The 56,864-nt window shown below is 45.2% G+C and carries 62 protein-coding genes (1 of these 62 running past the window's edge); 39 read left to right on the forward strand and 23 right to left on the reverse strand.

The annotated features are described in order from the left end of the window. The 5 genes from KO537_RS20140 to hemC all read right to left on the reverse strand — a co-directional run. A partial coding sequence (locus tag KO537_RS20140) for a retention module-containing protein (protein ID WP_219235534.1) occupies positions 1–1,863 on the reverse strand: 1,863 nt, incomplete at its 3' end. A 433-nt stretch (positions 1,864–2,296) separates the two neighbouring features. Next, on the reverse strand, positions 2,297–3,463 hold the full coding sequence (locus KO537_RS20145) for a heme biosynthesis HemY N-terminal domain-containing protein (protein WP_219235537.1): 1,167 nt from the start codon (positions 3,461–3,463) through the stop codon (positions 2,297–2,299). Next, complete coding sequence (locus KO537_RS20150) at positions 3,460–4,641, reverse strand: uroporphyrinogen-III C-methyltransferase (protein WP_219235538.1); 1,182 nt, start codon at positions 4,639–4,641, stop codon at positions 3,460–3,462. Before KO537_RS20150 ends, KO537_RS20145 begins: the two co-directional genes overlap by 4 nt. Before the next feature lie 60 nt (positions 4,642–4,701). After that, positions 4,702–5,442, reverse strand: a complete 741-nt coding sequence (locus KO537_RS20155) for a uroporphyrinogen-III synthase (RefSeq protein ID WP_219235541.1) — start codon at positions 5,440–5,442, stop codon at positions 4,702–4,704. A gap of 4 nt (positions 5,443–5,446) precedes the next feature. After that, positions 5,447–6,379, reverse strand: a complete 933-nt coding sequence (gene hemC, locus KO537_RS20160) for a hydroxymethylbilane synthase (RefSeq protein WP_113940849.1) — start codon at positions 6,377–6,379, stop codon at positions 5,447–5,449. 202 nt (positions 6,380–6,581) lie between these two features. On the opposite strand from hemC, the gene KO537_RS20165 reads away from it, so the two are divergent. After that, complete coding sequence (locus KO537_RS20165; protein WP_105250440.1) at positions 6,582–8,993, forward strand: class I adenylate cyclase; 2,412 nt, start codon at positions 6,582–6,584, stop codon at positions 8,991–8,993. A gap of 83 nt (positions 8,994–9,076) precedes the next feature. Here KO537_RS20165 and cyaY read toward each other — a convergent pair whose 3' ends face one another. After that, positions 9,077–9,406 carry an iron donor protein CyaY gene (gene cyaY, locus KO537_RS20170; protein ID WP_105250439.1) on the reverse strand — a complete coding sequence of 110 codons (330 nt, stop codon included), beginning with the start codon at positions 9,404–9,406 and terminating at the stop codon, positions 9,077–9,079. 79 nt (positions 9,407–9,485) lie between these two features. Between cyaY and KO537_RS20175 the strand changes: the two genes are divergently transcribed. The 7 genes from KO537_RS20175 (at position 9,486) to KO537_RS20205 (ending at position 14,910) form a co-directional block, all read left to right on the forward strand. Then, on the forward strand, positions 9,486–9,677 hold the full coding sequence (locus KO537_RS20175) for a lipoprotein (protein WP_168825920.1): 192 nt from the start codon (positions 9,486–9,488) through the stop codon (positions 9,675–9,677). Positions 9,678–9,734: 57 nt separating this feature from the next. Continuing rightward, on the forward strand, positions 9,735–10,979 hold the full coding sequence (lysA, locus tag KO537_RS20180; protein WP_219235543.1) for a diaminopimelate decarboxylase: 1,245 nt from the start codon (positions 9,735–9,737) through the stop codon (positions 10,977–10,979). A gap of 76 nt (positions 10,980–11,055) precedes the next feature. Next, on the forward strand, positions 11,056–11,883 hold the full coding sequence (dapF, locus tag KO537_RS20185) for a diaminopimelate epimerase (protein WP_105250436.1): 828 nt from the start codon (positions 11,056–11,058) through the stop codon (positions 11,881–11,883). Then, complete coding sequence (locus KO537_RS20190; RefSeq protein WP_173496192.1) at positions 11,880–12,509, forward strand: DUF484 family protein; 630 nt, start codon at positions 11,880–11,882, stop codon at positions 12,507–12,509. The genes dapF and KO537_RS20190 overlap by 4 nt, the downstream gene beginning before the upstream one ends. Positions 12,510–12,566: 57 nt before the next feature. After that, the gene (xerC, locus tag KO537_RS20195; RefSeq protein WP_219235545.1) at positions 12,567–13,487 is read left to right on the forward strand and encodes a tyrosine recombinase XerC; all 921 of its coding nucleotides are present in this window, start codon (positions 12,567–12,569) and stop codon (positions 13,485–13,487) included. Then, a complete protein-coding gene (locus KO537_RS20200) occupies positions 13,487–14,218 on the forward strand; it encodes an HAD-IA family hydrolase (RefSeq protein WP_219235546.1) in 732 nt (243 codons plus the stop codon). The genes xerC and KO537_RS20200 overlap by 1 nt, the downstream gene beginning before the upstream one ends. A gap of 113 nt (positions 14,219–14,331) precedes the next feature. Continuing rightward, complete coding sequence (locus KO537_RS20205) at positions 14,332–14,910, forward strand: HupE/UreJ family protein (RefSeq protein ID WP_113940843.1); 579 nt, start codon at positions 14,332–14,334, stop codon at positions 14,908–14,910. Between the two features lie 29 nt (positions 14,911–14,939). Here the strand turns inward: KO537_RS20205 and KO537_RS20210 are convergent, their stop codons facing one another. The 14 genes from KO537_RS20210 to KO537_RS20275 form a co-directional block, all read right to left on the reverse strand. After that, positions 14,940–15,443 (reverse strand): ATP-binding protein, encoded by a 504-nt coding sequence (locus KO537_RS20210; RefSeq protein ID WP_105250431.1) that lies wholly within the window; start codon positions 15,441–15,443, stop codon positions 14,940–14,942. 132 nt (positions 15,444–15,575) lie between these two features. Next, positions 15,576–16,331, reverse strand: a complete 756-nt coding sequence (ric, locus tag KO537_RS20215) for an iron-sulfur cluster repair di-iron protein (RefSeq protein ID WP_219235548.1) — start codon at positions 16,329–16,331, stop codon at positions 15,576–15,578. A gap of 482 nt (positions 16,332–16,813) precedes the next feature. Then, a complete protein-coding gene (locus KO537_RS20220) occupies positions 16,814–17,422 on the reverse strand; it encodes a hypothetical protein (RefSeq protein WP_219235551.1) in 609 nt (202 codons plus the stop codon). 284 nt (positions 17,423–17,706) lie between these two features. Beyond that, positions 17,707–18,381 (reverse strand): Crp/Fnr family transcriptional regulator, encoded by a 675-nt coding sequence (locus KO537_RS20225; protein WP_219235553.1) that lies wholly within the window; start codon positions 18,379–18,381, stop codon positions 17,707–17,709. A 306-nt stretch (positions 18,382–18,687) separates the two neighbouring features. Further along, positions 18,688–19,413 carry a nucleoside phosphorylase gene (locus KO537_RS20230; RefSeq protein ID WP_219235555.1) on the reverse strand — a complete coding sequence of 242 codons (726 nt, stop codon included), beginning with the start codon at positions 19,411–19,413 and terminating at the stop codon, positions 18,688–18,690. A 70-nt stretch (positions 19,414–19,483) separates the two neighbouring features. Then, the gene (locus KO537_RS20235; RefSeq protein WP_219235557.1) at positions 19,484–20,689 is read right to left on the reverse strand and encodes a nucleoside transporter C-terminal domain-containing protein; all 1,206 of its coding nucleotides are present in this window, start codon (positions 20,687–20,689) and stop codon (positions 19,484–19,486) included. Then, positions 20,686–21,237 (reverse strand): NAD(P)H-dependent oxidoreductase, encoded by a 552-nt coding sequence (locus KO537_RS20240; RefSeq protein ID WP_219235559.1) that lies wholly within the window; start codon positions 21,235–21,237, stop codon positions 20,686–20,688. The genes KO537_RS20235 and KO537_RS20240 overlap by 4 nt, the downstream gene beginning before the upstream one ends. Positions 21,238–21,627: 390 nt before the next feature. Further along, complete coding sequence (gene flhA, locus KO537_RS20245; protein WP_219235561.1) at positions 21,628–23,709, reverse strand: flagellar biosynthesis protein FlhA; 2,082 nt, start codon at positions 23,707–23,709, stop codon at positions 21,628–21,630. A gap of 15 nt (positions 23,710–23,724) precedes the next feature. Beyond that, positions 23,725–24,855: a flagellar biosynthesis protein FlhB gene (flhB, locus tag KO537_RS20250; protein ID WP_168825897.1), complete on the reverse strand. Its 1,131-nt coding sequence runs from the start codon at positions 24,853–24,855 to the stop codon at positions 23,725–23,727. Then, the gene (gene fliR / locus KO537_RS20255) at positions 24,852–25,631 is read right to left on the reverse strand and encodes a flagellar biosynthetic protein FliR (RefSeq protein WP_219235563.1); all 780 of its coding nucleotides are present in this window, start codon (positions 25,629–25,631) and stop codon (positions 24,852–24,854) included. The genes flhB and fliR overlap by 4 nt, the downstream gene beginning before the upstream one ends. 1 nt (position 25,632) lies before the next feature. Then, complete coding sequence (locus KO537_RS20260; RefSeq protein WP_006083412.1) at positions 25,633–25,902, reverse strand: flagellar biosynthetic protein FliQ; 270 nt, start codon at positions 25,900–25,902, stop codon at positions 25,633–25,635. 4 nt (positions 25,903–25,906) lie between these two features. After that, positions 25,907–26,641 carry a flagellar type III secretion system pore protein FliP gene (gene fliP, locus KO537_RS20265; protein ID WP_219235566.1) on the reverse strand — a complete coding sequence of 245 codons (735 nt, stop codon included), beginning with the start codon at positions 26,639–26,641 and terminating at the stop codon, positions 25,907–25,909. Beyond that, positions 26,638–26,997 carry a FliM/FliN family flagellar motor switch protein gene (locus KO537_RS20270; RefSeq protein WP_131523384.1) on the reverse strand — a complete coding sequence of 120 codons (360 nt, stop codon included), beginning with the start codon at positions 26,995–26,997 and terminating at the stop codon, positions 26,638–26,640. Before KO537_RS20270 ends, fliP begins: the two co-directional genes overlap by 4 nt. Then, entirely contained in the window at positions 26,990–27,871 is an 882-nt protein-coding gene (locus KO537_RS20275) for a FliM/FliN family flagellar motor C-terminal domain-containing protein (protein ID WP_219235569.1), read from the reverse strand. The genes KO537_RS20270 and KO537_RS20275 overlap by 8 nt, the downstream gene beginning before the upstream one ends. A gap of 1,038 nt (positions 27,872–28,909) precedes the next feature. Here KO537_RS20275 and KO537_RS20280 point away from each other — a divergent pair. Genes KO537_RS20280 through KO537_RS20310 form a run of 7 tightly spaced genes read left to right on the forward strand, consistent with a single transcriptional unit; the run spans position 28,910 to position 35,719 of the window. Beyond that, a complete protein-coding gene (locus tag KO537_RS20280; RefSeq protein ID WP_168825891.1) occupies positions 28,910–30,220 on the forward strand; it encodes a sigma-54 dependent transcriptional regulator in 1,311 nt (436 codons plus the stop codon). A 28-nt stretch (positions 30,221–30,248) separates the two neighbouring features. Beyond that, positions 30,249–30,587, forward strand: coding sequence for a flagellar hook-basal body complex protein FliE (gene fliE, locus KO537_RS20285; RefSeq protein WP_113940834.1), 339 nt, complete (start codon positions 30,249–30,251; stop codon positions 30,585–30,587). A gap of 12 nt (positions 30,588–30,599) precedes the next feature. Further along, entirely contained in the window at positions 30,600–32,276 is a 1,677-nt protein-coding gene (gene fliF / locus KO537_RS20290; protein ID WP_219235570.1) for a flagellar basal-body MS-ring/collar protein FliF, read from the forward strand. A 16-nt stretch (positions 32,277–32,292) separates the two neighbouring features. Then, entirely contained in the window at positions 32,293–33,279 is a 987-nt protein-coding gene (locus KO537_RS20295; protein WP_049821660.1) for a flagellar motor switch protein FliG, read from the forward strand. After that, a complete protein-coding gene (gene fliH / locus KO537_RS20300) occupies positions 33,279–33,989 on the forward strand; it encodes a flagellar assembly protein FliH (protein WP_219235572.1) in 711 nt (236 codons plus the stop codon). The genes KO537_RS20295 and fliH overlap by 1 nt, the downstream gene beginning before the upstream one ends. Then, entirely contained in the window at positions 33,967–35,316 is a 1,350-nt protein-coding gene (locus KO537_RS20305) for a FliI/YscN family ATPase (RefSeq protein ID WP_113940831.1), read from the forward strand. Before fliH ends, KO537_RS20305 begins: the two co-directional genes overlap by 23 nt. Next, positions 35,294–35,719, forward strand: a complete 426-nt coding sequence (locus KO537_RS20310) for a hypothetical protein (RefSeq protein WP_173247927.1) — start codon at positions 35,294–35,296, stop codon at positions 35,717–35,719. Before KO537_RS20305 ends, KO537_RS20310 begins: the two co-directional genes overlap by 23 nt. A gap of 85 nt (positions 35,720–35,804) precedes the next feature. Here KO537_RS20310 and KO537_RS20315 read toward each other — a convergent pair whose 3' ends face one another. From KO537_RS20315 to flgA, 3 genes are all read right to left on the reverse strand, one after another. After that, positions 35,805–36,260: a flagellar protein FlgN gene (locus KO537_RS20315; protein ID WP_173247924.1), complete on the reverse strand. Its 456-nt coding sequence runs from the start codon at positions 36,258–36,260 to the stop codon at positions 35,805–35,807. Beyond that, positions 36,253–36,534: a flagellar biosynthesis anti-sigma factor FlgM gene (flgM, locus tag KO537_RS20320; protein WP_113940828.1), complete on the reverse strand. Its 282-nt coding sequence runs from the start codon at positions 36,532–36,534 to the stop codon at positions 36,253–36,255. Before flgM ends, KO537_RS20315 begins: the two co-directional genes overlap by 8 nt. A gap of 100 nt (positions 36,535–36,634) precedes the next feature. After that, a complete protein-coding gene (gene flgA / locus KO537_RS20325) occupies positions 36,635–37,360 on the reverse strand; it encodes a flagellar basal body P-ring formation chaperone FlgA (RefSeq protein WP_251071169.1) in 726 nt (241 codons plus the stop codon). A 108-nt stretch (positions 37,361–37,468) separates the two neighbouring features. Here flgA and flgB point away from each other — a divergent pair, with 108 nt between their 5' ends. The 24 genes from flgB to KO537_RS20445 all read left to right on the forward strand — a co-directional run. Continuing rightward, on the forward strand, positions 37,469–37,819 hold the full coding sequence (gene flgB / locus KO537_RS20330; RefSeq protein WP_113940826.1) for a flagellar basal body rod protein FlgB: 351 nt from the start codon (positions 37,469–37,471) through the stop codon (positions 37,817–37,819). Between the two features lie 8 nt (positions 37,820–37,827). After that, entirely contained in the window at positions 37,828–38,244 is a 417-nt protein-coding gene (gene flgC / locus KO537_RS20335) for a flagellar basal body rod protein FlgC (protein WP_113940825.1), read from the forward strand. A gap of 2 nt (positions 38,245–38,246) precedes the next feature. After that, entirely contained in the window at positions 38,247–38,909 is a 663-nt protein-coding gene (locus KO537_RS20340; RefSeq protein WP_113940824.1) for a flagellar hook capping FlgD N-terminal domain-containing protein, read from the forward strand. Between the two features lie 22 nt (positions 38,910–38,931). After that, positions 38,932–40,134, forward strand: a complete 1,203-nt coding sequence (gene flgE / locus KO537_RS20345; protein WP_113940823.1) for a flagellar hook protein FlgE — start codon at positions 38,932–38,934, stop codon at positions 40,132–40,134. Positions 40,135–40,148: 14 nt separating this feature from the next. Then, on the forward strand, positions 40,149–40,883 hold the full coding sequence (locus KO537_RS20350; protein ID WP_219235574.1) for a flagellar basal body rod protein FlgF: 735 nt from the start codon (positions 40,149–40,151) through the stop codon (positions 40,881–40,883). An 11-nt stretch (positions 40,884–40,894) separates the two neighbouring features. Further along, entirely contained in the window at positions 40,895–41,680 is a 786-nt protein-coding gene (gene flgG, locus KO537_RS20355; RefSeq protein WP_219235576.1) for a flagellar basal-body rod protein FlgG, read from the forward strand. A gap of 10 nt (positions 41,681–41,690) precedes the next feature. Continuing rightward, positions 41,691–42,353 carry a flagellar basal body L-ring protein FlgH gene (flgH, locus tag KO537_RS20360; protein ID WP_113940821.1) on the forward strand — a complete coding sequence of 221 codons (663 nt, stop codon included), beginning with the start codon at positions 41,691–41,693 and terminating at the stop codon, positions 42,351–42,353. A 14-nt stretch (positions 42,354–42,367) separates the two neighbouring features. Further along, positions 42,368–43,480, forward strand: coding sequence for a flagellar basal body P-ring protein FlgI (locus KO537_RS20365; protein WP_219235578.1), 1,113 nt, complete (start codon positions 42,368–42,370; stop codon positions 43,478–43,480). Then, positions 43,480–43,887 carry a rod-binding protein gene (locus KO537_RS20370; protein ID WP_219235579.1) on the forward strand — a complete coding sequence of 136 codons (408 nt, stop codon included), beginning with the start codon at positions 43,480–43,482 and terminating at the stop codon, positions 43,885–43,887. The genes KO537_RS20365 and KO537_RS20370 overlap by 1 nt, the downstream gene beginning before the upstream one ends. Beyond that, on the forward strand, positions 43,884–45,257 hold the full coding sequence (gene flgK, locus KO537_RS20375) for a flagellar hook-associated protein FlgK (protein WP_113940818.1): 1,374 nt from the start codon (positions 43,884–43,886) through the stop codon (positions 45,255–45,257). Before KO537_RS20370 ends, flgK begins: the two co-directional genes overlap by 4 nt. An 11-nt stretch (positions 45,258–45,268) precedes the next feature. Then, positions 45,269–46,186, forward strand: a complete 918-nt coding sequence (flgL, locus tag KO537_RS20380; protein ID WP_173247918.1) for a flagellar hook-associated protein FlgL — start codon at positions 45,269–45,271, stop codon at positions 46,184–46,186. 12 nt (positions 46,187–46,198) lie between these two features. Then, complete coding sequence (locus tag KO537_RS20385; protein ID WP_168825875.1) at positions 46,199–47,212, forward strand: hypothetical protein; 1,014 nt, start codon at positions 46,199–46,201, stop codon at positions 47,210–47,212. 144 nt (positions 47,213–47,356) lie between these two features. Beyond that, positions 47,357–48,169 carry a flagellin gene (locus KO537_RS20390; RefSeq protein ID WP_006083386.1) on the forward strand — a complete coding sequence of 271 codons (813 nt, stop codon included), beginning with the start codon at positions 47,357–47,359 and terminating at the stop codon, positions 48,167–48,169. Between the two features lie 216 nt (positions 48,170–48,385). After that, the gene (locus KO537_RS20395; protein ID WP_113940815.1) at positions 48,386–49,189 is read left to right on the forward strand and encodes a flagellin; all 804 of its coding nucleotides are present in this window, start codon (positions 48,386–48,388) and stop codon (positions 49,187–49,189) included. Between the two features lie 220 nt (positions 49,190–49,409). Beyond that, positions 49,410–50,228, forward strand: coding sequence for a flagellin (locus KO537_RS20400; RefSeq protein WP_113940814.1), 819 nt, complete (start codon positions 49,410–49,412; stop codon positions 50,226–50,228). Between the two features lie 302 nt (positions 50,229–50,530). Continuing rightward, positions 50,531–51,877, forward strand: coding sequence for a flagellar filament capping protein FliD (fliD, locus tag KO537_RS20405; RefSeq protein ID WP_131523397.1), 1,347 nt, complete (start codon positions 50,531–50,533; stop codon positions 51,875–51,877). 13 nt (positions 51,878–51,890) lie between these two features. Further along, entirely contained in the window at positions 51,891–52,271 is a 381-nt protein-coding gene (gene fliS / locus KO537_RS20410) for a flagellar export chaperone FliS (RefSeq protein WP_113940812.1), read from the forward strand. Then, a complete protein-coding gene (locus tag KO537_RS20415) occupies positions 52,240–52,566 on the forward strand; it encodes a hypothetical protein (protein ID WP_113940811.1) in 327 nt (108 codons plus the stop codon). The genes fliS and KO537_RS20415 overlap by 32 nt, the downstream gene beginning before the upstream one ends. Beyond that, a complete protein-coding gene (locus tag KO537_RS20420; RefSeq protein ID WP_173247915.1) occupies positions 52,556–53,731 on the forward strand; it encodes a flagellar hook-length control protein FliK in 1,176 nt (391 codons plus the stop codon). The genes KO537_RS20415 and KO537_RS20420 overlap by 11 nt, the downstream gene beginning before the upstream one ends. A 16-nt stretch (positions 53,732–53,747) precedes the next feature. Beyond that, on the forward strand, positions 53,748–54,215 hold the full coding sequence (locus KO537_RS20425; RefSeq protein ID WP_131523400.1) for a flagellar basal body-associated FliL family protein: 468 nt from the start codon (positions 53,748–53,750) through the stop codon (positions 54,213–54,215). Between the two features lie 11 nt (positions 54,216–54,226). Beyond that, positions 54,227–54,943, forward strand: coding sequence for an RNA polymerase sigma factor FliA (locus KO537_RS20430; RefSeq protein WP_173247912.1), 717 nt, complete (start codon positions 54,227–54,229; stop codon positions 54,941–54,943). Positions 54,944–54,966: 23 nt separating this feature from the next. Further along, the gene (motA, locus tag KO537_RS20435) at positions 54,967–55,824 is read left to right on the forward strand and encodes a flagellar motor stator protein MotA (protein ID WP_113940807.1); all 858 of its coding nucleotides are present in this window, start codon (positions 54,967–54,969) and stop codon (positions 55,822–55,824) included. Beyond that, on the forward strand, positions 55,824–56,744 hold the full coding sequence (locus KO537_RS20440; RefSeq protein WP_173247908.1) for a flagellar motor protein MotB: 921 nt from the start codon (positions 55,824–55,826) through the stop codon (positions 56,742–56,744). Before motA ends, KO537_RS20440 begins: the two co-directional genes overlap by 1 nt. A 34-nt stretch (positions 56,745–56,778) precedes the next feature. Further along, positions 56,779–56,864, forward strand: the start of a protein-coding gene (locus KO537_RS20445) for a pilus assembly protein PilZ (RefSeq protein ID WP_113940805.1). 349 nt of this gene lie beyond the right edge of the window; only the first 86 of its 435 coding nucleotides appear in the window; its start codon is at positions 56,779–56,781; its stop codon lies beyond the right edge, outside the window.

The raw sequence follows: 56,864 nt of genomic DNA on the forward strand, positions 1-56,864 counted from the left end.
GCCTTGGCCGGCGATCACGTAGGCGGTGCCCAGGGTGAACGGACCGGTTTGTCCGGCGACGCTGAAGCTCTGAATGCTGAGCGGGCCATCGACACTGGTGGTGCCGGTGAGTAAGGAGCCATTGGTGACGCCACTGTCTTCAGCCACGGTCAGGGTTTCATCGGCATCGGTGAAGCCATCGGTGACAGGGGTCACATTAATGGTTAATGTGGCCGTTGAACCAGTGTTAGTGGTGTAGGTAATGACAGGTACTTGGCCATTCCAGTTTGCATTAGGCGTGAAGGTGTAAGAGCCATCGGTATTGATGACTAAGCTGCCGCCTTCTAGGGAAACAGTGGTGCCCGCGGTAACGGTATCGCCGTTCACGGTGAAGCTGACAACGGACAGGGTGCTGTCGATATCGGAATCATTATCAAGCACATTGCCTGTAGCTACAGTATCTTCTGCAACTGTGGCGCTGTCATTTGCAAGGATGGAAGGATCATCGACAGGGTTAACATTAATGGTTAGCGTTGCTGTTGAGCCAGTGTTAGTGGTGTAAGTGATGACTGGTACTTGGCCATTCCAGTTTTCATTGGGTGTGAAGGTGTAAGAGCCATCGGCATTGATGACTAAGCTGCCGCCTTCTAAGGCAACGGTGGTGCCAGCCGCAACCGTTTGACCACTTACCGTAAAGCTGGTTACAGAGAGCGTGTTATCCACATCGCTGTCATTGGTGAGCACGTTACCGGTGGCAACGGTATCTTCATCAACGGTATTAGTATCGTTGGCTAACGCAGAGGCATCATCAACAGGGGTAACATTAATGGTTAATGTGGCCGTTGAACCAGTGTTAGTGGTGTAGGTAATGACAGGTACTTGGCCATTCCAGTTTGCATTCGGCGTGAAGGTGTAAGAACCATCGGCATTGATGACTAAGCTGCCACCTTCTAGGGAAACAGTGGTGCCTGCGGTAACGGTATCGCCATTCACAGTGAAGCTGACAACGGAAAGGGTGCTGTCGATATCGGAATCATTATCAAGCACATTGCCAGTTGCTGCAGTGTCTTCTGCAACTGTGGCGCTGTCATTTGCAAGGATGGAAGGATCATCGACAGGGCTGATATTAATGGTTAGCGTTGCAGTTGAGCCCGTGTTGGTTGTGTAGGTAATGACAGGTACTTGGCCATTCCAGTTTTCATTCGGCGTGAAGGTGTAAGAACCATCGATATTTAAAATTAAAACACCACCTTCGAGAGTCACTTCTGTGCCTGCTGCGTAGGTGGTACCGCTGATTTCGAAGCTCACAACACTTAGAGTGGAATCCACATCAGTGTCGTTATCGAGCACATTGCCAGTCGCTACAGTATCTTCATTGGAAGTGTTGCTGTCATTAGCCAGTGCTGAAGGTGAGTCTGCTGCAATGGTGAATTGTGGAATATTAACCGTCGTTCCAGTCAGTGCTTGGCCGCTTGTTGAGTAGCCTGAAGCTGCAATGGTTTCTGTGCCGCTACGGGCTAGAGTGACATAGCCCGAGTTACCATCACTGCCTGGTGTGTTACCTGCTGCGGTTTCTGGTAGGTTCTGAGTTGGGTCTTCACCGGATGCAATAAGATCTTGTAATGCTTGAATTTCATCTAGGGCTGCTTCGTTAGCCGTGCCAGAGGCTGCTGCAGTAGTTTCGCTGGGCGCGACTTCATTTGATAGCTTAGTGCCATCATCGAAGGTAATTTCATAGGTTGCGTTTTCGCCAATATGGAGCACAGCACCTTTAGGGAGTTGTTCGCCATCCTTAGCGGGTTGATTTGAACCATCAACTTCGACATTGATTTGCCCTTTTACTAACTTAAGCAAACCTTTCTTTGATGTAATTACCGATCCCATAGTAAGCTCCCAACAGCCAAAGTGTGTTAATCCATAGACGCACAAGTCCAACAAATATGTCGCACTGTGATACAAGTGGTGGAATTTTAGCTAACGAAACGACTTAAGTCAATTTTTTGACGCGCTTGTGTTGCCTACTCTTATGCGGTTTTACGGATCTTAATACGCAAAAGTGACAATTTTTAGACCTGTAACTAGATGTAGTAGCTATATCTATAAAAAGGGCCGTATTTAGTACTTTTTAACACTAAGGTTAAGCATCGTTATAAGAAATTAATTTGGATTGGGAGAGTGGTTTTTACGGAAAAGAAGCGACACGATCTAGTTTTTAACATTTTTGGCAAGTTAAGTGGGTTTTAATATGCCAGCATTGGCAAGTGCCGTGATCTTTCGTTACTCAAATCACGGCGACTAGGTTGCAGGCATTGTAGAACTACAGATTAACCGCCTGACGATAACTTTGATTTGCGTTACCTTGTTCACCTAACTGTTCTTGAATCCGTGCAAGCGCCAACCAAGAGGCTTTTGTGGGTTCGAGTCGGCAAACATTTTGCCAGCAGGTTCTGGCTTCTTTCATATCCCGTGTTTGCTGATAAAGTTTAGCTAAGCACATCTGGTAGTCGGCATTATTCTCATGGGTGATTTCATGCTTGAGTAACTGCTTACGGATTTCTGTATCTTGGGCTGTCGTTATTTCTGGAATGACTTCTAAAAGTGCAGATTCAGGAGCAGTGCGTAATTTTTTCGAGAGTAGCTTCAGCGCTTGCTCTTTGCGATTAAAGCGGCATAAACCCATAGCATAAATCGCCAAAAACTCAGACTGATTGCGCTCACTGCGAGATAACCACTGCCAGCATTGTTCTAAGGCTTCTTCGCCTTTAATGGTTGCGGCTTTGAGTAAAGCGCAGTGAGTGATTACATTGAGTTCATTTAGCTGGGTGTCATCTAGGATCTGGCGTTTCTTCAAAATAGGTAATAATAGCTTGAGCGCATCCCAATCCTCTTGCGCTCGATATAACTCGAGGGCGAGTTTGAGTACCGGTGCTTTGCTCTTACTTGTGGGGGCTAATTTATCGAGCTCGGTGCGGGCTAAAGCTAACTCACCTTGTTTTAACAGATATCGAGTACGCGTGGTTGCGACGGCGTTCGCGGCCAGCGGTTGTGTTGCTGCACGGTCAAGATATTGATCACGCTCTGCTATTTTCTGTTGGTACTGGGCAGCACGAGCCGCTGCAAGTAAATTAAGTGCAGGGAGTTCGCCATTGTCGGCGCCTTTTATCATAGCGCGTTCTGCTGCTGGCCAATCTTCTTCTGCCAGAGCCAGTGCACCCATTAAGGTATGCTTTTTCGCGGAGCGACGGCGCCAGTGGCGAGGAATAAAACGGCTACGCAGCATGAGATTAATGGCGCTAATCACCAACCATTCTAGTACTTGGAACATGGCATAAAATACAATTAAGGCAATGATCCCAAAGACTAAACTGGTCTCAACCTGGTAGTCACCTGCCGCAATGTATACATAACCTGTGTTGCCCACCAACCAAGGGCTAATGCAGAGCCCTATCAATATTATCCCTAAGAAAATTAATATCTTGATCATAATGGCACATCCTCTGATGAGGTCAGCTCACCATAGCTTGTCAGCTGTAATAGCAGAGGTTTTGCGGCAAAGGATTTCAGAGTAATAGGATCAAGTTCTAATGTCGCCAATTTATCGATTTTGGCGATGGCTTCAGCAGTGCTGTGATCTTGAGTATCGAAATAGGTTTGAATCCACTTACGCACCATCATTAATGATTGGTGATAAGCGCCCCTGTCGTAGCGGTATAACGCAAGTTGAGATTGCAGCAGTTTATGACGAATGTTTTCAACCAGATACCACTGTTGCTCAGGAGCGAGTAAAGCGGGTGCATCGGCTGTTCTATGGCGTATGGTGATAAAGTCTTGGGTTAACGCTTTCCACGTCTTCCCTAAGTTGCTCTGCCAGTCATTTAAATCGCCAGTAATGTTTGTATCTTCAGGGGCATCGGTTTCTGCATCGGTGCGATTAAGTGGCAGCTTATCGAGTTGCTCAATTAAGGCATCGAGGGCTAATACACTACCATCAATATCTGTGGTTTTAATACTTGCAGTCGCGGCGATATCTTTTGCCAGAGCTTTACGAATAGGTAGCAAAGCGGGATTGTTCATGGCGGCGATGGTTTCATCCGCCGACTTTAATAGATCGGTGGCGGTGCGGGGATCTTTTTCTAACCAAAGTTTACGGCCCGCCATGTTTACTAGATATTCGGCTTCTGACGCCATCCAATGCGTTGGGCTGCGTTGGGCGAGTTTATTGATCCTGTCCTGTAGTTGATTTTGGTCTTCTGCCAATTTTGTTAATTCTTGATAGGTCTTAGCATCATTCAGTTGTTGCTGTTCAAGCTGGCCAATACGTTGATTGGGTTGTAGCAGGGCTTGCTGTAATTGGTCCTGCAGGGCGATATTTTTCGCATCCTGCGCCAGCAGTTGCTGTTGCATCTGTTGGTACAGCATAAAACCACCGCCAAGGGTGCAAGCGGTTAAACCCAGCGCTAATAACACCCCAAAGCGAATCGCCCACGAGCTTCTATTGGATGCTGGCGTTTGACTCGGCGTGCTTGAAGGTGTGGCTTTGGCTGTTTGGGATTCAGAAGATGGCGCTGAAGTTATGGGCGTGTCATCAGTCGTTATTGATGGTTCAATAATAGAGGTAGCCTGTGATTCAGGGCTCTTTGCGTCGTGCTTGTTGTTATCCATTTAACAGTCCTTGAAAACATGCTACTGCCGAAATTCGAGTTAAATCGGGCTAAATAGCGCTTAGAGTTTAAGGGCGTTTAGCACGGCTTTGCTGTTGGCGGCATTGGCATTGGTGACTTGGGTTATACCAAAGGCGTGAGCTTGAGCTTCTACTCGGTTACTTGGGACTATGATATGACATGAGCGCAGCCATGCAAATAACTCTTTTGGCACTAGATTAATCAGGTTATCCAGTACTTCACCGCTGGTGACAACAATAGTGTCGATGCCAAACTCTTGCCATTGTTGTGCTAACTGTTGACCATCGAGTGGTGGACAAGCCCGTTGATATACTTCCCAATAGCGCACTGTTGCACCGCGCTCAGCCAGTTGTTCAGCTAAGGCTTCACGGCCGCCAACGCCACGTATGATCGTAATCTGCTTACCTTTAATATCTTGCAAAGGCGCGAGCGTGAGTAGACCTTCAGTCTGCTGACAATCATCTGGGGCTTCGAGGGCTTCAATGCCGAGCTGATTTAATGCTTCCCAAGTCGCATGACCAACGGCGAAATATTGAGCTTGAGGCCAGCCTTTTATTCGAGAATGAGCGGTTGTTAAGGCATAGTCGGCAAAGCTGACTGCATTGGCGCTGATACAGATAATCATATCGGCGTGTGCCAGTGGGTGCGAGTTATTCGTTGTGATGGGCGGTGTTGCTTCGACACACAGCAGAGGTGTGACCCAGTGAGCAATGCCTCGTTCATTCAAGGCATCGATCATGGACTGATTGCGCCCTTCAGGGCGCGTCAGTAAGACTTTCATCGACTTATGCTTTAGCGTAAACAGCGTCGAGTATGCTTTTTGCGCCTTTGCTCAATAGCTCTTCGGCAAGGGCAACCCCTAATTGCGTGGCGTCGGTTTTTGGACCTGTGATCACGCCTTCGATGATTTCACTACCATCAGGGTTACCGACTAGGCCGCGTAATGTCATCTCATCACCATTGATTTCGGCAAATGCGCCAATCGGCACTTGGCATCCACCTTCTAGGCGCGTGTTCATCGCGCGCTCGGCAATCACACGGTAGCGCGTTTCTAAATGTTCTAATGGTGCCAGTAGTGCCTTAACGCGTGCGTCGTTGGTGCGACATTCGATACCCACAGCGCCTTGGCCGTTGGCGGGCAAGGACTCTTCGGCAGAAATAAAGCTGGCAATACGCTCAGACAATTTCAGGCGAATTAAGCCTGCAGCGGCAAGAATAATGGCATCGTATTCGCCGTTATCAAGTTTAGCTAAACGAGTGCCTACGTTACCGCGTAAATCTTTGATGATAAGGTCAGGGCGTGATGCGCGCAGTTGGCATTGACGACGTAGGCTCGAAGTACCCACAGTTGCGCCTAATGGTAATTCGCTGATCGTTTTATATAAATTTGATACAAAGGCATCGCGGGGATCTTCGCGCTCGCAAATGACTTCAAGGCCTAAGCCTTCGGGGAAGTCGACGGGTACGTCTTTCATCGAGTGCACCGCGATATCGGCAAGATCGTCTAACATGGCGACTTCAAGCTCTTTGACGAACAAACCTTTACCGCCCACTTTGGCTAGCGGCGTATCTAAGATAACATCGCCCTTAGTGCTCATTGGCAGCAATTCCACCACAATACCGGGGTGAATGCGTTCTAATTCGGCTTTAACAAATTCAGCTTGCCACATGGCCAGCGGACTCTTGCGGGTTGCGATACGTATGCGGTTCTCAGACATGCCTAGTTTCCATCAAAGATCTTAGTTGCGCCAATGCTAACATTGGCAAATCGTTTATGTAAGGAAGCCGTATCGATTCTTTGAAGTTGGCGATGTTCTAGATACCGCGAAAGTGTGACGGGCTTCACGTTTAGTTGCTCGAGTTTGTAAAAGTGTTAACATGAGCACATTTCCCATAAGTGCTTAAGTGTTGTGTTTTTGAATGGATCGGCAAATACAGTTTCCTGATATAGCAGAAAGACTTAATAAGGTACGTATTGCACGCGCCCTAGCTTTGCTATCGCCGTTACAAAAACACTTATTCCATTTGATCCCTTTTTTAATTCACCAGAACGGTGTTCAGTATCCTGGCTATCATGCCGCCAATACGCCCTGTGGAATCAACGAGTATCAGGTTGGTGAGACTGAGTCCCAGGCCTGCGATGTGTTCTCGCTGCCTTTTACTACTCAAGAAGCGGATATCAATGCCTTTGAAGGCGTTTATGCGATGGGGAGTACTGGCAGTTTTGGCCAAAATGCCAAGAGCGATGTTGATGTTTGGTTAGTACATAGGGCTGATCTGTGTGCTGAGGATTTGGCGCTAATCAAGATTAAAGCGACTCGATTGACTGCTTGGTTTGCCGAGTATCAGTTTGAGGTGAATTTTTACTTAGTTCATCCGCAGCAGTTTTGTGGCGGTAAAGCCGTTCGTGGATGTCAATCCGCAATGGCCCATGAGCATAGCGGTAGTATGCAACATTGGTTATTACTTGAAGAGTTTTATCGCAGCCAAATTCGTTTGGCGGGTAAAACGATTGCATGGTGGCCAGACGCTAAACTCAATCCTGCGCTCTTGTCCTTAGGCGATGTACATGAATTACCTGCGAGTGAGTACTTTGGTGCTTCGTTATGGCAGCTCTACAAGGGCTTAGAAAAGCCCCATAAGGCACTGATTAAAGTATTGCTACTCGAGGCTTATGCCAGTGATTATCCCCATTCAACTCTGCTTTGTGATCACTTATGGCAGAAAACGCTCGCCGGTGATTTTTCGACGTCGAATGATGCCTATTACTCTATCTATGAGATTATCGAAACCTATTTACTTAAGCAGAATGATACTCGCCGACTAGAGATAGTGCGGCGCTGCTTCTATTTAAAATGTGGCGTGCACTTGAGTCGAACCCAAGAGGGCAAAGATTGGCGTTATCCTAAATTGCAAAAGCTCGTGCAGGATTGGCAATGGCCAGATAGTCTGATTAGCACTTTAGACAATTGTGAACATTGGCATAGTGGCCAGCTCAATTGGTTTAACGAGCAACTGAATGAACTGTTATTAGCGAGCTACCAAACCTTACTACGCTTCGCATCGACACATGAGTTAAATGAAGGCTTGCGGATCGAAGATTTGGGAATGCTGACTCGCAAGTTGCATACCTATTTTAGTCAAGATGAAGACCAAATCGCTAAGCTGAATCTACTGTGGAGTGCTTCAGTCGCTGAGTCCGAAGTGACTATGGTCTCAAGCTCCCGCGAGCGCCAATATTATCTGTATCGACAAGGGCCTCAGCCACAAAATTTGTTAGGCGAGTCGGCAATATGTAAGGGAAAAACCCCTTCAGCTTTAATGATTTGGGCATGTTTAAATGGGATCTCGACGCCGAGTACTCAATGGCATGAATATGGTCAGAGTAAGGCAAAGTCGAAACGGCTTACCGAAGCTTCTAAGCGGTTACTGAATTTTATCGACCACGATTGGCGTGTATCTAAACGTGACTTATGCCAGCCATGGCATTTTCGTAAGCTGATTTTCGTGCTCAATCTGGATTGCGATCCCACCATTGAATGGCAAGGACAGGAAATGATGGTCGATGTGATGAATGCGAACGTGTTCTCACTCGGGCGTAAAAAAGCCAATATGCTTGGTGCGTTAGATGCGATTTGCTTGAATAGTTGGGGTGAATGGCAGTGTCATCGCTTCGAAGGCGATACGGCGGTATTGCAAGCCTTAGCCTTTGTGACGCCGGGGCTAAGACGAGCCAGTTTACCTGTGGATATGGATGTGATCAGCTGTTCACAGAAGTTACGCCCACAGCTTAAATTAGCAGTGAAAAATCTACTAAAACAAACCATGCGTTTGTGCCAACAAGTGCAGCAATCCAGCACCTTAGTGCAGCCACTGCAGATAAGTCGTACTCGCTATGGGATCTTTTTTAATCCCTTAGGCATGGCCTATCAGGACTTGAGCGATGCCAAGTCATTTTATCAACAGTTATCCCGCAGTCATCTTGTACTATTGCCGCGGCCTGAATTAGGTGACGATCCCTTTTCGAGTATGCCGAAAGTGGTGCAAAACTATGCGGCTAAAGGCGCGATTCAGTATTTTCTACGCCAACGGGTCGATAACTTGGATGTATTTATCCTCGATGAGGAAAATCAACTAAGCCATTACGTGCAGGCGGGATCAAACATGGCCGAGTTGGTAAATAAAGTGAGCCATCACTATGTGTTCGATGAGCATTATGCTTCACGGGCGCGGTTTAATATTCCGCAATTTTTCCATTTAGTGCGGGTAGCCGGAGAGTTAACGGTGGCACCTTTCGGTATCGATGTTAGCGATCAAGACACTGAGTTTTAGCTGGTTTTTAACATAAATAATGGGAGCCAAGGCCCCCATTATTGTTTTGTACTATTACGGTTTTGCACTAGGACAGGCTTAGATTAGAAGCTAAGCTTAATGCCGCCTTGGCGCTCGATAGACTCTTGCACGAATGGCATAAATTCGCCGCCATTTCGTCCGTCCATCCATTTACCTTCAACAAAACCAAAGTGATATCCACCAAAGCGTGTGGCGACCCAAATCTCATGCAAAGGTTCTTGCTTGTTGATCACTATCTTAGAGCCATCAACAAATTCTAATTGCAATACGTTGCCACTGGCATCGATATCAAGATCGGCATCTTGCTCATCAATCGCAGTTTCAATCGCATTTTCTATGGCTTGGAACATGTCATCGGCGAGCTGGTGAAATTCTGTATCTGTCATGGCCATGCATTTCTGTCCTTTGCTTTCGTCAAGATGGGTGCGATTATAAGGCCATTAGTCACCAGATGCACAGATGTTGAGAAAAATGAGACTGTTTTTATTGTTATTGCTTGGTAGCCTATTCATTACTGCATGCGGCCAGAAGGGCCCCCTCTATCGATCTCCGGCCACAGAGGTGAATCAGCCTAAAAAGGTTGAAGCGTCTAAACCTGAGCCTGAAGTAGAAGAGATTAAAACCGAAATTCGAGCCATCGAAGTACAAAAAACACAACAATAATAGCAGCTATAACTATCATCACTATCGCAGCGATAAAGCGCAGTAAGGAATCAGACATTGGATCACTTTCTCTACCAACAAAATGCCCTGCACGCCGAAGGCTGCCAGGTCGCCGACTTAGCTCAAACCTATGGCACGCCGCTGTATATCTATTCCCGCGCCACGCTAGAGCGCCATTGGCATGCCTTTAATAATGCCGTGGCAGATCATTCACATTTGATTTGTTACGCGGTTAAAGCTAATTCGAACTTGGCCGTACTGAATGTGCTGGCACGTTTAGGCAGTGGTTTTGATATCGTTTCGGGTGGTGAGTTAGCAAGAGTGATTGAAGCGGGCGGCGATCCCGCCAAAGTGGTGTTCTCAGGCGTGGGTAAAACTGCGGCCGAAATGGAACAGGCACTTAATCTGGGCATTTACTGCTTTAACGTCGAGTCGAGCGCCGAGCTTGAGCAGTTAAATTTGGTCGCAGGTCGTTTAGGTAAAGTGGCGCCAGTTTCCTTGCGAGTCAATCCCGATGTGGATGCGGGTACTCATCCCTATATTTCGACTGGCCTTAAAGAAAATAAATTCGGTATCGCTATGGATGAGGCCGAAACCGTCTTCGCCCGTGCCCATGCTTTGCCACATTTAAAAGTGAAAGGTGTCGATTGCCATATCGGCTCGCAATTAACCGAAATTCAACCTTTCCTCGATGCAATGGATCGTATGCTAGCGTTGATCGATCGTCTGGCTGAACAAGGTATCGTCATTGAGCATTTTGATGTGGGTGGCGGTTTAGGTGTGACCTATGATGCTGAAACTCCGCCGCATCCTGATGTGTATGCCGCAGCCATATTGGCGAGTATGGGCGACCGTCAACTGAAGCTAATCTTCGAGCCGGGCCGTGCGATTGCCGCCAATGCAGGGATTTTTGTTACTCAGGTGCTGTATTTGAAAGAAAACAGCGACAAGCGTTTTGCGATTGTCGATGGCGCGATGAATGACTTAATTCGCCCAGCACTTTACAGCGCATGGCAAAATATTATCCCAGTCGTGCCAAGGGACTCTGAGGCCTATGAGTTTGATATTGTTGGTCCAGTGTGCGAAACCGGTGACTTTTTAGGTAAAGATCGCAAGCTGGCTTTAGTGGCTGGGGATTTACTTGCTGTGCGTTCGAGTGGTGCCTATGGTTTTGCGATGGCCTCTAACTACAACACGCGTCCTCGTGCGGCCGAAGTTATGGTCGATGGTGAGCACGCTTTCTTAGTGCGTGAGCGAGAAAAATTGTCTCAGCTCTGGCAAGGTGAGCAACTCCTGCCGTAAACTAGAAAAATTATATTGATTCAGGCGCTTGGTTTCATACTTAATGAACGGCGCCTCGGCTTAAAGGATAAGTATCTTGATCCAATTCACTAAGATGCACGGACTGGGTAACGATTTTATGGTGGTCGATGGGGTCACGCAGAACGTGTTCTTTTCGCCTGAGCAGATCCGCCGTTTAGCCGACCGTAACTTTGGCATAGGTTTCGATCAATTACTGTTGGTTGAGCCGCCCTATGATCCCGATTTAGATTTTCATTATCGCATCTTCAATGCCGATGGTACTGAAGTCGAACAATGCGGTAATGGCGCCCGCTGTTTTGCCCGTTTTGTGCGCAATAAAGGATTGACCAATAAGAGTAAAATCCGTGTTAGCACTTCATCAGGTAAGATGACTCTGCGTTTAGAGCGAGATGGCACAGTTACCGTGAATATGGGCGTGCCTATTCTTGAACCAAGTCTGATCCCCTTTAAAGCCAAGAAAGCCGAAAAAACCTATTTACTGCAAACACCACTGCAAACCTTTTTATGTGGCGCGGCTTCTATGGGCAATCCCCATTGTGTGCTCGACGTTGAAGATGTGGCGAGCGCCGCTGTTGCTGAAATTGGTGCCATGCTCACTAAGCATGAGCGCTTTCCCCGTGGTGTGAATGTGGGATTTATGCAAGTGGTGGATTCGGGGCACATTAAGCTGCGGGTGTATGAACGTGGTGCTGCCGAAACTTTGGCCTGTGGCACTGGCGCGTGTGCGGCAGTGGTTGTAGGTCAAGTGCAAGGGAAGCTCGGCCAGCAAGTGCGGGTGGATTTACCCGGCGGTACTTTAACCATCAACTGGGAAGGCGAGGGGAAACCTTTGTGGATGACGGGCCCAGCGCAACACGTTTATGATGGACAAATTCAGTTATGACAGAGCCCTTGATGCCGCAGACGAATGTGCCCTTTGATGAGTTGATTATTCGCGAGTATCTGCTGGATAATCCTGATTTTTTCAATCGCTATCCAGAGCTATTGCTGGCAATGCGTCTGCCCCATCTGGAGCGCGGCGCCATCTCTTTGGTGGAACGTCGTCAAGAAATGCTGCGCCAGCGAGTCAGCCAGTTGGAAGAAGAGATCACCAGTCTGTTAACGATGGCGGCGCGCAACGAGAAAATTTACCAATTCAATACTGAATTATCCTTCCAACTACTGAATTGTGCCGATCTAGTGTCACTCAAAGAAATCTTAGCCGACAGTTTAAAATTACAGTTTAATTTCAGTCATGTGCGTTTGATCAGCGTTCTCGATGCCGATATGAAGGCAATATGGGATCAAAGGCTGCATAAAGGTCACTATTTTGGTCGGCTAACACAGCAAGAAGCCAAACGGTTATTTGGTAGCGAAGTGGGTTCGGTGGCACTGACTAAATTGTCGGAAGACAACCCAGTGATTTTTGCCATTGCTAGCCAAGATGTCACCCATTTTCATCCTGATATGGATAACATGCTGCTGGAACAGTTGCGGCGTTTACTGGCGCATATGCTTGCCAAGCTGTAACGGCCGTTGAGCGATTTTGCTCACCCAAGGCTTGGCAAAACCCACGAGGAAACCGATATGAGTACGCAAACAGGCGAAGTGTCGGCATTAAATACTCAATGGTTACAAACCTTTGAACGTTATCTGAGTACCGAGCGGCAGTTGTCAGCCCATACAGTACGGAATTACCTTTACGAGCTTAATCGCGGTAGCGATCTCTTGCCCGAAGGCGTGCATTTACTCAATGTGAGCCGCGAGCATTGGCAGCAAGTATTAGCCAAATTGCACCGCAAAGGTTTAAGCCCGCGATCGCTTTCTCTGTGTTTATCAGCGGTAAAACAATGGGGTGAATTTTTGCTGCGCGAAGGCGTGATTGAGCTTAATCCCGCCAAAGGCTTAAGTGCCCCCAAACAGACCAAACCTCTGCCGAAGAATATCGATGTCGATGCTATCAGTCACTTGCTGGACATTGAAGGTACAGATCCGCTGAGTCTGCGGGATAAAGCCATGATGGAGTTGTTTTATTCCAGTGGCTTACGTTTAGCAGAACTCGCCGCGCTCAATTTATCCAGTGTGCAATACGATTTGAAAGAAGTGCGAGTCTTAGGTAAAGGCAATAAGGAGCGTATCGTCCCTGTCGGTCGTTTAGCGATTGCTGCGCTGCAGAATTGGCTCAATTGCCGAAAGCAGATCCCCTGTGAAGATAACGCCTTATTTGTGACCGAAAAGGGCAAGCGACTCTCCCATCGTAGTATTCAGGCGCGCATGGCGAAATGGGGTCAAGAGCAGGCATTATCGGTGCGAGTACATCCCCATAAGTTGCGTCATTCCTTTGCCACTCACATGTTAGAAGCGAGCGCCGACTTGCGGGCGGTGCAAGAATTATTGGGTCATGCGAACCTAGCGACCACACAAATTTATACCAGTTTGGATTTCCAACACTTAGCTAAGGTGTATGATAACGCCCATCCTAGAGCGAAAAAAACACAGGATAAATAATGCGTTGCTATCTTAGACCTCAACATATTCAAGCGATCAGTTTCGATCTCGACGATACCCTGTACGACAATCTGCCGCATATTTTAAATGCCGAAGCTGAGCTGGCGACGTTTCTGTTGCAGACTTATCCATTATCGCTGGCGTGGCAACCCCATGATTGGCGCAGGCTAAAACTGCAACTTTTGCAGCAAAATCGTGAGCTCGCCCACGATACTAGCGCCGCCCGTTTAGCTACGCTTCGCCAAGGCCTAATACAATTAGGATATTCGGCGACTGAAGCCGAACGCGGCGCCGAGCAAGGATTAGCATGCTTTTATTTTTATCGCAGTCATTTCCAAGTGTCTGACGAAGTGCTCTTATTACTCAAGCGCTTATCGCAGCATTTTAGATTAGTCGGGATCACCAATGGCAATGTGGACGCCGAGCGGATTGGTTTAGGGGAAACTTTCGAGTTTGTGTTGCATCCAGGTAATGGCGTGCATATGAAACCCGCTAAAGACATGTTCGCATTAGCTTGCTCGCGGTTAAAGATTGCACCGCAACACTTACTGCATGTTGGTGATAGCATGAATGCAGACGTTCGTGGTGCTCGGTTGGCGGGGTGCCAGTCTGTGTGGCTAAATCCCAGTTTTGGTCGAGTCGATTCCTTACCGATCGCCGCCTTGTTGCCCCATTTAGAAATAGCCTCCCTCGACGCTTTGATAAAAGTATTGGCTATCGACGTAAACTAACTTAGTGTGCATTTTTAATCTGTATCTTTGGGTGATTGAGATCAAGGTTTGCCAGCCAAATTTGCACTAAAGTTAAGTTTTATATCACTAAAGTCACTGACTAAGGCTATTTTATGGCGCGTATCGGGTTGTTATTACTGCTCTCTTTATGTTGGATCGCGCCGGTATCGGCCCATGAGATCCATTCAGGTGGCGGTTTCATGTCGGGTTTTAATCATCCCGTATTGGGCTTCGATCACTTGCTGGCTATGTTGAGTGTGGGCATGTTGAGCACCCAGCTCGGTGGCCGCGCGATTTGGACTGTCCCCTTAGCATTTGTCACCTTTATGTTAGTGGGCGGGATTTTAGGCTTATACGCCATTGCCGTTCCCTTCGTTGAAATTGGTATCGCCCTTTCTGTATTGTTGCTCGGCCTTGCCATCGCTTTTGATCGCCAAATCCCATTGCTATTCGCCATGGCCTTTGTGGGCGTATTCGCGATTTTCCACGGGCATGCCCACGGCGCAGAAATGCCGGAATTGGCTAGCCCAGTCCTGTATGCCCTAGGATTTTTATTTGGTACAGCAGTCATCCATTTAGGCGGAGTAATGATAGGCCTTGGAATGCAGCGGATGACAGGGCAACGCAATTTAATGCGCGTTACTGGCGTAGCGATTGCGGCCATGGGCGGCTATCTATTAGCAGGTTTTTAACGTAATAACAGGATGTTAGATTTACTGGATTAACGTGCCTTGAGTTGCTTCATGCAAAGATGGGCGCGGCGTAGCAGTAGATTGACTTGCCGACGGCTCGCGTGCATGTCGGCATCTCCCACCCTAAAATAACTCCCAGTGTAAGGATCGCTGCCTACGTAGATAGGTTTTAGCTGCTCAGGCGCCAGCGGTACGCGGATACGAATCAGCTTTTTATTCATAATTTCAATAATCTGCACATCTGAAATCGCTAAAAGATTGTGACTAGTGCGACTCGGGTCATCGAGTATTTCCCAAAATTCTTGTAGAACAGGAAGCGGGTTGGGAATGCCTTCAATACTGAAATGGCCACGTTCTTCGCGTACCCCTAGGATGATTTCGCCACCCAAAGTATTGGCAAAAGAGCTATAAGTCGCCCAAATGTCTTCGGGTAATTGACCTTGGCCATCGCGGCCACCTGCGAGTTTAAATTCTACTTGGGCCGATTCGTGCAAATTGGCAATATCATCGAGTGCAAATGATTGAAATGTCATGGCAGCTTATCCGTCAGCGACACATGACTTGTTGTAGCACGTCAACAATTGAAAGGCCAGACTTAGGTCTGGCCTCAAGGTTAAGCGGAAAATCTGTAATTTGGAGCCGCTACGGGATAAACATTTAATCAATTATTGAGTCAGACCCAATGCCTTAGGAAAAAGAATATTGTTTTCTAAGTGAATATGCTGATGTAAGTCCGCCTCAAATTCCGCCAGAGTGGCATAACAAACACGCCATGTAGTGCACGCATATTCAGGTGGTGTGAAGTCGTTAGTGAGCTCGTGTAATTTTTGCAAAATCAAACCGACTTCTTCATGCTCATGTTGCATCGCATCGATAGGGTTGCCAATATGGCCAAAGCAAGCCTCAACCAGCTCTCCATGACTCATGGCGCGGATCGCCGGAAACAGTATTTTTTCTTCCTTCATTAAATGTGGCATTAAGTCTTCAACTAAGGCTCGTACCCAACCCGCAAAGGGAACGATTTCGGCATAGTGCTCACCGTGAGCGCGAATCATCTTTTCGGAATATTCGACTAATAAAGGGGCTTTTTCGCGCACGTATTGATGGTGCGTTGATTCTATATATTCGATAAGTTGATCTAAGGGTAATTGATTTAATTCATCTTCTTTGCTACCGGTAAGTGTTGCGGCATTCAGCGCAGCAACCACTTTTGCGGGATCTACATCTGCACGCTCACAGGCGACCGCCAGTGATTTACCCCCGCCACAACAAAAATCGATACCAAATTGACTAAACACATGTGCGCGGCGAAAGTCTTCTGCCACTAGTTCACCTATTTTTCGTTCTAGCCAATGATTGTGTTGAGAATTAAACCCATGGGGTGGGAGTTGTGCATCTTTTGAGACAGAAGTAGCAGACATGAGTAGCTCCAGAGCAGCAATAAAGTTACATTCATATTATTTGCAGCTTTATTTTGTGGCAACAAAACCTGACTAAAATAGTCAGGTTTTGCAGTGCCAGTCACATAAATGGAGTCAAATTGAAGGAAGGCTATCTGATTGTTCTGAGCTACAAGCAACAGGAAGCTAAGATGACTAGCCGTTATTTTGGTTTTGTAACCTTATCAAGTTGGCGCTGAATCAGTTCTGTAGAGATTTGATTCATCTTAAGGCAATACACCGCCCTAGAATCGCCGCAAATGGGACGATAGGGTGGGTTTTAGGGGATCGTGAATCAGTCTGGTGTAGAGCGATTCACTCGCTCATTTTTGGACTAAAGATTGTTAGGTTTTGCGCAAAATTATCTTATTTCGGATAAAAAAATAATCCCAAGCGCTGAGTTATGAGTAGTGATGAGCTAGTACAGATTAAGGATGCGACCTTTTTCCTTACTTTACTTTCTGTTATTTAAACTGATTATTAAGATTTCGTGCCAGTTCATTTATAATGGTGAGCAGTGTTGAAATAGTTTTGTCAGAAATGACGTTGCTATCCCTTACATCTTCTTCAATCATTGATTGAACATCGGATATTTTAGTTAATATATCAGGCTCAAATTGTTTTAACTGTAACTCAAGACTTAGTCTGGTTATTCTTAATCCTGTTTCACCGAACTTTTGGTTACCAATGATAGATGTATCTTTGTTGAAAGCGATGGTTAATGTGGTTAGCAACGCGTCTAAAAGTTCTGAGGATTGGTTATAAATGTGGCTTCCTCTTAACTGGGACTTCCATGTATCAAGAGCGAGATACGCCAACGCAACCCCCAGAACAGTCGCAATCGAAGCAAGTATCGACGTTATTACCTGTGCTCTATTGAACCAGATATCAATAGTCGAAGAAGAGCAAAATAAACCAATCAGGAGGCCGACAAATCCTGAAACTAAGATAAACGCTGCAAGTAACATCTTTTTTAAAAGCATCGGAATTTGCTCTGATTCAGTAACAATACTGGCACTTTCTATCATTACTAAAGTTTGGTCAATGCTCTGTAGCTGAAAGTTCTTGATCATGTGTTCAAAACAAACTTTGGGGCAAAAATTGGTTAGTCCGCAGCTCATGAAAAATGATAGTGTTCGGTGCGTGAACCAGACTATGCAAGTTTGATTCACTCATTATCAAAATCTAACACTTTTTAGATCCATCAGATTGGATTATGGTCTCCATATTTAGGATTGGATTTATCGCCCTTAACGATAAATACGTTGATTGATGCAGAGTGTCGATAGCAAAGCTGATGCAAATTGGGTGGTTTGCCTGTGAATCCCCGCATAGCCCTATGCAGCATTTTTTTGATCTACTCCGCAATAAAAGTTACTAGCGCCTTTGGGTCGATAATATGCAGCTGCTGATCGCGTTTTTCGACAAGGCCGAGTTCAATGAGGGAGTTGAGTGCGCGGCGGTAGACGCGACTGCTGGTGCCAAAGCGTTCGGCTTCTTGCTCGACTTTGTTAAAGGCTCCGAGGGCGATATTGTTTTGACTGCGTTGTAGCAGATCTAGGGCGATATTGACGGCGATGGGGTGCAATAGGCGGTTGGTGTAGATTGCCATTGAGTCTTGATAATCCCATGCCAGCGCTGAGGCAAAAAAGAGCGCTAGTTGCGGTTGAGTGATTATGCATTGCTGCAGTTTGGCGGCACAAATTACCTCGGCTTCCATCTGATCTTCGGCCATCACTGTCCACTGGCAGGGCAGTTTGGTAAAAAACTCAATTTCGCCAAAAATATGCTGATCACAATTTAGCTCACCTAACTGAAAGCGCCGACCATTGTGGGCGCTAGTATACATGGCGACTTTTCCTACGGACACGACATAAAGCTCACGCACATTTTGCCCCTGCTGCAACATGATATCACCGGGGGAAAATTGGCGGCTGGCCGTTTGGCACTGAAATAAGGCCTGCTTAAAGAGTTCGCGCTGCTCGCTTAATGTGTCACCAAAGCGGCTAGAGAGTTCAGGATGTAACTGCATGTTGATGATATTTGCGGATTATTAATGCGATTAAGGTACGCATTTCGCCGCAGGATTGATACTCATTCGATCATAAAATATGTAAATCCCTGCGTGCGGGCTGGCACTTTGGCGGCGGTATATGGGTGGCGCATTGTGTGTCGCCGTTGTTGTGACGCTGCAAACGTGTGTTATGACAGGTCGGTGTGGGTGTGAGCTTTAGTGAGAATGATGGCGCATTGACTGCGCCATTAAGAGGATGACTTGGTGGTTATCTGGATGCTGCGTTTAGCGGCAAGGCTTACTGCTAATTAACCTCAACAAGCTCTAATCACACAGTGCGTTGAGCGCAGCTAAAATGGCATGTTGCTCACCTTGGGCGCTTGCTTTGGACGCCGCAACATAGTCATTAACTCCTGCTTTAACATCCTGCTCAAATAGCACTACGTTGGTTAGTATCGCCGCCACTTCAAGTTGGCGCAGTCGGCCGACGGTGAATAACGCAGCGGTTTCCATATCGGCACCGAGCACGCCTTGGCGATGCCAATAGTGGCAGAGCTCCTGTTCTTGATTGGTATAAAAACTGTCGTGGGAGCGCACTACGCCGCTATGGGCAATAATATGATGCTGCGCGCAGTATGCTTGCAGTTTGCCGACCAAACGATGATTGGCACAGGCCGGAAAGCTGGGCTTTACATAGCTTGCAGAGCCGCCATCATCACGCACTGCGGCCTCGGCAATAATCACATCACCTATCGCTATCTGCGGTTGTAGCGCACCGGCGGAGCCGATGCGGATAAGTTGTTTAACACCGCATTGATACAGTTCCTCAAGGGCAATGATCGCCGAGGGCGCGCCAATGCCAGTGCTGCAGACGGTGATTATAGTGTCACCATAACGGCCACGCATCAGTCGAAACTCGCGGTTATCCGCCAAGGATTCGACATCCGTTAGATGCGCCGCGATGCGGTTGACTCGATTGGGTTCGCCGCAGACGACGGCTTTTTCACTGACTTGATGGGGCGCGACGAGAATATGGGGTTGAATACTCATTGTTGACCTTTATCAATTACTTAGCTTGGCGGTAGCCCCGAATTGTATCGGGCTACCGCGAAGGGAAAACTTAGATAAACAAACTGACAATTGCAGCATTCATCAAGTTTGCTAACGTCGCCGCTAGCAGTACTTTCATCCCGAGCTGACCAATCAGTCCCGCGCGTTGCGGTATCATTTGACTCAGGGCGCCACACACCATGGCCACTGAGCCGATATTGGCAAAGCCGCAAAGGGCAATGGTCATAATGGCATTACTACGTGCAGAGAGTTCCACATTGCCCATATTGGCGAAGGCAACAAACTCATTCATGGCGATTTTTTGCCCTAGGAAGGCGCCGGCAGTGCTTGCTTCAGCCCATGGAATACCAATCAACCAAGCTACTGGCGCAAACAAGGTGCCGAGGATCATATCTACGGTTAAGGTTGGCATGCCAAACAGTTCACCAATCGCGCCTAATCCGCCGTTCAACAATGCCATGAGGCCAATACAGGCAATAATGACTGCGCCGACGATGGCAGCGATTCCCATACCAGCAATAGCGCCTTTGGCTATGGCATCAATAAAGCTGCTGGGCTTTTCATCATCGGGTAATTCTGGCACTTCATTAACGGTTGGCTCGGTTTCTGGGATAAGCAACTTAGCGAACATCAAACCAGCTGGAGCTGACATAAAGCAAGCCATAATCAGATAGTTAAGCGCAACGCCCATCCCCGCAAGGCCCGCTAAAATGGAGCCAGCAATCGAAGACAATCCGCCAACCATTACCGCAAAAATTTGCGCGCGGGTGAGAACGCGGTGGTAGGGCTTGATCAGTAACGGTGCTTCGGTTTGGCCGAGAATAATATTGCCCGCCGCATTCATTGACTCCGCCCGTGACGTGCCGAGTACCTTTTGCAAGCTGCCGCCAATAATTAACACAAACCACTGCATAATGCCTAAGTAGTACAGCAAAGAGGTGAGTGCGGCAGTAAAGATGATTTGTGGTAATACCTGTAACGCCCAGACAAAACCTATGCCTTCAACGCTGAAATTGACTAAGCTGCCAAAGGCAAATTTGATCCCTTCAGTACCATAACCAAAGACTTTGCCTACAGTATTTGATACGGCCAGCAGTACATCGGCACCGATCTTGGTTGCCAGCACAAAAAAACCGAGCGCGATGATAATGCCAAATGCACCGATAACGGCGCGCCAGCTGATCAAACGGCGGTTCTCAGAAAACAGCAAACCTATGCCTAAGAGTACAAGAATGCCAAGGATGGACTGGATCATACTGAGTGGTCCTTATATGAATTAATGGCTGCAATCACACGCTCAGCGTGGGCCTTTGCAAGGGAAAGGGTGTTGGATTTGTTACCACCTTCGGCGGCAGTGGAGTTCATCTCAAAGCTAATAATGGTATCGATAATCTCGACAGCGGCTGCGCGAAATGGGTGTTCGTAAGCTTGTTGGTATACGTTAAAGGGGAAAAAGTTAAAGCCTGTTTCGCTGTAGGAGTCCTCAGTCGCCCCCGCAGTGATAGAAAACAGGACAGGTTTACCTTGGAGCTGGCTACCATTAGGGCCAAAGGCAAAACCATAGGTAAATACCTCATCAATCCAATATTTGAGCACGGCGGGGTAGGTGCTCCAATAGAGCGGGAATTGCACCACAATCACATCGGCATCGAGCAACTGTTGCTGCTCCGTGGCGGTATCCCCATCAAACTGAGCCACTGAATTGATACGCCAGCTCGGTTGCTCAGCCTCAAGGGCAAGTATGCAGGCATTGGCCACAGACTGGGTTAAGTTGGGGTGCCCGTTTAGCACGAGTATGTTCATTAGCTAGCTCCTGAGAGGAAACGGTGCCGCCATGCAGCCAAAACCAGAGGCTCAAGCACCGAGTTACGAAGTCATGGCGTGGATTATAGGGAGGGAAGGGTGAATACAAGAGGACATTTGTCTCCTAGCACCTGATGCAGCTCATACTATTGTGAAAATTTGATTAACATATCGATGTAAAAATGAATGAAGTGATAAGCGCAATGTCGGGTCATACCGAAATGCTAACGTTTATTAAGCGCTCAGCTCTGCTCCTAATCTGTTCATCCTGACTGCATGAAATAGTGCACATTGCATGTGGCACCAATGTCGAACGCTGGTTAGCATTCTGTCATTGATGCTTTTTGCACGATGAAAACTTAATAAAGCGATAGGGCTTAATGCGTTTGATTACCCGAGTTGTCCCGCAATCATAAGTTCTTTTGTTTCAGGGACTTCATTATAGGATAAAACATGAAGTCCGCGGGCGAAGGCTAATGCGTATCGCGCGAGGAAAGGCCTGAGTTGTGGAGAAACAAGTAGGATAGGGTTATAGCCTTTCTCTTTTGTCTCCGCGAGTAATTGGGGCATTCTTTGTTGTAGCTGCGCCAGTAGATTAGGTTCGATAGGGAAACTATCCAATGCAACTCGGCCCTGTTGCTGCGATTGATTTAACGCTGTCATTAAGGTTTGTTCTAATTCTGCGGTCAGCGTAAGTACATTCAACTGCGGACTGCTGCCTGCGATTTGATGCAAAATACTATTGCGTAAAGCGCAGCGCACATCGGCGGCGAGTAGAACGGGATCTTTGGTTTGCTCGCTGCATTCCAGCAAGGTCGTTGCTATGGTGCGTATGTCTTTTAGCGGCACTTGCTCTTTGAGTAACAAGCGGAAAACTTTGAGTAACTGAATGGGGGTTAAACAGGTACTGAGTGATTCCGCCAGTTTGGGGGCTTGCTTACTGAGCCTGTCAGTTAATTGCATAATATCATCATGTTGCAATAATTCAGGCAGTGATTCGCGCAATAACTTACTGACATGAGTGGCAATGATAGTGGCATTATCGACGACCGAATAACCTAAATTGAGTGCTTTGGCTTTTAGTTCAGGCGTAATCCAAATCGCATCCATTTGGTAAGCGGGTTCCTTGGTTAAAATCCCATCAATTTTACCGTAAACAGGACCACTTTTTATTGCGAGCAGCAGGTCAGGTTCTAGTTCGGCGATAGCCACTTGAGTGCCCATAAAGTTAATTTGGTATGCATGTGGTGCTAAGGCTAGATTGTCGCGCACTCTCACTTCCGATAGCAGAAATCCGATTTGTTCTGAAAGAGTACGTCTGATCCCTGTTAGGCGTTTTTGTAATTCTGCTCCTTTGGTTTTTTCGACTAGATGAACCAATCTATAGCCTAATCGTACTTCGATGATGTCGGTAAAAGGCAGGGATTCCCAGCTTGGCGCTGAAGGTTCTGTCAGGCTGGTTTCTATGAGTTCTTCAGTTTTCTCTTCAGTAAAGGAGGCCTTATTCTGGTTTTGTTTCCACGCCGCAAAGCCTAGTAGTATTGCAAAAGATAAAAATACCAGTGCTGGCATGCCTGGGGTGATACCGAGAATCGCCATCACAATGGCTGCAGTGGCTAAGGTTCTCGGGTTAGCCAGTAACTGTCGACTCAATTGGGTCGGCATTTCTTCTGCGTCGGATACCCTAGTCACAATAATTGCGGCAGCAGTGGCGAGTAGTAATGATGGAATTTGTGCAACTAGGCCATCACCAATGGTTAATAACGCATAGGTTTTAAAGGCTTCTGTAGCACCCAGATCATGCATAAAGATGCCTATGCTGATCCCGCCAATAATGTTGATGGCTAAGATCAAGAGTCCTGCGATGGCATCCCCTCTCACAAATTTTGAGGCTCCATCCATGGAACCATAAAAGTCTGCTTCTCTGGCGACATCTTGGCGACGTAGGCTGGCTTGTTCGTGTGTGAGTGTGCCAGCATTGAGATCGGCATCGATCGCCATCTGTTTACCCGGTAGGGCATCCAATGTAAATCGCGCCGATACCTCAGAGATCCGCTCGCCACCCTTAGTGATTACAACAAAGTTAATAATCATTAGAATTAAGAAGATAACCGCACCGACGACATAGTTTCCGCCAATAACGACTTCACCGAAGGCTTGGATCACTTTACCCGCAGCATCGCCTCCTTCATGACCTTCAATGAGTACTACGCGCGTCGATGCAACGTTTAAGGTCAAACGCATTAAGGTCGCAAGGAGCAATAAGGTTGGGAATACAGAAAACTCTAACGGTCGCCTGATCGAGACGCTCACCAGCAGCACCATGACGGCAAGGACGATGTTAAATGTAAACAAAATGTCCAGTAGCCATGCAGGCAGCGGTAAAATCACCATCGCCAGAATAGCGAGCAGCATGACTGGAATGCCGATATAGCTGTAATTTCCTGAAAAGGTGCGAGAAAGCCAATTCATAGGTTAAGCAATCCTTTAATCGTGACGTAAATTAGGGGGAATAAAAAAATGTGGTAAAGGCTCAGGTTTCTGCTGTAAGCCCTTACGAGATGCTTTTATTTGCATGACATAACTTAATACGTGCGCTATGGCGATAAAAAGGGCACTGGGTATCTGTTGATCGACTTGCGTTGAATGATAAATAGCCCGCGTGAGCGGTGGGATATCAATAATTTCAATATCATGTTTTTTAGCGAGTTCTCGCATATAGAGGGCGAGTTCTTCGGTGCCTTTAGTGATGACGTAAGGCGCATCCGCTAAGTCAGGATTGTATTTTAATGCCACGGCATAGTGAGTGGGATTAACCAAGAGAACATCCGCTTTTGGAATGGTGGTATCTGCCCGAGAGCGAGCCATTCGTTGCTGTATTTGGCGGATTTTAGCTTTAATCTCTGGCTTACCTTCTTGCTGGGTATGCTCGTCTTTGACCTCTTGGCGTGACATACGTAATTCTTTGCTGTTATGCCAATATTGGTAAGGCACATCAATAAAGGCGATCACGAGCAGCCCAGTACCAAGATAAAACATGCCTTGCGACAGTAGATTGATGCCATCACGAACCGCTTCATCAATAGGGCGTTGATTGTAGCTAAGTAGTTCTTGTAAGTGACCATTCAAGAAAACCAACATAATTCCGATCAGTAACACAATTTTTAGGCATGACTTGAGTAACTCAACAAGAGATTGAGCGGAAAATATTCTTCCGACACCGGCAAGGGGATCGATACGACTGTACTTAAAATTAGCATTTCCAAAATTAAATATCGGCCCCCCAGGTAAGGCTCCTGCAACTGCGGCCAACAGAGCAACCATGATGAATAGTGGGCCTAAGATGCTTAGCATTTCGACTAGGCTGGCGCCAAGATGGCGCATCATGATGTCTGGTTGATCTAACTCTGCCCGCGTGAGCAGCATATTGTATTTAGCTAATCCACTGACTCTCGTCGCAAACCAATCCGCATTACTGGTCAGCATCGCAGAGCAACCAACGACCAGTGCTGCGGAGGCAAGATCTTTAGAGCGTGGAACTTGGCCTTCTTCTCTCGCTTTACGCTTTTTCTGCGGTGTAGCTTCTTCTGTTTTATCTTGTTGGGGCGTTTTACTCATGAGATCCCTCCGATAAATTGGTACATGGCAGTTAATGCGTCTAAGCACAGATTACTGTAACGAGTTGGAATGCCGCTTAACGAAAGGAAGACGCAAATCAAGCCCATCAACAAGGTCATGGGAAACCCGAGCGAGAAGATGTTTAATGACGGCGCAGCGCGGCTTAATACACCAAAAGTGATGTTAACCATTAACATGGCGAGTACTGCGGGTATGGCGAGCATCAGCGATGCAGCAAATAGCCAGCCCATTCGACTAACCAATCCCATTAGCGGTAAGTCAAAAATCCCATTTCCAATTGGCCATAAACGAAAGCTATCAACAATGATGTTGAGCCCGACTAAATGACCGTCAAGAGCCAGAAAAATCAATGTACCAAAGATTTGTAACCATTCACTGAGAATGGGGTTGGTGTCGCCATTAGCGGGATCGTTCATCACCGCCATCGCTAGACCCATCTGCATCGACATAATAGTGCCAAGCATGGTCATCACATGGATTAAAATGGTTAAAAATAGCGCGAGCATGAATCCAATCAGTAGTTGCTCTATGGCTAAAAATAATGATCCAAGCGAGAGCGCATCGACAGCGGGAACGGGTGGCAGCATAGGTGCAATAAGCGCTGCAATACTTAAGGCAAGAAAAATTCTTACTGTTGCAGGCACATAGGAATTACCTAACAAGGGCATTATCATAAATGCCCCCATGATTCGGCAGAATGGCCACCAAAGGCTGCCGATTAACATGCTGAGTTCGGTTGAGGTGAGGGAAAGCATATCAACCGATAATATGAGGAATATTCATAAACAGCCTGTCAAATAAATCACTTAGCTGTTGTATGAGCCAATGGCCTGAAAACAGAACCATAAGTAGAGTAATGATAAGCCTTGGCAGAAAACTCAAGGTTTGTTCATTGACCTGTGTCGCAGCCTGAAATACCGCAACGATTAAGCCTAAAATGAGTCCCGGTGTCACCAACACAGAAACCATGATGATGACGAGAAACATTGAGTCAGCAAAGAGCGAGGTCAGTTCATTGATGTCCATCTAGCTACCCAAAACTTGCGGTTAAGGTGCTTACCGTCATAGCCCAACCATCGACTAATACAAAAACCATCAGTTTAAATGGGAGAGAAATAATTAACGGTGACAACATCATCATCCCCATAGACATGAGGACACTTGCGACAACCAAGTCGATAACTAAGAAAGGTAAGAAAAGTAAGAAGCCAATTTGGAAAGCTGTTTTGAGTTCACTCAGTACAAATGCGGGCATAAGGACAAAAAAGGGGACTTCCTCTGCTGCTTTCATGTGTGTGGGTTCGTTAGCTATTTTCAGCATTTGCTCAAGATCAGTTTCCCTTGTCTGCGCCAGCATAAATCGAGTTAAAGGGACTTTGGCTATTGAGACAGCCTCCATCAATTCGATCTTACCTTGGTCATAGGGCAAATAAGCTTCCTTATAAATTTTGTCTCCCACTGGGCGCATAATAAAGATAGTGAGTACTAATGCTATCCCAACAAGCACTCGGTTAGGGGGACTTTGTTGTAGTCCGAGAGCTTGTCGGAGAATTGCTAATACAATGATAATACGAGTAAAACTGGTTAGCATCATCAGCATGATGGGCAAGAAACTAATGGCCGTCATGAGCGCTAAAATTTCGAGTTTAATGTTAACTGCTTGACTGTCTTGAGCGCTATCCAGTGTGAATAAGGTCAGTCCTTCCGATGCGAGGGCTTGGGGAGCAAACAATAGAATCGCCAGTAACAATACCCGAACTATCATTCGTTACTTGTCCCATCGAGAGTAATGCTCTCTATTTCCAGCAAACGTACGCCATATCTGCCAGCCACTTCTACGACTTCCCCTCTTCCTAATAGTGCTCCATTTACTCTGATATCCAGCGGTTCACCCACCATACGGTCGAGTGCGATAACATCACCTTCTCCCATACGATTTAGTTCGCCTAAAGACATTTCAGCACTGGCCAGTTCGAGAGTAACTTGAACAGGAAGTTGTTGAAAAAAATTATTATTTTTCAATTTACGGTTATGGGTGTCCGGCTTTGAAAATGCTCTCTCAGAGAAAATGTCGTCCTCTAATAGAAAATCATCATCCGATAAAATAGATTGTTCAGCCAATGTCATGCTCCTCATGCTGATAAATATCTTGGGTCAATTTCGCTACCATCTGTCCTTCATGACTATGCACTGAGGCATGAAATAGCGGTGTGTTTCCGATTGATAACAAGGTTTTTGGATAGAGATTAATAGGTAAAATATCCCCTGTTTTTAATTGGCTGAGTGATTGCACCGGGATGCTATGTTGCCCTAATGTCAGCTGCATTTTTATGGGGAGACTTTTTAGCCAGACGGCAAGTTTTGCGGGTAAATCCGCAGATACTTCAGATTTCTTAGGCTGTTCGGCCAGATGCCCCAGTAAATGCTCAGTTAAGCAAAAGAGCATTGGAGGGGTTAGTGGGCCATTGGTAAAATTGAACGACCATACTGCCGATACTGCGAGTGGCATATGGCCTTTTATGAGCTCAACTTCAAGATCATTGGTTTCGATCGTGCTATTAGGTAGCTCCACCACCACGGAAAGTAGCAACTTTTTGGCTAACCTAAATTCAGATTGGCTGGGGTTTCTCAAAGGAGAACTTAATGGTGTTGAGGTATTACCGTAATAATTACTCGCCAATTGATCGAGCGTACAGCGATCAATTCTCCAATAACCGAGGGTATTTTGATGATGTTTTAATACAAACCATGAATAGCAATGTTCTGGAACGACATGTGTTCTAGGTTCTGTTAACGTTGACCCAGAAACAGCGGGATGACCCTGTCTTAGTAGCGGAGATAGGATATTATTTATGGCATCGATAAGTGGACGATGTAGCTTTTCTAGCTGTTGCAATAATCGCGTTCTCGCTAGCTTTTCTTGAACTAGCATAATAGGTCTAATTATTTCATTGGAATTTGATTTTATAAGCCTAGCTTTCGCCGTCGTCTTCATTGTTCTTCCTATTAAACGTGTTTTTACTACTAGAATGCTGCTTGGCTACCTCCGTGATTCAGTTGGTGCATAAAAAACATACACAAACAGAGTGCCTAAATATTTATTTCTTTATCGTTAAGGATTAATGAATTTCTTAAAACAGTTAAGCGTTGAACTTTAGGTTCGACTCTGTTTTAAACGACGAGGATGATAAGTTAATAAGGCTTAAGTATTCAATAATAATTATAAGAAATGCTGAAATATATGTGAATAGAATTGTAGGGGAAAGTTGGTTGTGAACAAAATGTTTGTTTTGAGATTGTGTAAGAAGATATTAATGCTTTAGGTTTTGCATTTTAGCGTCAATAAAAAGGCGGTTAGATATTATTTTGACATTTGTCGACATTTTGGCGGGCAATATTTATGTCAGCATTTACATATTGATTATTAATGATGATATTGTGTTGTAAATCTGTTTGTCTTTGATTTTCATTGTTTTTTGTGCGCTATAGTTTATGGTTTATTTAATGTTAAACATTGGTGGTTAAATTTTTTCACTATTTTAAAAGTATCGATGGTGCATTTTTATCATTGTCATATATTATTTTACAAATATATTTGGTATAAGTCAGTCCTAAGTTATATGCATCACTTTTTTGCGGTTTTTCTTTTAGACCTTTCATGGTTGATAGCAATTGATTCATATAATTCGGTGATACCTTAAACTTTGTTGCTGGTCACATTTCTTATCGATGATTGCACTAGAACACGTTTTAACCTTATTTAGTTGAGGGCATATCCTTAGCCATTGTCAATGTGGATACTCATTGTGTGTAGTTCTCTATCGCTGGCTTTGATATTACATGCGGAAATATATCTTCCGCATTTCGCTTCCGCATTTGTTTTTATTGTTCTTAATGGCTTGAGTTATTTATTGCTCATTCATCTAGATGGATAAGTAAGTAGTAATAGATTTTATATACACTCAAACACAAAGACTTATGGGTCTAAATTAAGGTGTTATTTAATGTACTGTAAACGAAAGGGAGTTAGTGAGTGGGTGGCCTAAGTATACGGATTGAAGGGTTAAACATATCTGCGGAACTTGCATGCAAAATAACACATGAGGATTTTTATCTGTGGAGTGATGCAATGGAATTACCTTGGCTCACTATCGTTAACTTATCGGATTGTAGTCCTTGTGATGTGAAGTCCTATCTTGCCCGTTTTCCTGGCCGTAATATCGTCGCGTTATTAGCACCAGAGCAAGGTGAGTTGGCAGCCGCAGCAATGCGAGCTGGCGTACAGGATTATCTATTAATTCCCGTAGAAACTGAGCAGTTACTTGCCTCAATTCAACGATTACACCGTTTAGAGTTACCTGATTCTAGTTTGGTTGTCGCGGCTTCTGTTAGTCGACAATTGTTGATGTTGGCCCATCGCGCCGCAACCACTGAGGCCAGTGTTTTATTATTGGGTGAAAGTGGTACTGGTAAAGAACCGCTTGCTCGTTATATTCATCGCCACTCCTCCCGTTCACATAAGCCTTTCGTTGCGATTAACTGCGCTGCCATCCCTGAAAGTATTCTAGAGTCCGTTCTCTTTGGGCATGTCAAAGGTGCCTTCACTGGTGCCATTTGTGATAAGGCAGGAAAATTTGAGCAGGCCAATGGCGGTACTTTATTACTCGATGAAATTGGTGAAATGCCCTTGCCGTTACAGGCGAAGTTACTTCGGGTGCTACAGGAGCGTGAAGTCGAAAGACTCGGTGGTCAGCATGTTATACCACTGGATATCAGAGTCATTGCCTCTACCAATCGCGACTTAAGACAAGCCGTGGAGTTTGGACATTTTAGGGAGGATTTGTTCTATCGATTAGATGTTTTACCTCTGAAAATTAAGCCTTTAAGAGAACGAAAGGCTGACATCCTGCCTCTAGCTGAACATTTCTTAAATTTATATGGCCAATCTGATTGCTCAAGTCGCTGTTATTTCAGTGAGCACGCAAGGCAAGTGCTCGTGACCTATGATTGGCCCGGAAATGTAAGAGAGCTAGAGAATTGTATTCAACGTGCATTAGTGATGCGTAGAGGTCAGGCGATTCAAGTTGCGGAACTCGGGTTAAACATTCAAGAAGAGATGCTTGAGTTGGAGCCTTTAGGCGCCTCAGATGGGCTTAAAGCGTCAAAACAGCAGGCAGAGTTTCAATATATTATTGATGTACTTAAACGTTTTAATGGGCAACGCACATTAAGTGCAGAGGCGCTAGGGATGACGACTAGAGCCTTAAGATATCGCCTCGTCCAAATGCGTGAAGCGGGTATTGATATTGAAATGTTATTAGAGCAAGCGGGTCGAGCAGCTTAGAGCAATCAAAAAGTAATAGGAATGGAATATGTCTAATGGAGCGATTGTTAGCTCAAATATGTTAATGGAAACCTTAAACATTCATCGTGAAGTGGCTAAAGGGGCGATCAACATCACTTCAAACCCTGCCGATAATGGTATGGCTTATGGGTCATTCACTGACTTGATTAAGAGTAAAGTTTCTGCCGTTAACCAAGATCAGAACCAATCCTCTATGGCGATGGCTGCTGTCGATAGTGGAAAAAGCGATGATCTCGTCGGTGCTATGGTGGCTTCGCAAAAAGCCAGTTTGTCATTTGCGACTATGCTCCAAATTCGTAATCGTCTTGTGCAAGCATTTGACGATGTAATGAAGATGCCTATTTAAGGAATTGTGTGAATGTCTACCACTTTTGTTCAATCAGGTCAGGATATTACCGGGACTGAATCTTCGTCAGGATTCATTGCTGGCATGACCCAAAAATGGCATCGTTTTAACCGTGGTGATCGTCAAGTTATCGCCTTAGCTTTACTTGCGGTGGTTGTCGCCAGTGTCATAGTGTTGATGTTATGGACTGCTACTGCAGGGTATCGACCTTTATATGGCAGCCAAGAAAATGTCGATACCTCTCAAGTGTTAAATGTCTTGGATGCAGAAGGCATTGATTATCGCCTCGAGGCAAATACTGGGGCAGTCTTCGTTGCAGAAGAGCAAGTCGGTAATGCGCGTATGCTTTTGGCCGCAAAAGGGGTAAAAGCGAAAGTACCTTCGGGTATGGAGGCACTCGACAATACCGCGCTCGGTACGAGCCAATTTATGGAACAAGCTAAGTATCGCCATAGTTTAGAAGGTGAATTAGCTCGCACTATCATGTCGTTAAAGTCGGTCCGTGCCGCAAGAGTTCATTTGGCGATACCTAAACAAACTTTGTTTATCCGTCAGGAGCCTGAACTGCCGACGGCTTCCGTCATGCTGCAGCTAGACCCGAATACTCGACTCTCTGAAACACAAGTTGAGGCTATTGTTAATTTGGTTGCTGGCAGTGTGACTGGACTAACGGCCAGTAATATCAAAGTTGTCGATCAAGATGGTCGATATTTAAGTGAGAACATTTCAGGCAATCAAGACCTTAGCCAGTCTAGAAACAAGCAGTTACAGTACACGCGTGAACTTGAGAATAGCTTAGTGGCTAATGCCGCCTCTATGCTCGAGCCTGTGCTTGGTCAAGATAATTTCCAAGTGCGGGTGACTGCAAAAGTAAACTTCAATCAGGTGGAAGAAACTAAGGAGTCACTCGATCCGCAAAATGTCGTGACTCAAGAGCGTACGAGTGTCGATGATTCAAGTAATAGTATTGCCGCGGGAATTCCCGGAGCTTTAAGTAATAAGCCACCCCAAGCAGGCAAAGAGGCGACGAATGATAAGACCCGTAATTTGAAGCAGGAAGAAAGTCGTCAATATGACGTTGGTCGTTCTGTGCGTCATGTTCGTTATCAACAAATGCAGCTCGAAAACCTCTCAGTTTCAGTGCTTATTAATAGTGCTACGGGTCAAGGAGCATTTAATGAAGAGGCTCAACTGGTTAAGTTTGGCAATATGGTCAAGGATGCCATCGGCTTTTCGGCGGCGAGAGGTGACAGTTTTACCATCAATGCCTTTGAGTTTACCCCAACTGTTACAGCGGAATTTACGCCGTCACCTTGGTGGCAATCAGAAAATTACCAAGCTTATTTACGCTACATCATAGGTGGCATCCTTGGCTTTGGACTTATTTTGTTCGTATTAAGGCCGCTGGTTAAGCACTTGACCCGAACCGCTCAAATTACTGCGCCTAGAATTGAGCCCGTTGCATTAAGTGCCGCTTCCGCTGCTGCACTCGATGGGCATTCCGCCGAAACTTTACCAAATCAAGCACATCAGTTACCGAGTGCCGACTGGCTAGGCAGTCAGGGTTTACCCGAGCCCGGCTCACCTTTGACCGTTAAAATGGAGCATTTAGCCTTGCTCGCAAACAAAGAACCCGCGCGTGTTGCAGAAGTGATAGCTCATTGGATAGGCGATAAAGACGGTGAATAATTCAATCGAAATTAAGATGGACAATTACGCCCAAGCGGCCATGTTATTACTGAGTATGGGAGAAGAAGGTGCTGCCATGGTCATGGCGCATTTGGATCGTAACGATGTGCAACACTTAAGCCATAAAATGGCGCGGTTATCGAGTATTACCCAGCAAGAAGCCGAGGCAGTACTCAGCCGTTTTTTCCAACGCTATAAAGAACAATCGGGTATCGCCAGAGCCTCACGGTCCTATTTACAAAAGACACTCGATATTGCTTTGGGAGACAGAGTTTCTAAAAGTCTTATCGATAGCATTTATGGTGATGAGATTAAAGTGCTCGTTAAGCGCCTCGAATGGGTTGACCCCCAATTACTTGCCCGTGAAATCACCCATGAGCACTGCCAGTTGCAAGCGGTATTGTTGGGATTATTACCACCAGAAAGTGCCGCTAAAATCTTAAAAATGTTGCCTAGTGATAGCCAAGATGAGGTGCTCGTTCGTATTGCGCAACTTGGCGAATTAGACCGCAACGTTGTTGAGGAACTGCGGGAGCTGGTTGAGCGCTGCATGTTGATGGCAATGGAGAAAAGTCACACGCAAGTGGCGGGTGTCAAACAGGTTGCCGATATCCTCAATCGCTTCGAAGGCGATAGAGAACAACTGATGGAAATGATCAAACTCCATGATAAGCAGATGGCGATCGATGTCACCGATAATATGTTTGACTTCATTATTCTTGGGCGACAAAAGCAAGAAACGTTGCAGACCTTATTAGGACAGGTACCTTCTGAAACCCTATCGTTAGCATTAAAAGGCATTGATTTTGAATTAAAAGATGCCTTGCTCAATGCCTTGCCTAAACGTATGTCGTCAGCGATTGAAACGCAAATAGAAGCGTTAGGTGGTGTACCTGTTAGCCGAGCGAGTGGGGCGCGTAAAGAGATAATGGAACTGGCGAAGCAATTAATGCAAGAAGGTGAAATTGAATTGCAGCTATTTGAAGAACAGGTCGTTGTTTAATGGAAAACAAGCATTCTCGTTGGCGTCTAAATACCAATCTCGCTCGTCGTTATCGTTTTCCTGCATTACACGATGCGGTTGAATCAAATTCCGATGTGGGCAGCGATTTTCAAAGTTATCAACAAGCATTCGATGAGGGTTATGACGAAGGTGTTATTCAAGGTAAGAGTGCGGGTTATGAGGCTGGCATAGAAGAAGGGCGCATTGCTGGACATGCAGCTGGTTTCCATCAAGGTCGGTTAGATGGGCAGTCAGCGGGTAGAGCATCCATCGATGAGCAGCTCAACAGTTTACTTGTACCGCTAGGTGCCTTGAGAGAACTACTCGAAGACGGTCATGCAAAGCAGGTTCGTGAACAGCAAAATTTGATCCTTGAATTAGTACGCCGAGTGTCACAACAAGTGATTCGCTGCGAGCTAACCCTGCAGCCACAACAAATACTTAAACTCGTTGAAGAAACCTTGAGTGCGTTGCCCGATGATCAAGCGGATATCAAAATCCATTTAGAGCCGAGTGCCGTGACTAAATTAAAAGAGCTCTCGGAAGATAAAATCCGTGGCTGGAATCTCATCGCTGATAGCAGTATTTCAGCGGGCAGTTGTCGAATTGTGAGTGATAAATCCGATGCAGATGCTTCAGTCGAGACACGACTCGATGCTTGCATGAAGCAGGTTGAAACCAAGTTGAATGAGGCTGAGATTGGAGTCTGATGTATTTCATGACGATTGGCCTCAGGTTCCAGTTGCAAGGGTTTATGGACGTCTCATTCGAGTCAATGGTCTATTGCTTGAGGCTGTTGGCTGTCAGCTTGGCATGGGGGATCGTTGCCAGATTGAAGGGCGAAATGGTCGTTTAATTGAGGCTGAAGTCGTTGGCTTTCATCGGGACGTATTGTGCCTTATGCCGATTGAGCCTACACAGGGCTTGATGCCAGGTGCCAGAGTGCTGCCTATTACGGATGAGCAAACAATTGCTATTGGTGATGGTTTGCTTGGCAGGGTGCTTGATGGACTTGGACAACCACTCGACTTATTGGGTGATTTAACCGGTGTTTCACAAGTCCCGCAATCTCACACGAGTTACAACCCTTTGCTGCGCCAGCCTATTCGGCAGCCGCTAGATGTCGGTATTCGCGCCATCAATAGTTTGTTGCCCATTGGTAGAGGCCAGCGACTCGGGCTCTTTGCGGGCTCTGGTGTGGGTAAGAGTGTGTTATTAGGCATGATGACTCGTTTTACTGAAGCAGATGTCGTGGTGGTTGGCTTAATTGGTGAGCGTGGCCGTGAGGTCAGGGAGTTTATTGAAGAAACACTCGGTGAAGAAGGGCGTAAACGGGCTGTGATTATTGCAGCCCCTGCAGATACCACACCGCTGATGCGATTACGTGCAATGCGGTTATCCCACTCCATTGCCTGTGCTTTTAGAGATCAAGGTAAGCAAGTGTTGCTATTAGTCGACTCATTGACTCGTTATGCTCAGGCACAGCGTGAAATCGCCTTGAGTTTAGGTGAGCCTCCAGCAACCAAAGGCTATCCGCCATCGGCGTTTGCACAGTTACCTAGACTGGTGGAAATGGCGGGCAATGGTGAACATCCGACGGGAACGCTAACCGCGTTTTATACCGTATTGGCCGAGGGTGATGATCAGCAGGATCCTGTTGCAGATGCAGCGAGAGCTATTTTAGATGGCCATATAGTGCTAAGTCGTAAATTGGCCGAGCAAGGACATTTCCCTGCGATTGATCTTAATGCGTCAGTGAGCCGCTTAGCCATGCACATAGCGACCTCTAGCAGTATTGAACAGAGTCAGATCTTTAGACATCTTTTGAGTCGTTACAATGAGGTCAGAGACTTATTACCTTTAGGTGGCTACCAAGCGGGCCAAGATCCTGAAATGGATCTTGCTGTGCGAGTGTATCCAGAAATGGCACGATTTTTACGCCAGACTACACACAGTAAAGTTAATTTGGCTGAAAGTTTAGTGCAATTGGAACAGTTGATGGGAGTTATGGGATATGAGCCAGCGTCATCTCTCTAAGTTACGTGTTCAAGCTGAAAAGAAATTAGCGCAGTTAGGGCAAAAACGCGATGATTCCAGCCTAAGCGTCCAACTAAATCAACAACAAAATCAAGCCTTAGCCCAAATGATATTGACTTATCGTGGTGCGAAAGAGGGCTCAAATGTTTTGCTCTGGCAAAATTCCGCAAGTATGGCGCAAGTGTTAGAGCCTATGCGGGTGAAGTTAGCTCAAAAGGAGGTCTTTCTACAACAGGAACAGCTGCGTATTGATCGCCTATGGCGTAAGCAATTAGGGCGTCAGCAAGGTTTGAAGTGGCTTGAAAAACAAACACGTATACAAGAACAAGCACAAGTGGCACGTCGTGAACAGGCTGTTGTTGATGATATGGCGGGTTTCTATTACAAGAATAAAGGCCAATAAGCGCTGTGTCATTACAGCTGAGAGCCACCTTTTAAACTATGTCCCATTAGCGAGGGCTTTGGTAACTCTCAATAATTCAGTTTGATTAGCGTTTGGTACCGTAATCAATTTCATGGTGTTGGCCATCTTGATTCAGGATACGGTTAATCGTTTCTTGCTGTATTACGAGCAATCTGCCGTTGGTTTCATTGGCTGTTTGGCTATCTTTAACTAACAGCTGCAAGTTGTCCCATGACATTTTTATTTGCGGTCTTAGGTGATCAGGTAGCGCCGTGATTAAGCGTCTCATGCCACTATTGTCACTATTAAAACCTAGTGTCGCGAGATTTTCGCTTCGCTGTTTGGCTCTCAAAGCCAACTTGTTACACAGTGCAGTTTGACGCTCGTTATGGGCTAAGAGCGCATCATTATCCCTGCGTTGCATTAATTCACGTTGGTGCTTAAGCATTGATTTTAATTGACTATATCCCTCAAGATCTTGACGAATATCGCGAATTAAACTTTGAACAAGTTCGCGCTTATTTACTTGACTATTATCCATGCTGTATCAATATCTTATCTGCAATTTTATCTAAGCTCAGCTCAAAGCTGCCATTACTTAAAGCCTGACGTATAGCAGCAACTTTATCTGTGTCAACGTCGGAGATGGTATGTAACTCTTTCTGGGTTTGTTCTAACAATTGCCAGTCGTGACTAATATCTTGTCGTGTTGGCGTTGATAGATTTTCTGATTCAACGGGCTTTCTGGGCGTATTAGCGCTCTTACTCGTGCTGAACTCAGTGCTCAAGGCACTGCTAATTTTATTAATTTCCATAGATGTTCATCGTCATAAATGGCTAGATATTAGATATAGGCGACCTAAATAGGATAAATCTAAAATAAATTTTTAAATTTATCCTCAGGTGACCTGAATGTTAAAAACGGGTTTCAACTCTCCCCTTAGCTATGGGGTAGGCGGTAATGATTTTCCCTGAACTACTATTCCTCACTCTAATGGCATCACCTTGTTTACCCGCATCCATAGCAATCCCAATCATATTGGCATAAAAGGTGGCACTGACTGCTTCAATAATCACTTCATCTCCTATGCTCACGAGTTCTGGTGCACTTAAATTGCTTGCTCTTATGGGTTTGTTTTTGATTATTTTTCTGGCAACCGCTTGCCCTAAAATGTGTTTTTCATCAGTAATAATGTCTTGATCTGACGCAGTTAAGGGCAACATTTGCCATTGTAGATTTTCTGATGTGACAACTTCATCTCTCTTAAGCGTTTTGTTGGCAACAGGAATGTAGGCGCTGAGAGCAACCTTGGCACGAACATAGAGTGACCAGCCTTCAGAGGCACAGCTTATTTTTCGTTGGATCCGACCGAATGGGAGCCCTTTAGCAGCCTCGACTTGGAGCGCCGTGCTACACGTTTTTAGCTTGGCTGTGCTGGAAGGAATGTGCAGTGTGATTTTTTTGCTGACTTTTTTTATCTCTTGCGATTGTTGCCACTTAGCTATCTCTGCGGCTACGGAGTTTGTCATTTGCTGAGATATTTGTTCTGTCGCCGTGATCTTCCCTTTCGCGTGCACATTGAGCGGAAGTAACCCTATGCTCAGTAAGAAAGTGAGGGAAAAGAACTTTCCGTATATCAATAGCGATTTCATTTAACCAACTGTTTTATATGAATAAGTATATTGGCATGCTAATTGTAAGCTGCTCGACCATCTAAATTAATTACGCATACAGTACTAGGAGTTGAGATGGCTATCAACCTTGATAAAGCATTAGGAATACATCCTCAGACACTCGATTTTAGAGTGGAGAGAAGCAAGGTATTAGCGAGTAATTTAATCAATGCCGAAACTCCGGGGTACAAAGCGAGGGATTTGGATTTCAAAGCGGCCATGAAGCAAGTTGAAGCAGGTATGCAGATGAATCAAGAGTACAGCCTCGCTTATCGCATGCCTTATCAAAATTCTGCCGATGATAATACCGTGGAACTCGGTAAGGAACAGGCAAGATATTCACAGAATGCGATGGATTATCAAACGAGTTTGACATTTTTAAACATGAAAATAGCCGGTCTAAAGTCTGCTATTGAAGGTCGTTAGGAGCCTGTATGTCATTTGGCGATATTTATCAAATAGCGGGTGCTGGCATGAATGCTCAGACCATACGTTTAAATACGGTCGCGAGTAACTTAGCTAACGCTGGAACTGCCGCCGAAAACCCTGAGTCGGCCTATCGAGCATTAAAACCCGTATTTGCGACTATTTACGATGCGACTCAACAAGGTGCGATTGGTGCTTCGATTGAAGTGAGCGACATAGTCCAAGCGGATGCCCCATTGGATATGCGTTATGAGCCGAATCATCCCTTTGCCAATGAACAAGGTTATGTTGCCTACTCTAATGTGAACACGATTGAAGAAATGGCTGACATGATGGCGGCAAGTCGTTCATTTGAAACCAGTGTTGAAATCATGAATCGTGCGCGTTCTATGCAGCAAGGTTTATTGCAACTAGGGAATAAATAGCAATGGAATTGGCTCGCTCTGGTAACAACTCGATTCAGAATCCTGCAGGTGCATTAGCGGCTCCAGGGAATGATGCTGCGTCATTAAAGAATGAATTTATGACCTTAATGATCGCGCAAATCAAGAATCAAGATCCCACTAAACCGCTTAACAGTGCTGAGTATATCTCTCAATTAGCGCAGTTTTCGCAGGTCGAAAGCTTAGAGGGAATGCGGAAGAATCAATCAAGCCAAATGGTCATGATGGAAAATTTGGGCATAGTACAGTCGGCATCTTTGATTGGTAAGAATGCCATGGTGCCTGTGTCTGAGTTTCAGCTCGATGGTGAAGCGGTTGAAGGCAAAGTGTATTTAGAGAATGCAGCTGAAGGCTTAGATCTTGAAATTATCGATGCACAAGGTCAGGTTGTTAGCACTATTCAACTCGGTGCTCAGGATGTTGGTGATGTTCGGTTCTCTATCGATCCTGCTGAGCTGGGGTTGTCTGCAGGCCAATATGAAATCAAAGCTAAGGCGACACTAGGTGAAAATAGTTTAGTTGCGCCAACGTATATTAAGGCACCGATCGAGAGAATCCATTTCTCCAGTGCATCCGGCATGATGATGGCTGAAATGGGCCATGGTGTTGGGGTTGTTTCTGTGCTCAATATTTCTGAAGTTTCGTAAATTATTTTTATAGGATATTAAGATGTCATTTAACATAGCTTTAAGTGGTTTACAGGCGACGACTCAAGATCTCAACACTATCAGTAATAACATTGCTAACGCATCGACGAGTGGGTTTCGCGGTGGCCGTAGTGAATTTGCATCCATTTATAATGGTGGTCAGGCGGGTGGCGTTGGCGTGATGTCAACGAGCCAAAACTTCTCTAAAGGTGGCAGCTTAACTTATACCGGTCGTCAGCTTGATATGGGGATCCAAGGCGAAGGCTTTTTTGTTCTCAAGGGGAATGATGGCGGTGCCATGTATGCTAGAGCAGGGATGTTCCATAAGGACAATCAAGGCTTTATAACCGATCCAGTCGGTAATCGTTTACAGGGATATTCTGTGAATGCGACGGGAAGATTGCAAACTGGCAATGCAGGTGATTTACAGGTACAAACGGCTTCTTTAGCGGCCAAAGCCACAACGAATGTCAGCATGGTTTCAAATCTCGATGCGAGAGTCGATGTTATTCCTCCAGCGGTCCCAGCCGTGCCATTTGATCCTAAAAATATTGATAGTTATCACTCTATTGGTACCACTAGTGTCTACGACTCTTTGGGTACTGAGCATGTGGTGACTCAGTATTATGTAAAAACAGCGCCGAATGAGTGGACGGTTAATTACACTCTGGATGGGACTCTTCTGCCAGACCAAACAACATTAAAATTTGATTCAAAAGGCATTTTAGATCCAACTACGACAAAGGATACCTTCGACCTTACATTGGGTAATGGGGCATCACCGCTTAAATTTGATATCAATTTTGATAAAAGCACTCAGTATGCCGCCAAATATAACAACTCCAGCTTATCTCAAGACGGTTACACCTCGGGTGAATTGAAAGGCGTGCGTCTGGATGACAATGGCATGTTGTATGGCACTTATACTAACGGCCAAGATCAATTACAGGGTCAGGTCGTCCTCGCAAACTTTAGTAATCCCAATGGTTTATCTGCCGTGAGTAACAATGCTTGGGTGGCTACAAATACCGCTGGGCAAGCGATTATGGGGGCGCCATCTACAGGCACTATGGGCACTGTTACGGGGGGGTATTTAGAGGGCTCGAATGTGGATACTACCGCTGAAATGGTTAACCTCATGTCGGCACAACGTAATTATCAATCTAACGCCAAAGTTCTCGATGTGAACTCGACTATGCAACAAGCATTACTTAATGCCATTTAAGAAGAGACACTGACATGGAGAAGATGCTTTATACCGCCGCCAGTGGTGCAGTTCGTATTCTTGAGGCGCAAAGTATTCGCGCGAATAACTTGGCTAACGCTGAAACTGCAGGATTTAAAGCCGACCTTGAGCGCGTTAATGCCGTGCCTTTAGCTGTTCAAGGTAATAGTTTGAACACAAGGGTTATGGCACAGACTGAGAGTAGTGGTTTTAGCCAGCAAAGTGGGGTGATCAATCCTACGGGCCGTTCATTGGATTTAGCGATCCGCGATCGTGGCTTGTTCAGTGTGGCTGTTGACGGTGTTGAAGCATACACCCGTTCAGGTGCAATTGAGACAAATGCCGAGGGGCAACTGACTATCGATGGTCGGCCAGTATTAGGCATTGATGGCCCAATAACCCTGCCTGAGCATAAAGATGTCTTTGTGGGTGAAGACGGCACCGTCAGTGTTTTACCCTCAGAAGGCGGGATCATTGAGGAAGTGGGTCGATTAAAGCTAGTGAATCCTGACTTTGCCTTAATGCAAAAAGGGCAAGATGGGTTGCTCTATCGTCGTGATGGCCAAGCAGTGCCACAAGATGAAGGTGTGTTAGTGGATAGTGGCTTCCTTGAGTCGAGTAACGTGCAGGCCGTGTCAGAGCTTATTGCATCTATGGATTTGAGTCGTCAATTTGAGATTCAAGTTAAGTTAATGAAAAGTGCAGAAAAGCTGGCCGAGGCTGGTAATCGTCTGCTGGGCAATGTTTAAGGATTATTGGTATGCAATCAGCGTTATGGGTAAGTAAAACCGGCCTAACAGCACAAGATACGAAAATGACTGCGATTGCCAACAACTTGGCAAACGTGAATACCACAGGTTTTAAGCGTGACCGTATTGCGTTTAATGATCTGTTTTATCAGGTTCAACGTCAGCCAGGTGGACAGGTTGATGCACTGAATAATCTGCCATCGGGTCTGCAATTAGGTGCAGGAACGAGAGTCGTTGGTACTCAAAAAATATTCACTACTGGGGATATGCAAAATACCAGTCAGCAGTTGGATTTAGCGATCGAAGGTCATGGTTTTTTCCAAGTAGAAGAGCCAAATGGCGATCTTGCTTATACCCGTGACGGTCAGTTTTATCGCAGCAGCGAAGGCATGATGGTCACATCACAAGGTTTACCTTTAGTGCCTAATATCGTGATCCCTGAAGATGCGCTAACCGTTACTATTGCCAACGATGGTGTAGTCACAGCGAAAATGGCGGGTGAAGCTGAACCTCAAGATTTAGGTCAAATCACGCTTGTTAACTTTACTAATCCAGCAGGGTTAGAAGCTCGAGGTGACAACCTTTACCGTGAAACGGCTGCATCGGGTGTGGCGGTTGAAGGTGTGGCGGGTGATCAAGCTTTAGGTGCTTTAAGACAGGGTGCGCTAGAGGGCGCAAACGTCAACGTGGTGGAAGAAATGGTCGAAATGATTTCCACGCAGAGAGCATATGAGATGAATGCCAAAGTTGTGTCAGCCTCAGACGATATGCTCAAGTTCCTCAATCAATCGGTTTAGAGAGGCAATCATGCGTTGGTTATGGTTTTTATGGTTTGCACTGTTATCGGGTTGTATGTCGCATATTCCAGATAAGGAGACTAAACCTGGCACTAAAGAGTGGGCACCGCCTGAGATTGACTACAGCCTGCCAGATGCAAAGGATGGCAGTCTTTATCGTCCCGGTTTCATGTTGACACTTTTTAAGGATAAACGTGCTTTCCGTGAGGGCGATATTTTAACCGTCGCGTTAGATGAAAAAACCTATTCGAGTAAGAAAGCGGATACCAAGACCAACAAAGAACAAGATATGGGTATGGGGCTTGCGGGCAATATTGGTGATAAAACGGCCAATGCTGACGGTAAAACCTCTTTTTCGAGAGGGTTTAATGGTGCAGGCTCAAGTACACAGCAAAACCAGTTATCAGGTTCAATCACTGTAACTGTTTCTAAGGTTTTACCTAATGGTACCTTGTTGATCCGTGGTGAAAAATGGCTGCGATTGAATCAGGGCGATGAGTATTTACGCTTACTTGGCATTATACGTGCTGATGATATAGGTAATGACAATACGATATCGTCGCAACGTATTGCCGATGCCCGAATTATCTATGGTGGTCAAGGCGCTATTGCTGACAGTAATGCTATGGGATGGGCTTCTCGCTATTTCAATAGTCCATGGTTCCCGCTCTAGCAAAGGATATTTTGATGCTACGTTGTTTATTATTGTTACTTTTGGCTACTGGTACACTGCAAGCGGAAGAGCAAAGCCGCTACTTGATGGATATTGTCGATGTGCAAGGTCTGCGTGATAACCAACTCGTGGGTTATGGCTTAGTCGTCGGGTTAAATGGGACGGGTGACCGCTCTCAAGTTAAATTTACCAGTCAATCTGTCGTCAATATGCTTAAACAGTTTGGTGTACAGATTGATGATAAAACCGATCCTAAGTTAAAGAACGTCGCCGCTGTTGCTGTGCATGCGACTATTACATCTCTGGCGAGCCCAGGACAATCCTTAGATGTGACGGTTTCATCCCTTGGTGATGCAAAAAGTCTTCAGGGCGGAACCTTATTAATGACGCCTCTTAGGGCTGTCGATGGTGAGGTTTACGCGGTAGCGCAGGGCAACTTAGTTGTTGGCGGTATTTCTGCCGCCGGTCGTAATGGATCATCTGTGACTGTGAATGTGCCAACTGTTGGCACTATCCCCAATGGTGCCTTACTTGAGGCACCAATCAAAAGTAACTTTAGTGATAATGAAGACATCATATTAAACCTTAAGGATCCCAACTTTAAAACCGCCCGAAATATCGAACGGGCTGTGAATGAACTATTTGGACCCGATGTTGCACGTGCGCAAGATCATGCCAAGGTTCTGATACACGCGCCTAAGTCGAATCGAGAGCGTGTGACTTTTATGTCAATGCTTGAAGAACTCAAGATTGACCAAGGTCGACGTTCACCTCGAATCGTGTTTAATAGCCGCACGGGCACTGTGGTATTAGGGGGCGATGTTGTGGTTCGTAAAGCCGCTGTGAGCCATGGCAATCTGACAGTGACTATTGTTGAACGGGAAAATGTGAGCCAGCCTAATGGCGCTTATCTTGGTAATGCCACAGGGGAAACCGTGGTAACTAATGATAGCCAAGTATTAGTCGAGCAAGGTAACAAACGTATGTTTGTTTGGCCTGAGGGCACGGCAATTGAAGAAATCGTGCGTGCCGTAAATAGCTTAGGTGCGACACCAATGGACTTGATGGCAATTCTAGAAGCTTTGGCGGAAGCGGGCTCTTTAGAAGCTGATTTGGTGGTGATTTAATGAAAGTTGAAAATACGGGCGGTTACTTAAATAAGCTGAATGCTGATGATTTGATTAAGGCGAATGGCGAGCAAGGTGCACTTAAATTAGTCAGTCAACAATTTGAGGCGCAGTTCCTGCAAACGGTACTTAAGCAAATGCGCTCAGCCACCGATGCTATGGCCGATGAAGATAATCCTTTAACCTCCAAAAGCAATAATAGCCTTTATCAAGATTTACATGATGCGGAATTGGCCAGTCGTTTAAGCCAAGTCAATGGTATGGGCTTGGCTGACGTGATGACTAAGCAGCTATCACGTTCATTTCAGTCTGAGAAAGATCCGGTCGCCTTTGATCCTCAACAGATGACAACAACAGCGATGCAGCCTGCACTTATTATGCGGCCCGTTGTGAAGGATTTTAAATGAGCATGTTGAACATTGGTAAGTCTGGCTTATTGGCAAGCATGGCCGCATTGAATGCAACCTCAAATAACGTTGCTAATGCTATGGTTGCAGGCTATTCACGTCAGCAGGTGATGTTAAGTTCAGTTGGTGGCGGTGCTTATGGCTCCGGCGCGGGCGTGTTTGTTGATGGTGTTAGACGGATCTCTGATCAATACGAAGTCGCGCAGTTATGGCAAACCACGAGTGCTGTTGGTTTTTCTAAAGTGCAAAGTAGTTATTTGCGTCAGGCTGAACAAGTATTTGGTGCCGAAGGGAATAATATCTCAAAAGGCCTAGATCAATTATTCGCCGCCCTTAATTCATCTATGGAACAACCTAATCTCATTGCCTATCGACAAGGTGTACTTAATGAGGCTAAGGCCGTTGCCCAAAGAGTGAATGCAATCAACGACAATATTGATTCGCAACGTAATCAGATCAATGGACAGCTTGGTTCATCCGTTAAAGAGATCAACTCACAACTAAATATTATTGCCAGTTTCAACCGCGACATTCAGGCGGCGAGTGTGACAGGAACGATTCCCCCTGCACTGCAAGATAGTCGAGATGCTGCGATTGATGACTTAGCGGCGATTTTAGATATTCGGGTTGTTGAAGATAGCCAAGGCATGGTCAATATCTCGCTGGCCCGAGGTGAGCCGCTATTGACGGGAAATACTGCCGCTAAGTTAACGAGTAATCCCGATCCCACCAATCCTAAGAACGATTTGGTGACTATCCAATTTGGTGCTAGCCAGTTTAATGTTGATGAAACCGCTGGTGGCAGTTTAGGTGCCTTGCTTACGTACCGTGATGTGCAGCTCGCAGATTCGCAACAGTACATAGATGAATTAGCGGTCATGTTAGCGACAGAGTTTAATTCTATTCTTGCTTCTGGCACTGACTTAAATGGTGCGACACCGTCACAGGATTTATTTACTTATCAAGCTAATAACCCAGGAGGAAGCTTATCTCTAACGGCCGGTTTTACGCCTGATAAACTTGCCTTTGGTAAAGATGGTACCCAAGGTGATAACGCAAATTTAAAAGCTTTAGTACAGCTTGCGAATAAAGAGCTGAGTTTTACTAGCCTTGGCAGTAATACAAGCTTGGCGGAATCCTTCTCCAGCAAGGTTGGCCAGTTAGGTTCTGCTTCTCGCCAAGCGATTTCATTTGCTAAAACCAGTGTAGATTTGCAAAAAGATGCGCAGTCCCAATGGGCGAGTACCAGTGGTGTGAATCCCGATGAAGAAGGGATTAATTTGATCATCTATCAGCAGTCATATATGGCAAATGCGAAGGTGATTTCCACCGCAGATCAACTGTTTCAAACTATGCTTAGTAGCTTTTAAGGACTTTATTCATGCGTGTAACAATGCAAAATTTATACACTAACAATTTAAACAGTTTGCAGAACACGACCTATGATGTGGCACGTTTGAATCAAATGCTCTCTAAAGGTGTTTCAATACTATCGCCTTCGGATGATCCTATTGGTGTTGTTCGGGTAATGGATAACCAACGTGATTTAGCACTAGTACAGCAATATGTTAAAAATATCGATTCCTTAAGTACCAATATGAGCCGTGCTGAAACATATTTATCCAGCATGGTTGAGACGCAGCAGCGGATGAAAGAAATCAGTATTGCGACTAATAGCTCGAATCTCTCGAAAGAGGATAGAGCATCCTATGCTTCTGAAATGGAAGAACTCTTAAAGGGGTTAGTGGATAATATTAACGCCACTGATGAGTCGGGTAATTACCTGTTCTCGGGTAACGCGATTGAGAAAGCTGCGGTAGTTAAGGATACTGCTGGGCGATACGTCTACCAAGGTGATGCTAGCGAGAGAACGGTACAAACATCTAGCTCTTCATGGACTACGGCTAATATCACCGCCGAAAAAGTCTTGTTCTCCAATGCTGGTCAAGATATTTTGAATCAAGCAATGGACTACATTAACGTATTAAATGATCCAAGCTTATCACCAAGCGATCCTGCTTTTAGTGCGGCCGCGAGTGGAATACAAACAGCGTTAAGTGAAACCTTAGATAGCATAGGTGCTGCTATTACCGATTTCGGTGGCAAGCAAAATAATCTCGCGTTAGTTAAAAGCTCCCATGAAGAAATGGTGTTGTTTAGTAAACAAGTGATAGGTGAAACGCAGGAGCTCGATTATGCCGCTGCCACTGCCGAGTTCAATGTCAAATTAACCGCATTAAAAATTACCCAGCAAACTTTTGTACAGATAAGCCAGCTGTCCCTTTTCAATCATATGTAGGTAATGAGTTAAATGATCAAAGGGATAGGTGAGTCACTTAGTCAGTTACGCCAAAGTCAGACGGTAACGTCTCATTATGTTGCTCCGATATCAGGTGTGCCCCGCAGTGCACCGAAAGCGAGGCCCATACCTAAGCATAGATTGGAAGCCTATGGACGTTGGGCTAAGGTGACTCAAGAGCAACATAATATTAGTGCATCGCAAGTGGTGTTACAGAGCTTGATTTCTGCCAAGAGTATCCTAGGTCAACTGAACAAACAGCTACAAACCTGCTTGTTCAGTAAAAACACAGTTGTTGAAGATGCATTACATAAAGCGGAGGAGTGTCGAAGACAATTAATCGAGATTAGGCCTTATTACCAAGGAAAGCGTTTACTCGATCATCACTTGAATTTGATTTCAGCATCCCAGCCTGCGGCATTACATTTTTTTAGGTTCCGACGAGTCGATCTCACATCACCTAAGAACCGCGATGAGCGGATTACGCTTTTTACTGAGAAGCAAACATTGCATTTGCTTTTGCCTGCCAATAAAAATCGCTTAGAGCTACAAGATATCATAGAGCCTGTTTTAGCTTCGATAGGGATAAGTATTGACCGCTTATCGACCAATGACACAGTGTTTACTGCACAGCATGAGACTTGGATGAAGCTCAATGGGGGGATTTTAATGGTGGGCGAAGGGCAAAGATTGCCAGCGGGTGAGCCGAGGAATATACCATTAGAAGAGAAATTTAGTTGGCAGGATCCCCGTGAATGGAATTTTACGGATACTGAAAAGTTAAAAATGACATTGGCTAAAGTGTCAAAGGTAGATAAAAAAGTCACAGTGCAAATTGATGATATTAAAGCATCCCACCGTTTACTACTGGTGAAGGTTAAGCAATTGACCGCATCTAGTCAGCCCAAATTTGAACTCCAACATTTGCATAAATTTATGCAACCCTATCCTTTTGCCTATCAAGTGACATCTTTGATGGCGCAGGGAAATACGAACCGCGAACAGGTTAGTGCTCTGCTGCTCTAATTTTTGAAGCGAACCCTAAGTGTGATTATTTAATTTTTGAAAATAAGCTATTTGGCTTCAGTGAAGAGCTTTTCATGTCGCCTTAATGAGTTATGCCTGGATTCAGGCCTAACCAAAACAATCGTTATTTTCTGGAGAACTACTATGTTAGGTGTTCATACTAATTACGCTTCAATCGTTGCGCAGGGTGCTGTAAATAAAAGCAATAACCTTTTAACTAATGCTATGGAGCGTTTGTCGACTGGTTTACGTATTAATAGTGCATCTGATGATGCTGCTGGTCTGCAAATTGCTAACCGCATGAGCGCTAACGTAAAAGGTATGGAAACGGCTTCACGCAATATTTCTGATGCGACCTCTATGCTACAAACCGCTGATGGTGCGTTAGAAGAATTAACGACCATTGCTAATCGCCAGAAAGAATTGGCTACTCAAGCCTCTAACGGCGTTAACTCTGCGGCTGATTTAACGGCATTAAATGATGAGTTCACGCAATTGAACGCCGAAATAACGCGTATTGTAGAAAATACCACTTATGCTGGTAATAAATTATTCGATACTGGTGTATTGACCTCAGGTACTGGTGTGAAATTTCAAATTGGCGCCGGAACAACGGAGACAATGGATGTTAAATTAGGCGCAATTCCTAAAACTGTCGCAGGTACTTTAACAGGTGGTACCGCCAATGCTGCGATTGCCCTTGTGGATACCTTCTTAGCCGCTGTGGGTACTGAGCGTTCTACCTTAGGTGCCAACATTAACCGTCTTGGCCATACTGCCGCTAACTTAGCGAGCGTTACCGAAAACACTAAAGCCGCTGCAGGGCGTATTATGGATGCCGACTTTGCGGTTGAATCTGCCAATATGACCCGCAATCAATTATTAGTTCAAGCAGGTACAACGGTACTGTCTTCAGCTAACCAAAATACGGGTTTAGTGATGGGGTTACTGCGCTAATGTTATTCAATTAGTCAGTGTTAGTTTTAATGCCAGTAAGCTTAGCTTGCTGGCATTTTTTTATGGTGTGCATGCCATTTCAGTCTAGTTTTTACAGTGCTATACACTCTATTTTTTAAATATCGATTTTAGTTGTGGGCTTGTGTAGTCGCTTTAGTTAGTTATGCCTGAACTCAGGTCTAACCCAAATGCTCGTTATTTAATGGAGAACTACATATGTTAGGTGTTCACACTAATTACGCTTCAATTGTTGCTCAAGGTGCTGTTAACAAAAGCAATAACCTATTGACTAATGCAATGGAGCGTTTATCGACAGGTTTACGTATCAATAGCGCATCTGATGATGCTGCTGGTTTGCAAATTGCTAACCGCATGAGCGCTAACGTTAAAGGTATGGAAACCGCTTCACGTAATATTTCTGATGCGACCTCTATGCTACAAACCGCTGATGGTGCGTTAGAAGAATTAACGACCATTGCTAATCGCCAGAAAGAACTCGCCACTCAAGCGGCAAACGGTGTGAACTCTGCTGATGATTTAACGGCTCTGAATGATGAGTTTACTCAATTAAACACCGAAATTACCCGTATTCTCGATAATACAACTTATGCCGGTAATAACTTATTCACCAAGTTGGAGGCTGGTGTTACCTTCCAAATTGGTGCCGGAACGGGTGAAAAATTGGTTGTTACAACAACAGCCATAGATGATGCTGCGCTGGCTGCTGGTGATTTAACTACTGGCGCGAATGCGGCAATTGCCCTTGTTGATACTTTTATCGCAGCAGTCGGTACAGAACGTTCTACACTAGGCGCCAACATTAACCGTCTTGGACATACTGCAGCTAACCTTGCCAGTGTGACTGAAAATACCAAAGCTGCCGCTGGACGTATTATGGATGCCGATTTCGCGGTTGAATCTGCCAATATGACCCGCAATCAATTATTAGTTCAAGCGGGTACAACGGTACTGTCTTCTGCTAACCAAAATACAGGTTTAGTGATGGGGCTACTGCGTTAATTACGCCGAGTTGAGTTAGTTTTAAGTGCCAGTAAGCTTAGCTTGCTGGCATTTTTTATGGCGTTTTGTGGATGCCATTTAAGTCTGTTTTTATAGAGGTGCTCCCATCTATTTTTAAATAAGTTTTAGTTTTGCGCTGTTGCTGTCGCCTTACTTAGTTATGGAGCTATACCGGGATTCAGGCATAGCCAAGATAACTGTTTTTTCTAGGAGAGCTGATATGTTAGGTGTTCACACTAATTACGCGTCAATTGTTGCACAAGGTGCTGTTAATAAAAGTAATAATCTATTAACTAATGCTATGGAGCGTCTGTCGACGGGTTTACGTATCAATAGCGCATCTGATGATGCAGCGGGTTTGCAAATTGCTAACCGCATGAGCGCTAACGTAAAGGGCATGGAAACGGCTTCACGCAATATTTCTGATGCGACCTCTATGCTGCAAACCGCAGATGGTGCGTTAGAAGAATTAACGACTATTGCTAACCGCCAGAAAGAATTGGCGACTCAAGCATCAAACGGCGTTAACTCTACAGCAGATTTAAAAGCGTTGGATGATGAATTTAAGCAATTAAATGCAGAAATTACCCGGATTGTAGAAAATACAACCTATGCGGGTAATAACTTATTTAAAGATGCTACTGATGGTGTACTCGTCAAAGGTGTGACCTTTCAGATTGGCTCGGATGGAGCAGAGCAAATGTCAGTTACCTTAGGTGCTATTGATAAGACAGTTACTGGTGATTTATTGACTTCTGCAGCCGCCAATACGGCTATCGGGGCTGTTGATACCTTCTTGGCTAAAGTGGGGACAGAACGTTCAACCTTAGGTGCCAACATTAACCGTCTTGGCCATACTGCGGCTAACCTTGCCAGCGTAACTGAAAATACTAAAGCCGCTGCCGGCCGTATTATGGATGCCGATTTCGCGGTTGAATCTGCCAATATGACACGTAATCAATTATTAGTTCAGGCGGGTACAACGGTACTGTCTTCAGCTAACCAGAACACGGGTTTAGTCATGGGTCTATTGCGTTAATGCTATTGGGCAAGTGATGTCATTGGTCACGGCTAAAATGCCAGTTAGTTGCGCTGACTGGCATTTTTATTTTAGCCACGGTTTATGTATTGGTCGGTAGTCGCTAAACCCGAGATTGAAACCTATAAGGTTCATGTTTTAGTGGGTAATTTTCGATAACACAAAGTGGAAGATGGTTTTCCTGTTTAAGTGTTCATGCGGAAGTATTTAGCTGTGTTTGGGCCAGTTAATTATTTAATTTTCTTTAAAAACAGTAACTTGTTTTTGGCATGCGTTTTGCTCTAGAACGAGTGGAGGTAGTCATGATTTCAGGTATGAATGCAGCACAATTTGCTCAGCAACTGATTGGCGCAGACCGCGCAGGTAAAGATACGCTTTACAAAGGCAAGCTAACTGCCAGCAAAACACAGTTAGATGCCTATACATTGCTCGAAAATAATATGAAGAAGATGGCCACTAAGCTGAGTGAAATGGGTGGCGATGCAGCTAAAGGCAAAATTGCTACGGTTACGGGCGAGAATGCGACCGCGACAGTTAAATCTGATGCTCCAAAGGGCAACTATGATTTGAGCGTGCATAAACTTGCGCAAGCGCATCAACTGACTAAAGCCTATTCCTCTGAAAGTGAATTGTTGCCAACGTCGGGCATTATCAGTATTCAAGTCGGTAGTGATCCGACTAAGCGCATGGAAATTGATTTGGCAACGGTTAATGGCGGTGCGGCTATTTCTGTGTCTCAGTTACGCGATGTGATCAATAAACAAGTGGGTAATCCTGGTGTACAAGCGTCATTAGTGCGCACAGGTAACCAAATCGAATTTATGCTGTCTTCAAAGGAATCGGGTGTCGCGAATCAAGTGAAGGTTGAGTTTAACGGTGCCGATTGGGGCATGACAGAACGTCGTGCAGCACAAGATGCGGAACTTACATTAAACGGTATCAGTATTACCAGCAGTAGTAACTATCTAGAAAATGTTGTTGATGGTGTCAGCCTCGAATTAGTCAAGGTGCATGCGGCTGGTGAAAGCAGCATGATTAAAGTCACTGACGATTTTGAAGCGAATAAGAAAGCGGTTAAGGATTTTGTCGATTCATTTAATTCTTTAATGACGCAAATTAATCAATTAACTCGTTCTATGGGCGTTAAAACCTCTGACTCTGGCTCTTCCGATAAAGATAAGGAAGACAAAAGCACTGCAGTGAGTGAAGCGCAAATTGGTGTGTTGAAGGGGGATACCTCTATTCGCCTTCTCCAGTCTAAATTACGTGATTCTGTATTTGCAACGGCTGCTAATGGCATGCGTTTGTCTGATATCGGAATTGAGATTGGACGAGACGGAAAACTAAAAATTGATGATGCTAAGCTGACCGATAGCTTTAAAAGTGATCCAGAAAAAGTACAAGCCATGTTTACTGGTCCTGACAGTTATATCAAAAGCATAGAAAAGACCCTAAAACCTTTTACACAGTTCAATGGCTATATCGATCAAAAGCAGGAAGCGCTAAATAAGCAGATTAAAAGTGTGAATGACAGTATGGCGCGCCATGATTATCAAATGAATCAAAAGTATCAGATTTATTTAACCCAGTTTACGGCAATGGAATCCACCATTAATCAGTTTAATTCCGCAAGTCAGTTGTTTTCATAGGAAGCAGTAAAAAATGTTAAATGAGTACGATCCATTTAATGCCTACAAGCAAACCGCTTTAGATGCACAAGTAGCGGCAGCAACAACCCATGACATGGTGCGTATGTTACTTGATGGTTTATTGGAAGAACTAGAGCGGACCGCTGGCCATATGGAATACCAAAGGTTTGAGGCGAAAGGAATGAGTATCCATAAGTGCCTTAATATCGTGCATGGCTTGGACTCTATGCTTGACCTTGAAAATGGTGGTGAGGTTGCCGTGAGCTTACATCGTCTCTATGACTTTTGTAGCCGTCAGCTTGTCAGCGCCAGTGTCGAAAACAGTGCTGAAGCGCTAGTTCCAGTGACTCAGGTGATTACGAATGTCAGAGAAGGATGGACAAATCTCAATTAAGCAGTGGGCGCGTTTTGCGAATGCTTTACGCCAATATGCAGATGCTCAGGATTGGGAAAGCGTCCGAAAAGTGAACATCGCTTTGATCAAAGCACTGCAACAGGCTGGTGAGGCTCATGATATTGAGCAGAAATTAGCACGTGCAGAATTAAAGCGGGTTCATTCCCAAGTGCTACAAGAGTTGATCTTGGCTCGTGATGAATTAGCTGCTGAAATGGGCCGCTTTAAGGCGCAACAACCAGGTTTAGCCGCCTATCAATTAACACAAGTAAGTGGAGCTTTGGATGATCTCTGATCTTCTTTCAACTCGTCCTGTTGGCACAAATACCAGCTTGACGACTAAAGTGGCAAGTGCAGTTGATCAAGATAAATCAGAGTCATTTACCTTGTTGGGGTTGCCAGTCGGATTGTCTGCAGCACCTCTCCCGTTAGAGGGAGCTCTGTGGACTCAGAATGCCGAACATACTTTAGAAAGAGATGTTGATACTCTTTCAAATCAATATTTTAATAGCAATTTATCTGACTCAGTATCTTTTGTTCCTGTTGTACCAGTATTGTCTCAGCCACTGTTAAATACTGAGATCAACTCAGCGCCTATTATTCAAGATGGCTTAGCCGCCACGCCTCAGGCTAGTCTCGTTTCACCGACTGCTGTCGCGCCGTTTGTTCCTGTGATTTTTCCTGCGGAAACTGTTAAAGCGGATCCGATAGGTCGAACTCCTGCGTCTTTAATTGGGCTCTCAGTCACAGATCAAAGAGGAATCCTATTTAGCTCAGGGATGACCTCATCTATGGCTCTTGCAGGAAGTCGTACTCAGCCTGCGGGTATGAGTGGCGAATCCTTGAAAATGAGCGGCGTATTTACGCAGGATTCAACGCTGGCAACTTTCTCTGGGGATTTTGAGCATTTGAAATCTGACTCGTCAGTGTTTCAGCGTGTGTTGGCAGAACTTAGGGGGCATGAAGTTAAAGATATTAATGCGATAGGATCTCAGCAGGTTGCGGGTACGCAGGCTGCAAGTGCTACTCAATGGGGCCCTGTATCCCTCACTCCCATGGCTTCTTTAGCGCAGCACTCTCAGGAGATCCTTACTCCCTTAAGAGAGCATCTTCGTTTCCAAGTCGATCAATATATTAAGAAAGCCGAATTAAGGTTAGATCCGCCAGAGCTGGGCAAGATTGAGCTCAATATTCGTTTAGAGGGCGATCGTTTACAGGTGCAAATGCATGCAGTAAATCCGGCAATTCGAGATGCATTGCTCAATGGTTTAGAACGCTTGAGAGTGGATTTAGCAATGGATCATGGCGGTCAAATTGATGTTGATATTGGTCAAGGTGAATCGCAACAGCACCAGCAGGAAACTGCATTATTCTCCTCGTCGATAGCGGCTGAAACTGCAACGGACAATGTAGCCGATGTGATGACGAGAGAGAAATCTCAATTAGATTTATTGGCTTAAGTGCCGGAGTCGTTTAATGGCAATTTTAAAATCTCGTTTAGTAAAGATTATTTTAGCGTTACTTGTGCTCATTAGTTCGACCGCAGGTGCATTTTGGATTGGAACAAGTAGTGGAGATTGGAAGCTAGCAGAGCTTTTTGCATCGGAACCCGAAGTCGAACCTGTACCTGTGGCAAAGTTTTATCCATTAGAAAAGTTTGTAATATCGATTCCAGGGGATAAATATCCCCATTACATGCTGCTTGAAATGTCATTAAAAAGCCGTAATCCCAATATGAAAACGGTATTGCTGGAGTCAGATCCACTTATACGAAACGCTATGATGAAGATGTTCTCACGTAAAACATTTGAGCAGTTGAACCACTTAGATCAGCTTGACAGTTTACAATCAGAGGCGTTGATATTGATGGTTAAAGTGCTGTCAGATAACCAATTACCTTCAGATATTGATGAAGTACTCTTTACTCGCATGGTGATCCAGTAAGAGGCCTTATCATGACAGCAGCGGGCCAACTCGCATATCAACAAACCTGTGATTATCCAGTCGAAGAGCGTCAATCTGAACAACAGATTATTCGACAATACTTGCCATTAATCAAACGTATAGTCTCGCAAATGCGCAGTCACTGCGGCGTGATGTTATCACTCGAGGATATGGAGCAAATTGGCATGATGGCCTTGCTTGAGTCATCACGTCGGTATCCTGGCGAGCTGGATAATGGATTTATTTCCTTCGCTGGGCAACGTATTCGCGGTGCCATACTCGACGAGTTGAGGCGGCAGGATTGGCGTCCTAGACCTGTTAGACAGCAGGCCCATGAGCTTAATGATGTAGTTAGACGTTTGAGTCGAGAGATGGGACGTGAACCAAGCGATCTTGAAGTGGCCAGTGAGCTTGGGCTGAGCGCGGAGGATTATCGGGAACGTTTATACTCGACGCAAGCAGAGTCGATGAAAAGCTTAGATGAGTTGTTATTGGGCGGTGATCATCCAGTAGACAGAAGTAATGATGTTGAGCGGTTAATGCTGAAGCAAACTTTGATTAAAGTTATTTCAAAATTAAATGAAAGAGAACAGCTAATTCTGTCGCTTTACTATCATCATGAGCTGAATTTAAAAGAGATAGCTATGGCATTGGGATTGACTGAAACGCGTATTTGCCAGCTGCATAAATCAGCTATTTCACAGTTAAAAACAATATTGCAGCGCTAAAGTTTAAAAGTGAGAAGATCGTAATGAGTAAACTAGTTGGGCTGTTAATCATTTTAGCTTCTGTGTTTGGCGGATATGTTTGGGCTGGTGGAGCTTTGTCTGCATTGTGGCAGCCTGCTGAAATTTTAATCATTATGGGGGCCGGAGTAGGGGCTCTTATTATTGCTAACCCGCAATCAGTATTAAAAGAAATGCTTGAGCAGTTAAAAGAATTATTTAATAAGGGCAAAGAAGATCCTGAATTATATCCTCAGTTATTTCCTTTGATGGGCACTTTAATGGCTCAGATCCAATCTCAAGGCTTAAAAGTGCTCGATGAACATTTAGAAAATCCTCATCAGAGCTCTATTTTTCTAATGTACCCAGCCGTGCTCAATCACCCAAATGTTTTACAGTTTTTAATTGATAACTTACGAGTGCAGTCTATTGGGAAAATATCTCCCCATGACTTAGAGCATATCCTAGAAGAAGAAATTCATCGTATAGAAGAGGACAGATTACGGCCATCGGAAGCTTTTAGTAAGGTGGGAGAGGCTATGCCTGGCTTTGGTATTTTAGCTGCTGTACTCGGTATTATCATTACTATGTCTAATATTGATGGCCCAATTACTATGATTGGTGTCAAAGTTGCCGCGGCATTAGTCGGTACATTTATTGGTATTTTCGCGTGTTATTGTTTCTTCGACCCAATGTCAAAGGCATTAGAACATCTAGTTGATCGCAAATCGGCACAGCTTCGGTGCATAGCCGCTATTTTAGTGACCTTTTCAAAAGGTAAACCACCAATGATGGCTATTGATGCGGGACGGAAACAAATACAAAGTGAAAATCGTCCTTCATTTATCGAGTTAGAACGTTGGATGGAAGGGCAGAGAAGCTAATGCTCCATAAAAATGAGCCGATTATTATCAAACGGCGAAAGCGAGGAAAGCGTAATCATGGGCATGGTGGTGCGTGGAAAGTCGCTTTTGCCGATTTCACGCTTGCCATGATGGCGCTCTTTATGGTGCTGTGGATCATGCAAATCGCAGATCAAAAAGAGCGAACCATGATAGTGCAGTATTTACGTGGAGATATGAATCCCACTGGTCCAATGAATCCATTTGAGCTAAGTCAGTCATCTTCGATTATTGATTTAGAAGGAAATATGTCTATTGCTCCTCTAATCATACCTTCCAATTCTATGCCTAGAGGTTCGGAGTCAGAAGGATTAGAGGAGGGTGCGCTCATCCCCGGGCAATTTGATACTCAGGCGCAATTAACTGTGCTCGCCAGAGAATTGAATCGAGTCGTGCAAAGCTCGAGCATGGCTGAGAACATTTCTGTGACAATTGTGCCTCAAGGCATACGCATCTTAATTCACGATAATGTGAATCAATTTATGTTTACGCGGGGCAGTGCACAGATGCAGCCCTATTTTGAAGAATTACTTTTATCTTTAGGGCCTATTTTAAAAAATATAACTAATAGCATGGTTATTTCTGGTCATACGGATTCAACACCTTATGCGGGCAGTTTATTTACCAATTGGGAATTATCGAGTGAAAGAGCACTATTAGCACGAAGAGTGCTTGAGCGTGGCGGTGTTAAACGCGATCAGGTTATTCAGGTGACGGGTATGGCTGATCAGGTTCCTTACATCACTTCGGATACTGCTGCTGCGGCTAATCGTCGGATTGAGGCGCTTATTTTAACCTCCTCTGCTGAACAGTTATTAAGAGGCATGATTGGCGCTCCGATCGATACAGTCCCAAGTGGCGTTACAATCAACGAAATTAAGCGCCAAGCAAACACTCGCTAGTGTTAATACCTGCTCTCATTTGTTAGGGATGACTATGAATCTGTATGAAGAGTTTGTACATTCTGAGGATGAAGTTGAAGCGACCCCTGAGTATCAGATTATTGAATTTGATAATCGTCG

It is taken from the genome of Shewanella sp. NKUCC01_JLK, assembly GCF_019345615.1.
Classification (GTDB): domain Bacteria; phylum Pseudomonadota; class Gammaproteobacteria; order Enterobacterales; family Shewanellaceae; genus Shewanella; species Shewanella oncorhynchi.

Excerpts from the sequence above, each read along its gene's own strand:
- flgB (WP_113940826.1), top strand. The coding sequence starts at position 37,469 with ATGGCTATCAACCTTGATAAAGCATTAGGAATACATCCTCAGACACTC.
- flgL (WP_173247918.1), top strand. The coding sequence starts at position 45,269 with ATGCGTGTAACAATGCAAAATTTATACACTAACAATTTAAACAGTTTG.
- KO537_RS20400 (WP_113940814.1), top strand. The coding sequence starts at position 49,410 with ATGTTAGGTGTTCACACTAATTACGCGTCAATTGTTGCACAAGGTGCT.
- KO537_RS20415 (WP_113940811.1), top strand. The coding sequence starts at position 52,240 with ATGTCAGAGAAGGATGGACAAATCTCAATTAAGCAGTGGGCGCGTTTT.
- xerC (WP_219235545.1), top strand. The coding sequence starts at position 12,567 with ATGAGTACGCAAACAGGCGAAGTGTCGGCATTAAATACTCAATGGTTA.
- hemC (WP_113940849.1), bottom strand. The coding sequence starts at position 6,379 with ATGTCTGAGAACCGCATACGTATCGCAACCCGCAAGAGTCCGCTGGCC.
- KO537_RS20240 (WP_219235559.1), bottom strand. The coding sequence starts at position 21,237 with ATGAACATACTCGTGCTAAACGGGCACCCCAACTTAACCCAGTCTGTG.
- KO537_RS20175 (WP_168825920.1), top strand. The coding sequence starts at position 9,486 with ATGAGACTGTTTTTATTGTTATTGCTTGGTAGCCTATTCATTACTGCA.
- KO537_RS20220 (WP_219235551.1), bottom strand. The coding sequence starts at position 17,422 with ATGATCAAGAACTTTCAGCTACAGAGCATTGACCAAACTTTAGTAATG.
- KO537_RS20340 (WP_113940824.1), top strand. The coding sequence starts at position 38,247 with ATGGAATTGGCTCGCTCTGGTAACAACTCGATTCAGAATCCTGCAGGT.
- cyaY (WP_105250439.1), bottom strand. The coding sequence starts at position 9,406 with ATGGCCATGACAGATACAGAATTTCACCAGCTCGCCGATGACATGTTC.
- motA (WP_113940807.1), top strand. The coding sequence starts at position 54,967 with ATGAGTAAACTAGTTGGGCTGTTAATCATTTTAGCTTCTGTGTTTGGC.
- fliD (WP_131523397.1), top strand. The coding sequence starts at position 50,531 with ATGATTTCAGGTATGAATGCAGCACAATTTGCTCAGCAACTGATTGGC.
- KO537_RS20230 (WP_219235555.1), bottom strand. The coding sequence starts at position 19,413 with ATGAGTATTCAACCCCATATTCTCGTCGCGCCCCATCAAGTCAGTGAA.
- KO537_RS20305 (WP_113940831.1), top strand. The coding sequence starts at position 33,967 with ATGAGGCTGAGATTGGAGTCTGATGTATTTCATGACGATTGGCCTCAG.
- flgE (WP_113940823.1), top strand. The coding sequence starts at position 38,932 with ATGTCATTTAACATAGCTTTAAGTGGTTTACAGGCGACGACTCAAGAT.
- KO537_RS20425 (WP_131523400.1), top strand. The coding sequence starts at position 53,748 with ATGGCAATTTTAAAATCTCGTTTAGTAAAGATTATTTTAGCGTTACTT.
- KO537_RS20370 (WP_219235579.1), top strand. The coding sequence starts at position 43,480 with ATGAAAGTTGAAAATACGGGCGGTTACTTAAATAAGCTGAATGCTGAT.
- flgH (WP_113940821.1), top strand. The coding sequence starts at position 41,691 with ATGCGTTGGTTATGGTTTTTATGGTTTGCACTGTTATCGGGTTGTATG.
- KO537_RS20145 (WP_219235537.1), bottom strand. The coding sequence starts at position 3,463 with ATGATCAAGATATTAATTTTCTTAGGGATAATATTGATAGGGCTCTGC.
- KO537_RS20315 (WP_173247924.1), bottom strand. The coding sequence starts at position 36,260 with ATGGATAATAGTCAAGTAAATAAGCGCGAACTTGTTCAAAGTTTAATT.
- KO537_RS20430 (WP_173247912.1), top strand. The coding sequence starts at position 54,227 with ATGACAGCAGCGGGCCAACTCGCATATCAACAAACCTGTGATTATCCA.
- fliS (WP_113940812.1), top strand. The coding sequence starts at position 51,891 with ATGTTAAATGAGTACGATCCATTTAATGCCTACAAGCAAACCGCTTTA.
- KO537_RS20260 (WP_006083412.1), bottom strand. The coding sequence starts at position 25,902 with ATGGACATCAATGAACTGACCTCGCTCTTTGCTGACTCAATGTTTCTC.
- fliH (WP_219235572.1), top strand. The coding sequence starts at position 33,279 with ATGGAAAACAAGCATTCTCGTTGGCGTCTAAATACCAATCTCGCTCGT.
- KO537_RS20205 (WP_113940843.1), top strand. The coding sequence starts at position 14,332 with ATGGCGCGTATCGGGTTGTTATTACTGCTCTCTTTATGTTGGATCGCG.
- KO537_RS20210 (WP_105250431.1), bottom strand. The coding sequence starts at position 15,443 with ATGACATTTCAATCATTTGCACTCGATGATATTGCCAATTTGCACGAA.
- flgK (WP_113940818.1), top strand. The coding sequence starts at position 43,884 with ATGAGCATGTTGAACATTGGTAAGTCTGGCTTATTGGCAAGCATGGCC.
- KO537_RS20150 (WP_219235538.1), bottom strand. The coding sequence starts at position 4,641 with ATGGATAACAACAAGCACGACGCAAAGAGCCCTGAATCACAGGCTACC.
- ric (WP_219235548.1), bottom strand. The coding sequence starts at position 16,331 with ATGTCTGCTACTTCTGTCTCAAAAGATGCACAACTCCCACCCCATGGG.
- KO537_RS20385 (WP_168825875.1), top strand. The coding sequence starts at position 46,199 with ATGATCAAAGGGATAGGTGAGTCACTTAGTCAGTTACGCCAAAGTCAG.
- KO537_RS20235 (WP_219235557.1), bottom strand. The coding sequence starts at position 20,689 with ATGATCCAGTCCATCCTTGGCATTCTTGTACTCTTAGGCATAGGTTTG.
- KO537_RS20200 (WP_219235546.1), top strand. The coding sequence starts at position 13,487 with ATGCGTTGCTATCTTAGACCTCAACATATTCAAGCGATCAGTTTCGAT.
- flgM (WP_113940828.1), bottom strand. The coding sequence starts at position 36,534 with ATGGAAATTAATAAAATTAGCAGTGCCTTGAGCACTGAGTTCAGCACG.
- fliF (WP_219235570.1), top strand. The coding sequence starts at position 30,600 with ATGTCTACCACTTTTGTTCAATCAGGTCAGGATATTACCGGGACTGAA.
- KO537_RS20395 (WP_113940815.1), top strand. The coding sequence starts at position 48,386 with ATGTTAGGTGTTCACACTAATTACGCTTCAATTGTTGCTCAAGGTGCT.
- flgG (WP_219235576.1), top strand. The coding sequence starts at position 40,895 with ATGCAATCAGCGTTATGGGTAAGTAAAACCGGCCTAACAGCACAAGAT.
- fliR (WP_219235563.1), bottom strand. The coding sequence starts at position 25,631 with ATGCTTTCCCTCACCTCAACCGAACTCAGCATGTTAATCGGCAGCCTT.
- KO537_RS20295 (WP_049821660.1), top strand. The coding sequence starts at position 32,293 with ATGGACAATTACGCCCAAGCGGCCATGTTATTACTGAGTATGGGAGAA.
- KO537_RS20350 (WP_219235574.1), top strand. The coding sequence starts at position 40,149 with ATGGAGAAGATGCTTTATACCGCCGCCAGTGGTGCAGTTCGTATTCTT.
- KO537_RS20275 (WP_219235569.1), bottom strand. The coding sequence starts at position 27,871 with ATGAAGACGACGGCGAAAGCTAGGCTTATAAAATCAAATTCCAATGAA.
- fliE (WP_113940834.1), top strand. The coding sequence starts at position 30,249 with ATGTCTAATGGAGCGATTGTTAGCTCAAATATGTTAATGGAAACCTTA.
- KO537_RS20190 (WP_173496192.1), top strand. The coding sequence starts at position 11,880 with ATGACAGAGCCCTTGATGCCGCAGACGAATGTGCCCTTTGATGAGTTG.
- KO537_RS20365 (WP_219235578.1), top strand. The coding sequence starts at position 42,368 with ATGCTACGTTGTTTATTATTGTTACTTTTGGCTACTGGTACACTGCAA.
- fliP (WP_219235566.1), bottom strand. The coding sequence starts at position 26,641 with ATGATAGTTCGGGTATTGTTACTGGCGATTCTATTGTTTGCTCCCCAA.
- KO537_RS20420 (WP_173247915.1), top strand. The coding sequence starts at position 52,556 with ATGATCTCTGATCTTCTTTCAACTCGTCCTGTTGGCACAAATACCAGC.
- flhA (WP_219235561.1), bottom strand. The coding sequence starts at position 23,709 with ATGAATTGGCTTTCTCGCACCTTTTCAGGAAATTACAGCTATATCGGC.
- KO537_RS20225 (WP_219235553.1), bottom strand. The coding sequence starts at position 18,381 with ATGCAGTTACATCCTGAACTCTCTAGCCGCTTTGGTGACACATTAAGC.
- KO537_RS20155 (WP_219235541.1), bottom strand. The coding sequence starts at position 5,442 with ATGAAAGTCTTACTGACGCGCCCTGAAGGGCGCAATCAGTCCATGATC.
- KO537_RS20310 (WP_173247927.1), top strand. The coding sequence starts at position 35,294 with ATGAGCCAGCGTCATCTCTCTAAGTTACGTGTTCAAGCTGAAAAGAAA.
- KO537_RS20390 (WP_006083386.1), top strand. The coding sequence starts at position 47,357 with ATGTTAGGTGTTCATACTAATTACGCTTCAATCGTTGCGCAGGGTGCT.
- flhB (WP_168825897.1), bottom strand. The coding sequence starts at position 24,855 with ATGAGTAAAACGCCCCAACAAGATAAAACAGAAGAAGCTACACCGCAG.
- flgC (WP_113940825.1), top strand. The coding sequence starts at position 37,828 with ATGTCATTTGGCGATATTTATCAAATAGCGGGTGCTGGCATGAATGCT.
- KO537_RS20440 (WP_173247908.1), top strand. The coding sequence starts at position 55,824 with ATGCTCCATAAAAATGAGCCGATTATTATCAAACGGCGAAAGCGAGGA.
- KO537_RS20165 (WP_105250440.1), top strand. The coding sequence starts at position 6,582 with ATGGATCGGCAAATACAGTTTCCTGATATAGCAGAAAGACTTAATAAG.